The following is a 56,915-nucleotide window of genomic DNA, read 5'->3' as shown; positions in this document are numbered from 1 at the left end:
CAGGGCGCTGGAGCCATGGAGGCACGAGAGCCCCGCCGCTCGGGGCGGCGGGGCAGCGGGGCATTTTCGCGGGGGTGGGGTCAGGACGGGCTGAGGTGGCGTTCCACCGTTTCGACCTTCGAGGTGATTCCGTCGGTCACGCCCGGGCGGATGTCGGCCTTGAGGATGAAGGAGACCCGGGGCGCCCGCGCCTCGACGGCGGCCACGGCGCGCTTGACCACGTCCATGACCTCGTCCCACTCGCCCTCGACCGTCGTGAACATCGCGTCGGTGCGGTTCGGCAGCCCGGATTCGCGTACGACGCGGACTGCGTCGGCCACGTACTCCCCGACCTCTTCCCCGACCCCCAGCGGGGTCACGGAGAAGGCGATGATCACGCGTCGGCCGCCTCGCGGGCGCGGGCCGCGATCACGCTGTCGGCCTCCTCGCGCTTGAGCAGCTTGTCCCCGTACAGCCCGCCGAAGGGCAGCACGGCGAGTACGAAGAACAGCGCGACCTTCTTGACCGGCCACTTCGCCCGGTTCCACACGTCCAGCAGGAAGACCGCGTAGATGACGAACAGGGCCCCGTGCAGGGCGCCGAGCGGCATCATCAGGTAGTCGATGTCCGAGATCCGGCTCAGCAGCGAGCCGAAGATCAGCAGGGCCGGGAACGAGAGCGCCTCCGGGACGGAGATGAGGCGCAGCCGGTGCAGGGCGGAGGCGGTCTTGATGTCCACGTGAAACCTTCGGGGTGGAGGCCGGGGGTCGGCTCCAGTGTCTCAGCCGCTTTGCTGGATCTTGACCCGGGCCCCTGTCCGGACCGCCCGAGTGTGGCGGATATCCGCCACTGGGCCCTGTTCGCACTCGCCCGCTGCCGATAACGTCATCCCGTGGCTCAGTTCCGACTCCAAGGCAGCAAGGTGCTCGCCGTCGACCTGACCGGGGATGCCGTGAAAGCGAAGAACGGCTCCATGGTCGCGTACGACGGCCAGATGGCCTTCAAGAAGATGTCCGGCGGCGGTGAAGGCTTCCGGGGCATGGTGACCCGGCGGCTGACCGGCGAACAGATGACCGTGATGGAAGTGCAGGGACATGGCACCTGCTTCTTCGCCGACCGCGCCAGTGAGATCAATCTGGTCCAGCTGCGGGGCGAGAAGCTCTACGTGGAATCCAGCAACCTGCTGTGCACCGACGCCGGCCTGCGCACCGGCACCAGCTTCACCGGTCTGCGCGGCGCCTCGACGGGCAACGGCCTGTTCACCACGACCGTCGAGGGCTCCGGCCAGGCGGCGATCGTGTCCGACGGTCCGGCGGTGGTGCTGCGCGTCAGCGCCCAGTACCCGCTCTCCGTCGACCCGGGGGCGTACATCGCGCACACCGGCAGCCTCCAGCAGTCCTTCCAGTCCGGCGTGAACTTCCGCACGTTGATCGGCGAGGGCTCGGGGGAGGCCTTCCAGATCCGTTTCGAGGGCGAGGGCCTGGTCTACGTGCAGCCCAGCGAGCGCAACACCCTCGGGGGTGACGTCTGATGCCCTTCCGCGAGATCAACTCGAAGATGGTCGAGGCCCAGGTGGTCCCGGGGCAGACGATGTACAGCCAGCGCGGGGCGATGCTCGCCTACCGCGGCGAGGTCTCCTTCACCCCGAGCCTGACCGGCGGCCAGGGCGGCGTCATGGGCATGATCGGACGCCGGGTGGCCAACGAGCAGACCCCGCTGATGACGGTCGAGGGCAGCGGCACGGTGATGTTCGGCCACGGCGGCCACCACATCCAGGTGATCAATCTGACCGGCGAGACGCTCTACGTCGAGGCCGACCGGCTGCTCGCCTTCGACGGCACCCTCCAGCAGGGCACGATGTTCATGGGCTCCCAGGGCGGCGTCATGGGCATGGTGCGCGGCCAGGTGAGCGGCCAGGGCCTGTTCACCACCACGCTCAAGGGCCACGGCTCGGTCGCGGTGATGGCCCACGGCGGAGTGATCGAGCTCCCCGTCACGCCCCAGCGCCCGGTGCACGTGGACCCGCAGGCGTACGTCGCCCACCACGGCGAGGTCCGCAACAAGCTCTCCACCGCGCTCGGCTGGCGGGACATGGTGGGGCGCGGCTCGGGCGAGGCGTTCCAGCTGGAACTGTCCGGCCAGGGCGCGGTGTACGTACAGGCCTCGGAGGAGAAGCTGTGAACTTCGGAGCTGTGAACTCCGGCCCCGTGACCGGCGGCCCCGGCGGCCCGACCGTGTTCGACCCGTACACGCTGCCGTCCGACGACAACGTGAACCCGTACACCTTCTGCGTGGAGCTCAAGGGCAGCCAGTGGTTCCTGCAGAAGGGCAAGATGATCTCGTACTACGGGAGCATCGAGTTCAACGGCATCGGCAGCGGCCGCTTCGACCGGCTGCTGCGCACCAGCTTCCACTCGCCGCTGCACGCGAGCGACTGGGTGGTGGCCGAGGGGCAGGGCAAGATGCTGCTCGCCGATCGGGCCTTCGACGTGAACTCGTACGACCTGGACCAGGGGAACCTGACGATCCGGTCGGGCAATCTGCTCGCCTACCAGCCCACCCTGGCGCTGAAGCAGTCGATCGTCCCCGGTTTCCTGACCCTGATCGGAACCGGCAAGTTCGTGGCCGCGTCCAACGGGCCGGTCGTGTTCATGGAGCCGCCGCTGCGCGTGGATCCGCAGGCGCTGGTGGGCTGGGCGGACTGCCCCTCCCCGTGCCATCACTACGACCACGGGTACATGTCGGGCGTGATGGGCGGGGTGCGCGCGCTGACCGGCATCGGCGGCGCCTCGGGTGAGGAGCACCAGTTCGAGTTCGTCGGCGCGGGGACCGTCCTGCTGCAGTCGTCGGAAGCGCTGATGGCGGAGCAGGCGGTGGGGGCGGTCGGTTCCGGGCCGGGGGTTCCGGGTGCGCCGGCCGCCGGGCAGCAGGGCCACGGGCAGTCGGGCGTACCGCGGATGCCGGGGCAGCTGGGTGATCTGCAGCGCCGCTTCGGACTGTGAACGGCCCGGCCGCTCGTGGGCGGGCTGTGTGCCCGTGAGCCGCCGGACCGCTCGTGGGCGGCCTGACCGCTCGCGAGCGACCCGACCGCCAGACATTGTACGCCATTCAACTTTTTAGGTAGAGTTTCTTTCATGGAGACCATCGAGACCGAAACAGCCACTCGCTGGCTCACCGACGCCGAACAGTGCGCCTGGCGCACCCACCTGGACGTCAGCAGACTGCTGATGCACCAGCTGGAAAAGGATCTCCAGCCCTTCGGGCTCACCAACAACGACTACGAGATCCTGGTGAACCTCTCGGAGTCCGAGGACCACCGGATGCGGATGAGCGACCTCGCGACCGCGACCCTGCAGTCAAAGAGCCGCCTCTCCCACCAGATCACGCGCATGGAAGCGGCCGGCCTGGTCCAGCGCGTGAACTGCGAGTCCGACCGCCGCGGCCTGTACGCGGTCCTCACCGACGAGGGCATGGAGCTGATGCGCCGGGTCGCCCCGCACCACGTGGCGTCCGTCCGCCGGCACTTCATCGACCTGCTGACCCCGGAGGCGCTGGCGCAGCTGCGCGCCTCGCTGACCCCGGTCGCGGACCACCTCCGCGACAACCGCGGCAAGGTCTAGGGGGTGTGCTGGGATCTCCGTGGGGCGACGCCGCGGAGATCCGAGCGACACCCCCTGGCCCAGGGCGCGGGCGGGTCCTTCGCACGTGCGGCCCCGCCGGCCCGGCCCGGCCCGCGGTCGAGCACGCGGGCCGGGCCGCCCGGCAAGGGGAGCGGCCCGTGCCACGCCCCGCTCAGGCCTCCGTCAAGGTCTCCAGCAGCGCGTCGGAGGCCGCGTACGGGTCCAGCTCACCGGCGGCCACCCGCGCGGCCAGCGCGTTCAGGTGCGCGTCCCCGTGCACGTCCGCGAGCCGCGCCCGCAGGGCCGTGATCGCGATGGTCTCCACCTCGCGCGCCGCCCGCGCCGCGCGCCGCTGCGCCAGCACCCCGTGCTCGTCCATCCACGCGCGGTGCTTCTCCAGCGCCTCGACCAGCTCGTCGATGCCCTCGCCCCGCGCGGCGACCGTCTTCACGATCGGCGGCCGCCAGTCACCGGCCCCCCGGGACTCCCCCAGGCCCAGCATGTGGTTCAGCTCGCGTGCGGTGGCGTCGGCGCCGTCCCGGTCCGCCTTGTTCACCACGTACACGTCACCGATCTCCAGGATGCCCGCCTTCGCCGCCTGGATCCCGTCCCCCATCCCGGGAGCCAGCAGCACCACCGAGGTGTCGGCCTGCGAGGCGATCTCCACCTCGGACTGGCCCACTCCGACCGTCTCGACCAGGATCACCTCGCAGCCGGCCGCGTCCAGGACCCGGATCGCCTGCGGCGCGGACCACGCCAGTCCGCCGAGGTGACCCCGGGTGGCCATGGACCGGATGTAGACGCCCGGATCCGAGGCGTGGTCCGACATCCGCACCCGGTCGCCCAGCAGCGCCCCGCCCGAGAAGGGCGAGGACGGGTCCACGGCGAGGACACCGACCCGCTTGCCCGCCCTGCGGTAGGCCGACACCAGCGCCGAGGTGGACGTGGACTTCCCGACGCCCGGGGACCCCGTCAGGCCCACGACGTACGCGCCGCCCGTGAGCGGGGCCAGGGCGGCCATCACCTCGCGAAGCTGCGGGGACGCCCCCTCGACCAGTGAGATCAAGCGGGCCACGGCCCGCGGTCGGCCTTCGCGGGCCTGCGCCACCAGCGTGGGGACGTCCACCGTCATACGTGCTGCGCTCCTCGGTTCTCGTACGGGTAAGGAGGGGTGTCTGCCGGTGTCACGGCCTGACGTCGGGCACGCGCAGGATCAGCGCGTCGCCCTGCCCGCCGCCACCGCACAGCGCGGCCGCGCCGACCCCGCCGCCGCGGCGCTTGAGCTCCAGGGCCAAGTGCAGCACCACGCGGGCGCCCGACATGCCGATCGGGTGCCCCAGGGCAATGGCGCCGCCGTTGACGTTCACCTTTTCCGGGGTCACCCCGAGGTCCTTCATTGACTGCACGGCCACGGCCGCGAAGGCCTCGTTGATCTCGATGAGGTCGAGGTCGCCGACCTCCAGGCCCTCCTTCTCCAGGGCGTGCCGGATCGCGTTGGACGGCTGCGACTGGAGGGAGTTGTCGGGGCCCGCCACATTGCCGTGGGCGCCGATCTCCGCGATCCACTCCAGGCCCAGCTCCTCGGCCTTGGCCTTGCTCATGACGACCACGGCGGCCGCGCCGTCGCTGATCTGGGAGGACGTACCGGCGGTGATGGTGCCGTCCTGCGCGAAGGCGGGCCGCAGCTTGGCGAGGGACTCCACCGTGGTCTCCGGGCGGATGCCCTCGTCCTGCGCGATGACCACCGGCTCGCCCTTGCGCTGCGGGATCTCGACCGGGGTGATCTCCGCCTCGAAGACGCCGTTCTTCTGCGCGGCCGCGGCCCGCTGGTGCGAGGCGGCGGCGAACTCGTCCTGCGGGGCGCGGTCGATGCCCAGCCGGGCGTTGTGCTTCTCCGTGGACTCACCCATCGCGATGCTCTCGAAGGGGTCGGTGAGGCCGTCGTGCGCCATGGCGTCGAGCATGCCGATCGCGCCGAACTTGAAGCCCTCGCGCGACTTCGGCATCAGGTGCGGCGCGTTGGTCATGGACTCCTGGCCGCCCGCGACGACGATGTCGAACTCGCCGGCGCGGATCAGCTGGTCGGCCAGCGCGATCGCGTCCAGACCGGACAGGCACACCTTGTTGACGGTGAGGGCGGGCACGTTCATCGGAATGCCGGCCTTGACCGCCGCCTGGCGGGCGGGGATCTGGCCCGCGCCGGCCTGGAGGACCTGGCCCATGATCACGTACTGCACCTGGTCGCCGGAGATACCGGCCCGGTCCAGCGCGGACTTGATGGCGAAGCCGCCGAGGTCGGCACCCGAGAAGGACTTCAGCGAGCCGAGCAGCCGCCCCATGGGCGTGCGGGCCCCGGCGACGATCACTGAAGTGGTGTTGTTCGGTCCGGACATGAGGCACAGCCCCTTGGATGAGGAGTGAACGAGGGTTTACGTCAATGTACTGAGCGGTACGGCAACGGTCACCGGGCCGCCGGTGTGATCGCGCGCACGTTGCGTCACGGCCTCGTCAGCGGTCCACTGGTCCCATGCTGACAAGGATCGACCACATCGGGATCGCCTGCTTCGACCTCGACAAGACCGTCGAGTTCTACCGTGCCACGTACGGCTTCGAGGTGTTCCACTCCGAGATCAACGAGGAGCAGGGCGTCCGCGAGGCCATGTTGAAGATCAACGAGACGTCCGACGGCGGCGCCTCCTACCTCCAGCTCCTGGAACCCACCCGCGAGGACTCGGCGGTGGGCAAGTGGCTGGCCAAGAACGGCGAGGGGGTCCACCACATCGCTTTCGGCACCGAGGACGTCCGGGGCGACTCGGAGGCCATCCGCGGCAAGGGCGTGCGCGTCCTCTACGACGAGCCCCGCACGGGTTCGATGGGCTCCTCGATCACCTTCCTCCACCCCAAGGACTGCCACGGAGTCCTCACCGAACTGGTCACCGCCAACCCGCAGCACTGATGCCCCCATTCCCCGGCCGGTAGAGTGGCCCTGGCTCGGCCGGGGTTCGGTGCGGAGACGGGGTCGGGGCCTGTGACCCCTGCCCCGGTATCTGACACCATTCCCCCGGGGGTGCCGTTCAGCGGGCGGACGGTGCTCATTGGAAATGAGCTTGCGACCAGGGGACGGATGGGACCGCGCTGTGCGGGGCTACGAAAGCCAGGAGAGCCATCAGGCCGAGGCCGACCACCTCTCGCGCTTCGAAGCCGAGATGGAGCGGCTGAAGAAGGAGCGCGGGAAGGCCGTCCAGCACGCCGAGGACCTGGGATACCAGGTCGAGGTGTTGCGCGCCAAGCTCCATGAGGTGCGCCGCAGCCTGGCGTCCCGGCCCGCCTATGACGGCGCCGACATGGGCTACCAGGCGGAACAGCTGCTCCGCAATGCCCAGATCCAGGCCGACCAGATGCGCTCCGACGCCGAGCGGGAGCTGCGCGACGCCCGGGCGCAGACCCAGCGCATCCTGCAGGAGCACGCCGAGCACCAGGCGCGCCTCCAGGCCGAACTGCACGCCGAGGCCGTCAACCGGCGCCAGCGCCTGGACCAGGAGCTCAACGAGCGCCGCCAGACCGTCGAGGCCCACGTCAACGAGAACGTGGCCTGGGCCGAGCAGCTGCGCGCCCGTACGGAGTCCCAGGCCCGCCGGCTCATGGACGAGTCCCGCGCCGAGGCCGAACAGGCACTGAACGCCGCCCGGGCGGAGGCCGCCCGGCTCGCCGAGGAGGCCCGCCGCCGGCTGACCTCCGAGGCGGAGGCCTCGCGCGCCGAGGCCGAGGCCACCCTGCTGCGCGCCCGCAAGGAGGCCGAGCGACTGCTGACCGCCGCCTCCGCGCAGGTGCAGGAGGCCAGCGAGCACGCGGAGCGGCTGCGCTCCAGCACGTCCGCCGAGGCCGAGCAGACCCGGCAGCAGACCCTGGACCTCGGCCGCGCGGCCGAGTCCCGCGTGCAGGAGGCCGACAACACCCTGCGCGAGGCCCGCGCGGCGGCCGAGAAGCTGCTCGCGGAGGCCAAGGAGAGCGCCGCCCGGCAGCTGGCCTCGGCGGAATCGGTGAACGAGCAGCGCACCCGAACCGCCAAGGAGCAGGTCGCCCGGCTGGTCGGGGAGGCCACCAAGGAGGCCGAGGCCCTCAAGGCCGAGGCCGAACAGGCGCTGGCCGACTCCCGAGCGGAGGCCGAGCGGCTGCGGATCGAGGCCGGCGAGCAGGCCCGTACGGCCGCGGCCGAGGACACGGCGGCGCAGCTGGCGAAGGCGGCCCGCACCGCCGAGGACGTACTGAACAAGGCCTCGCAGGACGCCCGGGCCACCACCCGGGCCGCGTCCGAGGAAGCGGAGCGGATCCGCCGCGAGGCCGAGGCCGAGGCGGAGCGCCTGCGCGCCCAGGCGGCGGCCACGGCCGATGAGCTCAAGGGCGCGGCGAAGGACGACACCGAGGAGTACCGGGCCCGTACCGTCGAACTCCAGGAGGAGGCCCGGCGGCTGCGCGGGGAGGCCGAGCAGCTGCGCGCGGAGGCCGTCGCCGAAGGCGAGCGGATCCGCGGCGAGGCGCGCCGCGAGGCCGTCCAGCAGATCGAGGAGGCGGCCCGCACCGCCGAGGAGCTCCTCGGCAAGGCCAAGGCCGACGCGGACGAGTTGCGGAGCGGGGCGAACGCCGAGAGCGAGCGGGTGCGCGCCGAGGCCGTCGAGCGGGCGACCACGCTGCGCAAGCAGGCCGAGGAGACCTTGGAGCGGACCCGCGCCGAGGCGGAGCGGCTGCGCGCCGAGGCGGCGGAGCAGGCGGAAGCCGTCCGCGCCGAGGCGGAGGCCGCCGCTCGCGCGCGCCGCGAGGAGACCGAGCAGGCACTGGCCGCGAAGCGTGCGGAGGCCGACGAGGAGCTCGTACGGCTGCACACGGACGCGGAGAGCCGGCTGAGTACGGCCGAGCAGACGCTCCGGGACGCCCGCACGGCGGCGGAGAACCTCCGCCGGGACACCAGCGAGGAGACCGACCGGCTGCGGGCCGAGTCGGCTGAGCGGATCCGCACCCTCCAGGCGCAGTCGGAGGCGGAGGCCGACCAGCTGCGCCACGACGCGGCGGACGACGCCGGCCGGGTGCGCGCGGAGGCCGAGCAGGCCGCCGTACGGCTGCGCAGTGAGGCCGAGGCCGAGGCGGAGCGGGTGCGCTCGGAGGCGCAGGAGACCGCGGACCGGCTGCGCGCGGAGGCGAAGGCCGCGGGCGAGCGGATCGCCGCGGAGGCCGCGGAGGCGCTGGCCGCCGCGCAGGAGGAGGCCGCCCGGCGGCGCCGGGAGTCCGAGGAGACGCTGGCGTCGGCCCGGACGGACGCGGAGAGCGAGCGGGCGCAGGCCCGTGAGCAGAGCGAGGAACTGCTGGCCGCGGCCCGCAAGCGCTCCGAAGAGGCGCAGGCCGAGGCGGCCCGCCTGACCGAGGAGGCGCAGCGGCGCGCGTCGGAGCTGGTCACGGCGGCCGAGGCCACCGCCCAGCAGGTACGGGACTCCGTGGCCGGGCTGCACGAGCAGGCCGAGGAGGAGGTCGCGGGGCTGCGCAGCGCCGCCGAACACGCGGCGCAGCGTACGCGGACGGAGGCCGAGCAGGAGGCAGAGCGGGTCCGCGCGGACGCGCAGGCGGAACGCGAGCGGGCCGCCGAGGACGCCAGCCGGGTCCGCAGCGAGGCCCGCACCGAGACGGACGCGGCGAAGGCGCTGGCCGAGCGCACGGTCGGCGACGCGATCGCCGAGGCCGAGCAGCTGCGCAGCGACACCGCCGAGTACGCGCAGCGGGTGCGCACCGAGGCGACGGACGCCCTGGCGGCGTCCGAGCGCGACGCGGCCCGGACCAGGGCGGACGCCCGCGACGACGCGAACCGCATCCGCGGCGAGGCGGCGGAGGCGCTGGAGTCCTCCCGCGCCGAGGCCGCCCGGATCGTCGGCGAGGCGACGGCGGAGGCCGAGCGGCTCACCGCGGAGACCCTGGCGGCGAACGCGGCCCTGGTCGGCGAGGCCACCGCCGAGGCCGAGCGGATCACCGCGCGGGCGGCGGCGGAGGCCGACGCGACCCGCGCCGAGGCGGCGAACACGCTGGACGAGGCGCGCGCCGAGGCCAACCGGCTGCGCTCCGACGCCGCCGAACAGGCCGACCGCCTCATCACCGAGGCCGCCTCCGAGGCGGACAAGCTCACCGAGCGGACCCGCAAGGACAACGAACGCACGGTCGGCGAGGCGACCGCGAAGGCGCAGCGGCTCACCACGCAGGCGGCCGACACCCTCGCGGCGGCCGAGCGGGACGCCGCGCGGATCCTGGTCGACTCCCGTGCCGAGGGCGACCGGCTCATCGAGGAGACCCGCGCCGCCAACGAACTCACGGTCGGCGAGGCCGCGGCGGAGGCCGAGCGGCTGCGCGCGGAAGCGGCGCGGACCCTGGACGACGCCCGTGCGGAGGGCGGCCGGATCATCGGCGAGGCCACCGCGGAGGCGGACCGGGTCACGGTCGCGGCGAACGAGACGCTGGCGAGCGCCGAGCGGGAGGCCGCGAACACGCTGGACGAGGCGCGCGCCGAGGCCAACCGGCTGCGCTCCGACGCCGCCGAACAGGCCGACCGCCTCATCACCGAGGCCGCCTCCGAGGCGGACAAGCTCACCGAGCGGACCCGCAAGGACAACGAGCGCACGGTCGGCGAGGCGGCGAACGAGGCCGAGCGGCTGCGCGCGGAGGCGTCGCAGGCCCTCTCCTCGGCGCAGGAGCACGCGACCCGCACCCGGTCGGAGGCCGAGCGCGTCAAGGCGGAGGCGGCGACCGCGGCGGAGCGCATGCGCGCCGAGGCCCGTACGGAGTCCGAGCGGCTGCTGGACGAGGCCCGCGAGGAGGCCAACAAGCGCCGCAGCGAGGCCGCGGAGCAGGTGGACCGGCTCATCACGGAGGCCGCCTCCGAGGCCGACAAGCTCACCACGGACGCGCGGAAGCAGGCCCTGGCCGCCACCACGGCGGCCGAGGAGCAGGCCGACGCGATGGTCGACGCGGCCCGCAAGGAGGCCGCCCGGATCACTTCCGAGGCGACCGTCGAGGGCAACTCCCTGGTCGAGAAGGCCCGTACGGACGCGGACGAGCTGCTGGTCGGGGCACGTACGGACGCGTCCGCCATAAGGGAGCGGGCGGAGGAGCTGCGCGCCCGAGTCGAGGCGGAGGTCGAGGAGCTGCACGAGCGGGCCCGCCGGGAGTCGGCCGAGCAGATGAAGTCGGCGGGCGAGCGCGTGGACAAGCTGGTGCGGGCGGCGACCGAGCAGAGCGTCGAGGCCGAGGCGAAGGCCAAGGCCCTGGTGTCGGACGCGAGCAGCGAGGCGGGCAAGGTCCGCATCGCCGCCGTGCGCAAGGCGGAGGCGCTCCTGAAGGAGGCCGAGCAGAAGAAGGCCGAGCTGGTGCGGGAGGCCGAGGGCACGCTGGCCGAGGCCCGGTCGGAGGCCGAACGGCTGGTCGAGGAGGGCCGCCGCGAGCTGGGGGTTCTGGTGCGCCGTCGCGAGGACATTCAGGCGGAGATCTCCCGTGTCCAGGACGTTCTTGAGGCGTTGGAATCATTCGAGGCGCCCGCGGGCGGCGGAAAGCCCACGGTCGGCGGCCAGGGCGCGGGGGGCGTGAAGGCCGGCGCGACAGCGGGTTCCACTCGTTCGGGTGGTAAAACGTCAGAAGGCTAGTCAGTGAGCATGATGTGTGCCCCTGATGGAGGTTCAGGCGAACGAGTGACAAGCATTCTGCCGCCTTGCCACTCAAAAGGGGTGTCATTGTCCAGATCAAACGTGGAATGACTCGATGACACGCCGCCCGGGCCCCTAGGATTCCCCTTAACACCTCACGTAGCACCTCATCGGTCTCATTCGACAGGAACCCCATGAGCGACACTTCCTCCCCCTTCGGCTTCGAGCTCGTGCGGCGTGGTTACGACCGCGGTCAGGTGGACGACCGCATTACCAAGCTGGTCTCCGACCGCGACAGCGCCCTTGGACGTATCAACTCTCTGGAAAAGCGGATCGAGGAGCTGCACCTCGAAACGCAGAACGCCCAGGCCCAGGTGAACGACGCGGAGCCGTCGTACGCCGGCCTCGGCGCCCGGGTCGAGAAGATCCTGCGCCTCGCGGAGGAGGAGGCGAAGGACCTTCGTGAGGAGGCCCGTCGCGCGGCCGAGCAGCACCGCGAGCTGGCCGAGTCGGCCGCCCAGCAGGTGCGCAACGACGCCGAGTCGTTCGCCGCCGACCGCAAGTCGAAGGCGGACGACGAGGGCATCCGTATCGTCGAGAAGGCCAAGGGCGACGCCGCCACCCTGCGCGCCGAGGCCCAGAAGGACGCCGCCTCCAAGCGCGAGGAGGCCGACGCGCTGTTCGAGGAGACCCGCGCCAAGGCCGCCCAGGCCGCCGCGGACTTCGAGACCAACCTCGCCAAGCGCCGCGAGCAGTCCGAGCGCGACCTCGCCTCGCGTCAGGCCAAGGCGGAGAAGCGCCTCGCGGAGATCGAGCACCGCGCGGAGCAGCTGCGCCTGGAGGCGGAGAAGCTGCGGACGGACGCGGAGCGCCGTGCCCGCCAGACCGTGGAGACCGCGCAGCGCCAGGCCGAGGACATCGTGGCCGACGCCAACGCGAAGGCCGACCGGATCCGCAGCGAGTCCGAGCGCGAGCTCGCGGCGCTCACCAACCGCCGCGACTCCATCAACGCGCAGCTCACCAACGTCCGCGAGATGCTGGCGACGCTGACCGGTGCGGCCGTCGCGGCCGCCGGCTCCCCGATCGACGACGAGCCGGTCACCCGCGGCGTTCCGGCGCAGCAGAGCCGCTGAGCTCCCGCTGAAGTCCGCTGAACTCCCCGCCGGAAACCAGCCGGTAGCGAAAAACGGCGGGCCCGAGGGCCTTGTGCCACCCCGCGAGGTGGCACAAGGCCCTCGGGCGTTCTAGCGTGGCGGCATGATCGAGCTTGAGGGCCTTACCAAACGATTCGGCGCGAAGACCGCCGTGGACCACCTCAGCTTCCAGGTCAGACCGGGGGTGGTGACCGGCTTCCTCGGCCCCAACGGGGCCGGGAAGTCCACGACCATGCGCATGATGCTCGACCTCGACAATCCGACCAGCGGTACGGTCCGGATCGACGGGAAGCACTACCGGGACCTGCCGGAGCCTTTGAAGCACATCGGCGCGCTGCTGGACGCGAAGGCCATGAACGGCGGCCGCAGCGCCTACAACAACCTTCTCTGCCTTGCCCAGTCGAACCGGATCCCGGAGCGCCGGGTCGCGGAGGTGCTGGACCTGGTCGGCCTGACGGCCGTGGCGAAGAAGAAGTCCAAAGGATTTTCGCTCGGCATGGGGCAGCGGCTGGGAATCGCCTCCGCGCTGCTCGGCGATCCGGAGATCTTGATGTTCGACGAACCCGTCAATGGTCTGGACCCGGAGGGAATTCTCTGGATCCGCAATCTCATGAAGGGCCTGGCGGCAGAGGGCAGGACGATCTTCGTCTCCTCCCATCTGATGAGTGAAATGGCCCTGACCGCAGACCATTTGATCGTCATCGGGCAGGGAAAGCTGCTCGCCGATCTGTCCATGGCCGATTTCATCCAGCAGAACTCCCGCAGTTACGTCCGGCTGCGCTCGCCCCAGCAGGAACGGCTCAAGGACGTCCTGCACGAGGCCGGGATCGGCGCCATCGCCGTCCCGGCCACCGGCGTACTGGAGATCGACGGCGTGAGCCCTGAGCGGCTCGGCGAGCTCGCCGCCCAGCACCAGATCGTCCTGCACGAACTCAGCCCGCAACGGGCTTCACTGGAAGAAGCGTTCATGCGTATGACGGCGGACTCCGTCGAGTACCACGCCCACGCACCGGGCGCCGGGCTCCCCGGCGGGCCGGTCCCCCCGGTCGTCCCCGGCATGGCGGCCGACAACCCGGCCCGGCCGGCCGACGTCCCCGCGTGGGGCGCCGGCTACGAGGCGACGCGCAAGGGCGGCGAGTGACATGTCCTCCTTCTCCGCCGTTCTCAAGTCCGAGTGGACCAAGATCCGTACGGTCGCCTCCACCACCTGGACCCTGGTCGCCGCCCTGGTGGTCACGGTCGGGATCAGCGCCGCGCTGTGCGCGTTCTTCAACGCCTCCTTCAACGACATGCCCCGGGAGCAGCAGGCGACCTTCGACCCGACGCTGGCCAGCTTCGCCGGCATGAGCCTGGGTCAGCTCGCGATGATCGTCTTCGGCGTCCTCGTGGTCGGCACCGAGTACAGCTCGGGCATGATCCGCACGTCGCTGGCCGCCGTGCCGCGCCGCGGGAGCTTCCTGCTGGGCAAGGTCATCGTGGCCACCGGGCTGGCCCTGGTCGTGGGGCTCGCGACCAGTTTCCTGTCCTTCTTCCTCGGACAGGCCATCCTGGGCGAGCGCAGCATCGGCATCGGCGCGGACAACGTCCTGCGCGCGGTGATCGGCGCCGGGCTGTACATGGCCGTGATCGCCCTCTTCTCCATGGGCGTGGCGGCGATCCTGCGCAGCTCGATCCTGGCCCTGGGCATCCTGATGCCGTTCTTCTTCCTGGTCTCGAACATCCTCGGGGCCGTCGAGGCGACCCGGAAGGTGGCCCAGTACTTCCCGGACCAGGCAGGTTCCAAGATCATGCAGGTGGTCCCGGGCGCGATGGACAGCGCCGAGGCGCCCTACGGTCCGTGGGGCGGCTTCGGGATCATGGCCCTCTGGGCGCTGGCGGCCGTACTGGGGGGCTACCTCGTGCTGCGGAAGCGGGACGCCTGACACCCCACCTGTGACGGGTGATCGGGTGCTGTGTGCTGTGTGCTGTGGGCCGTGGGCTGCGTGCCGTGCGGTGTGTGCCCTGAGACTCGCGGCGTCCGGCTCGTGACGTGTGACGCGTGACGGCCGGGCGGCGCGAGTGGTCCGTCCCGAGGCGGACGCCGCAGGTACTACGGGTGATCCCCGGGTCGGGCTCAGGGGCAGCTCAGGGATCGGCCCGGGACGGAACCGCGGGGGACTCGATATCCTCTTAACCCTTACGCGGGCGAGAGTCGTCCCGGCCTGGTAAGGGGCAGCAACATGATCGAGGCAGTCGGCCTGACCAAGCGCTACGGCGCCAAGACCGCCGTCGACCAGCTGTCCTTCCAGGTCAAGCCGGGTCATGTGACCGGATTCCTGGGGCCCAACGGCTCCGGGAAATCCACCACCATGCGCATGATCCTCGGCCTCGACCGGCCCACTTCGGGGCACGTCACGATCAACGGCCTGCCCTTCCAGGACCTGCCGAACGCCCAGCGGCACGTCGGCGCGCTGCTCGACGCCAAGGCCGTGCACGGCGGCCGCCGGGCGCGCACCCACCTGCTCTCCGTCGCCCAGCTCTCCGGGATCCCGGAGAAGCGGGTGGACGAGGTACTGGCCGTGGTCGGCCTGCAGGACGTCGCCCGGCAGCGTACGAAGGGCTTCTCCCTCGGCATGGGCCAGCGGCTCGGCATCGCCACCGCCCTGCTCGGTGACCCGCAGGTGCTGCTGTTCGACGAGCCGGTCAACGGGCTCGACCCCGAGGGCATCCGCTGGGTCCGCAACCTCATGCGGCAGCTCGCCGCCGAGGGCCGCACCGTCCTGGTCTCCTCCCACCTCATGAGCGAGATGGCCCTGACCGCCGACCACCTGATCGTGATCGGCCGGGGACGGCTGCTGGCCGACATGGGCACCCAGGAGTTCATCACCCACAACTCGGCCGGATTCGCACGGGTGCGCGCGGCCGACACCGATCCGGATGGCCGGGACACGCTGCGCGCGGCCCTCACCGGGGAGGGCGGCCGGGTGCTCCAGGAGCCCGGAGGCGCACTGCGCGTGACCGGCCTGGAGCTTCCCCGCATCTCGGACCTCGCGCACGAGGCGGGCGTACGGCTGTGGGAGCTGTCGCCGCACCGGGCCTCGCTGGAGGAGGCGTACATGCGGATGACGCAGTCCTCCGTCGAGTACACCTCCACCGAGGACCCGCGCGCCGAGCTGTGGGAGCCGCCGCCGCTGGCCGTCCCGGAGTGGGAGGATGCGGCGGCCTCCCCCGAGGTCCCGCAGACCGGCTTCTACGCGCCTCCGCCGCCCGGGGCGGGCGGGCAGCGGCCCTTCCTGATGCCCAGCGATCCCGGCGAGCTCGCCGGAGCCGCCAAGAACGAGCCCGAGGACTCCCGATGACCGGCCCCACCCGCACCGGCCCGACGCCGTCCGCCTCCGCGACCCCGTCCCCGTCGGCGTCTGCGTCCGCGTCCCCGACCGCGCCCGCCGAGCAGGCCGCCGGCCAGCCGCGGAACTACTCCTCGACGCTGCCCACACCGCGGCCGCACCTGGGACACGCGCTGGCCTCGGAGTGGACGAAGCTGGTCTCGGTGCGCTCCACCCTGTGGACGCTGGGCGCGCTCGTGGTGACCGTGGTCGGCATCGGCCTGCTGTTCGTGACGCAGACCAACGACGGGGACTACGCGCGGATGCCGTTCACCACGCCCGCGCTCTTCGGACTGCTGATCGGGCAGCTCGCGGTGATGGTGCTCGGCGTCCTCACGATCACCTCGGAGCACGGCACGGGGCTGATCCGCACCACCTTCACCGCCGCCCCCGACCGGCACCGGGTCCTCACCGCGAAGTACCTCGTCTTCGGCATCACCGCCTTCGTCGCCACCGCCGGCTCGGTCGCCGTGGTCGGCCTGGCGGCCGCGATCGTGCACAACGGCCCGGCCGCCGGCCCGCATGCGAGCGGTGAATGGCAGGGCGGACTGGCCGGCAGCTTCTACGTCACCCTGCTCGGGGTGCTCGCCCTGGCCGTCGGGGCGCTGGTGCGGCACTCGGCCGGGGCGATCGCCATGATGCTGGGCTTCGTGACGCTGCCCCCGGTGATAGGGGCGATGCTCAGCGTCTGGGAGGCCGCCGCGCCCCTCGGTCGCGGGGTACTGGAGTACAACGCGCCGGTGGCCCTGATGCAGCTGTTCGGAATGCCGACCGCCGCCTCCCCCGGGCAGGCCGCGCCCAGCGACTGGAGCCACATGCTGCTGATCATCTCGGTCACGGGAGCCGCGGTCGCGGCCTCGTACGCGGTGGTCGGACGGCGGGACGTCTAACCCCCGCCGGCGCAGGGGCGCGTCCGCTGGGCGAGTCGAGACCGCCCTAGTACTTCGGCGCGTTCCGGGACCGCTGCACCTTCGTGGTGCGGCGGTGCTTCGCGTTCCAGCAGGCCTTGTGCCAGTGCCGCCGGTCGTCCACGCCGCCGTACTCGGGCCAGGCCACCAGGTGCGGGACGCCGGAGGGGATCTCCTGATCGCAGCCGGGGCACCGGTAGCGCTTGCCCGCGGCGCTCGCGCCCGCCACGTGCCGGACCTTCCACTCCTCGCCCTGGTACTCCTCGGTGCGCTCCAGCCCGTACCGGTCCAGATTCGCGGAGCCGGAGCCCGAGTCCGCACGATCGGCTCGATTCCCGCCGCCCCTGGGGCGGTTGTGGCGCGGTGACACGTATACCTCACGGAGGGGCGGACGGCAGTGGCTTTCTCCCAGACTACGCGCAGCGAGGCCGGGTACCCGCAGGGTTGCCGGGAGAGGTGGCAGCCCCTGTGAGGACTGGCCCGACAATCCCAATAACTTTCCTGTCAGCCCGTGCCTTTGGCACGTGTCAGACGTTGTTGCCGGTAACACGTTGGGCATCAGGAAGCCGGTCCACCTGGGGGAGGCCGCGTCAGCCGCGAGGAGGCTAAGGCGATGCGCGTAGGAGCGTTTGTACTGGCGGCCCAGTTCCCGGGTCAGGGACAGGGAGAGGCACTGCACCGGGCGGTGCGGACGGCCGAGGTGGCCGAGGAGGCCGGGCTCGACTCGGTCTGGCTCGCCGAGCACCACTTCGTCCCGTACGGGGTGTGCCCGTCGGCCGTGACCCTGGCCGCCCTGCTGCTGGGCCGGACCCGGCGGTTGCGGGTGGGGACGGCGGTGAGCGTGCTGCCGAACACGCACCCGGTGGCCCTCGGGGAGCAGGCGGCGCTGCTGCACCTGATCTCCGGCGGCCGCTTCACGCTCGGGGTGGGACGCGGCGGGCCGTGGGTCGACCTGGAGGTGTTCGGCGGCGGCCTGGCTTCGTACGAGAGCGCCTTCCCGGAGGCCCTGGACCTGCTGCGGCGCTGGCTGGCGGAACCGAGGGTGGGCGCCGCCGGCGAGCGGTACGGCTTCCGCGAGGTGGCGGTCGTACCGCGGCCCTCGGAGGCCCTGGACGGGGACGGCACCGGCCCGGAGGTGATCGTCGCCTGCACCTCGCCGACGTCGGTACGGCTGGCGGCGGAGCGGGGGCTGCCGATGCTGCTGGGCATGCACTGCGGGGATGAGGACAAGGCGGCGATGGTCGGCCTGTGGAGCCGCACGGCGCTGGCGGCGGGCCATTCGCCGGAGCATGTGAGGGGGGTGGGCCATGTGTCCGCCGGCGTGTGTCAGCTGGCCGACCGCACGGCGGACGCCCGGGAGGCCCTGCTGAAGTCGATGCCGGGATGGCTGAAACAAGGTCTGGACGCGCATGTGACGGTGGACGGCCGGGTGCGCGCGATGCGGGATCCCGTCGCGTACACGGAGCTGCTGTGCGCACTGCACCCGGTGGGCAGCCCGCGGCTGGCGGCGGACCGGCTGGCGGCCACGTCGGAGCGCACGGGGATCACGCGCTTCGCTCTGCTGGCGGAGGGCTCCGGCGATCTCGCCGCGACGGAGGAGAACGTACGACGCCTGGGCGCCGAAGTCCTGCCCCGCCTCGGCTGAGACTGCTGCCGCTCCGGAAGTGGAGCGGCAGCGAACTACCGGTCGTCTCAGCAGTCCCTCACCAGTCCCTCAGCTCCCTCAGCAGTCCCGCATCTCCGGTGACTGGTTGAGCAGCTGGCCGCGGATCGAAGTGAACTTGGCCAACCGGTCGTCCACCGAGGAGTCCAGCGGGAAGACCGCCACTCGGTGGCAGTTCTGGAATGCCAGGCGCACTCCGAAGTGCCGCTGCAACGCACCACGTATCGCGTCACTCGCCAGAGCGCGCAGCAACTGCCCGCGCGCCTGCTCGTCGGGCGGCGGCGTCTGGTTGTCGGCGAACTGTCCGCCGTCCACCTTCAGCTGGGCCACCAGTGAGCTGATCATCTCCCATGCGTAAGGCAGGGAGGTCCGGACGCAGTCGACGAAAGCGGCTTCGTCGACCTCGCCTCGCTCGGCCTGTTCGAGTAGGGCCGGTGAGACGTCGAGCGACATGGGTTCTCCTCTCGCGACTCCGGCTGATCGGGTAGCCGGAGTCTTACGGGCAGGGAAGGAGGCCGCGACGCAGCGTGCACGCTCGGCAACCTCCCGCTCACCACGGTAGGCGCCCCTTGCATGCCGCACCAGGAGAATGCGCATACAACGCGCCATCGGCGAACGGGGCTTTCACGGAGGAATCGCGTGCAGGCGGGTCGGTCGAGTAGCGTTGCCGACCATGCGTCTCGTCATTGCCCGCTGCTCCGTCGACTACGCGGGCCGCCTCACCGCCCATCTGCCCTCGGCACCCCGTCTGATCCTCGTAAAGGCCGACGGAAGTGTCTCGATCCACGCCGACGACCGGGCGTACAAACCGCTCAACTGGATGTCGCCGCCGTGCACCCTCAAGGAGGGGAGCGGGGACGAGGCCGGCGTGTGGACGGTCGTCAACAAGGCGGGCGAGAAGCTCATCATCACGATGGAGGAGGTCCTGCACGACTCCTCCCACGAGCTGGGCACCGACCCCGGGCTCATCAAGGACGGCGTCGAGGCGCACCTCCAGGAACTCCTGGCGGACCGCATCGAAACGCTGGGCGAGGGCTACACGCTGATCCGGCGCGAGTACATGACGGCGATCGGCCCGGTGGACATCCTGTGCCGGGACGCCTCCGGCGCGACGGTGGCCGTGGAGATCAAGCGCCGCGGCGAGATCGACGGCGTCGAGCAGCTGACCCGCTACCTGGAACTGCTGAACCGCGACCCGCACCTGGCGCCCGTCCGGGGCGTCTTCGCGGCCCAGGAGATCAAGCCGCAGGCGAAGGTACTGGCCACGGACCGCGGGATGGACTGCGTCGTCCTGGACTACAACGCCATGCGCGGCATCGAGGACGACAAGCTCCGCCTGTTCTGATCCTCCGCCCCTGGGGCGCCCCTCGGCAGGGGCGCGCGGGCTCGCGCCCCTACGCGGCGCCCGGCGCCGGACCCGTGGGCACGGTGCCGGTGGGCCCGGCTGCTCCGGTGGTCTCCGTGGGCGCCGGTGATACGGGCGGCGACGGCGAGGCCTCGGGGGTCGGGGACGCGGGCGCGGTGGGCGACTGCGTCGGCGTCACCGCGGGCTTCGGGGACGTCGGCGTACTGGACGGAGTGCGCGACGGGGGTGTCGGGGTCCGGCCGGGGACCGGGGCGGCGCTGTGCTGGGGCGTGCCCGGGTCGGTCGCCGGGGCCGACGGGGGGGTGGCGGGGTCCGGGGCGGGGTTGTTCCCGCCGCCGGTGTCCGGTACCGCCGGCGGAGCCACGGCCGGCGGGGTCGAGGACGCGGTCGGCCCGTTGGACGGCGATGTGGACGGCGCCGAGGGCGGCGCGGGCTTCTCCGAGGAGCCCATCGCCAGGTTGACCACGACCACCGTGCCCAGCGCGACCAGAGCCAGCGCCCCGGCGGCGGCCAGCAGCACCGGCCGGGGGCGGCCGGGCCTGCGCGGGGGCCGCGGGACGGCAGGGGCCACCGCCGCCGGCGTGGCCTTCGGCTCGGCCGGGAAGGCGTCCTCGAACACCTCGGACAGCGTCGTCGGGGAGTCGGGACGGCGGACCACGTCCACGATCGGCCGCACGGGACCAGCGGGGCCCATGGGACCCGCGGGTGCCGCCGTCGCCGGCTTCACGGGGGTCACGGGGTTCATGGGGGTCGCGGGCGTCTCCGCCTGCTTGACGGGTGTCCCCGGCTTCACGGGTGTCCCCGCCGCCGGCTTCACCGGGTTGGCGGGCTTCGCCGGGGTCACGGGGGTCACCGGGGTCACCGGGGTCACCCGTGTCACGGCCTCGGCAGCCACCGGCACCACCGGGGCCGCCTTCGCGACCGGCGTCACCCTCGTCACGGCCTCCGAGCCCACCGAGCCCACCGAGCCCGCGCCAGAACCCGCCGCCGGACCGGACGAACCCGCCGGCAGCGCCGCCGGGCCGGGCGCGGCACCGGGCGCCGCACCGGGCAAGGCCGCCGCCGGGGCGGCCGGCGGCTCCAGCCGCAGCGGCGGCGACGCCGCCCCCGCCGCAGCGGTCTCGCAGTCCGAGACCAGCGCCAGCGCCCTCCTGCCCGCCACCGTGCCGCGCTTGTCCGCCAGCGCGCCGCGCAGCCCGATCGACGCCTCCAGCTCGGCCCGCGCCCGGTCCAGCCGTCCCTCGCACAGCGCGAGCACCCCGAGCTCGTGGTGGAAGTACGCCTGTTCGGCGACCTCCCCCGCCTTGCGCGCGGCCTCGGCGCCCGAGCGCAGCACCCGCTCCCAGGCCTCCCAGCGCAGCGAGGCCGCGAACGCGGGAGCGGCCGTCCGTGCCAGCAGCACCGCCGCGACCACGTCCGCACCGGCCAGGGCCGCGAGCACCGCGTCCGCCTCCGCCGCGACCCGCTCCGGGGTCACCGAGCCGTGCCCGGTCCACCAGGCGTAGTGCCGGGCGGCCGTACGGGCCTCCTCCGCGGCCGTCTCCCCGTATCCGGCCTCCTCCAGCTGTCGCGCGACTCCCTCGGCGAGCCGGTACCGCGTCCCGACCGGGGTCAGCAGCCCGCAGTCGAGCAGTTCCCCCGCCGCCAGGTCGGCGTGGGTCTCCCCCACCAGCGCGGGCAGGTGCGCGTGGTGCGGCATCTCGCCGCCCAGCGCGCAGGCGATCCGCAGGGCGGCCCGGCCCGATTCGCTGACCCGCGAGGCCAGCAGCGCGGCCGGGGCCGCGCCCTCCGCCAGGGTGGGCAGGGGCACTTCGGGGGTGTCGCGGGGCCGCTCCTGGAAGACCCCGGGCTCTTCCTCGTCGTCTTCTTCGGCGGCGCGGTTGAGTTCGTCCCGCCGGCGCAGCAGTGCGGCGGCCTGTACGAAGCGCAGCGGCAGCCCTTCGGAGGCGAACCGCAGGTCCTCCGCCCAGGCGGTCTCCGCGTCCGTCAGCGGCCGTCCGACGCCCGCCTCCAGCAGTGCGAGGCAGTCGGCCTTGCCGAGTGCGCCGAGGAAGACCTCTTCCAGGTGGGAGTCGTCGGAGGGGGCCCTGGTGTCGGGCCGCGCGGCCAGCAGGTAGGCGCATTCGGGGGTGGCGCGCAGCAGTTCGTCGAGGGCGGATCCGCCCATCTCCAGGTCGTCGAGGAGGACGACGGCGCCGATGTCGCGGACGCGGGACAGGAGCGTGATGCGGTCGGGCCGCTCCAGCGGGGCCTCGTACACGGCGGCGTAGAGGGCGTGGAGCAGTTCCCCGGGTTGTTGGTGGCCGCGCCCGCAGAGCCGTACGACGCCGTCGGGCGCCAGGTCGGCGCACTGGGCGGCGACCGCGTCGAGGAGGGTGGTGCGGCCGGATCCGGCGGGCCCGGTCAGCCGTACGGACCGGCCGCGGCCCAGCAGCCGTACGAGCCGCTCCCGTTCCTCGCGGCGGGTCACCGGCGGCCGGACGGGTGCGGGGCGCCCCGGGAGTACGGGCGGGCGGGCGGCGGCGTCCCGGGCGGCGCGGGCGGCGGCGTCGCGCTTGGCGGGGCGGCCGCCGGAGGCGCCGGGGCGGAGCGGTTCGATCTCGCTGCCGTCGACGGGGTTGACGGTGAGGGCGAAGTCACCGGCCGTCAGGGCGACGACGCGCGCCGGCCCGGAAGGCCCGGCGGGCCCGGCAGTGCCGGCGGGCTCCGGGGCTTCGGCCACAGGGCCCGTGGTCCGCTCCTGCGGTGCGGCCTGCGCCTGTATGCGGTCCATGACCAAGTCCCCCGATCGCGGGCCGTGCGCCTCGCCGTAGTATCGCCCGGCCTTCGCACACTCCTGCTGCCGCTACTGGTCCGGTTTCCGCCCGAACCCTAGACCGTCGCAGGTCGCGCCGGTACCGCAGGGGTGTCATCACCACCGGACCGTTACGTTTTCGCAGGAAACCGGAACACGAAATTCACACCCGGGGGAGGGACTCCGCCTCCAGGCCGCCCTCGATCGCGAGGATACGGTGCAGCCGGGTGGCCACGAGCAGGCGCTGCATCTGCGGCGGTACTCCGCGCAGTACGAGGCGGCGCCCGGTCCGGCCGGCCCTGCGGTGGGCGCCCATGATCACGCCGAGTCCGGTGGCGTCCCAGGAGTCGAGCCCGGTGAGATCGAGCACCAGGTCGCCGTGTCCGTCGTCCAGGGCGGTGTGGAGGACCGTACGGGCGTCCGCCGCGCTGCGCACGTCGAGGCGACCCCCGACCGCGAGTTCGGCGTGGTCGCCCCTGATCTGCATGTGTACTCCCGGCAGTACTGCGTACGCATACGTACGTATGGCCCGACTGGTCCCTGGTCGGCAACTCTCACTGGAACTGACTGCCTCGCGGGCAGCGAAGTTGCCGACCGTGAGCGAACCGATACCAAATTCACCCGACGGGGTGATGGCACTCGAACGGTGATGCTCGTGGTGCTCGGTCGGCGGCCTCAGTGCTTGTAGAAGCCCTGCCCGCTCTTGCGGCCGATGTCACCGGCGTCCACCATCCGGCGCATCAGCTCCGGCGGCGCGAACTTCTCGTCCTGCGACTCGGTGTAGATGTTGCTGGTGGCGTGCAGCAGGATGTCGATGCCCGTCAGGTCCGCCGTGGCCAGCGGGCCCATCGCGTGCCCGAAGCCCAGCTTGCACGCGATGTCGATGTCCTCGGCGGATGCCACGCCCGATTCGTACAGTTTCGCGGCCTCTACCACCAGTGCGGAGATCAGACGCGTCGTCACGAAGCCGGCGACGTCCCGGTTGACGACGATGCAGGTCTTGCCGACGGATTCGGCGAAGGCCCGGGTGGTGGCGAGGGTTTCGTCGCTCGTCTTGTAGCCGCGGACGAGTTCGCACAGCTGCATCATGGGGACGGGCGAGAAGAAGTGGGCGCCGACGACCCGCTCCGGACGCTCCGTCACGGCCGCGATCTTGGTGATCGGGATGGCGGAGGTGTTGGAGGCCAGGACGGCGTCGTCCCGCACGAGCTTGTCGAGGGTACGGAAGATCTCGTGCTTGACCTCCAGCTTCTCGAAGACGGCCTCCACGACGATGTCGGCGTCCGCGACCGCGTCGAGGTCGGTGGTCGAGGTGATGCGCGCGAGCGCCGCCTCGGCGTCCTCGGCCGTCAGCTTGCCCTTGGAGACGAACTTGTCGTACGAGGCCTTGATCCCGTCCGTGCCACGGGTCAGCGCGGCGTCGGTGACATCGCGCAGTACGACGTCCCAACCCGCCTGAGCGGAGACCTGAGCGATCCCGGAACCCATCAGTCCGGCACCGATGACGGCGAGCTTCCCAGCCACTGCACACCCCTCGTTCTTACAGTCCACCCTCGTGTCCTCTCCGGCGGAGACTAGCGCCCGGGCGCTTCGGTGTGACCGCGAAGTAACACGCGTCACGTCTCAGATGACGGACATCACACCGGGACGGCCCAGCAGTGCGGCGCAGGCCCGCAGTTGGTCGTCGGTCCGCTCTACGCTGGCCTCATGGTGAACCTCACGCGCATCTACACCCGCACCGGCGACAAGGGCACGACCGCCCTCGGCGACATGAGCCGTACGCGCAAGACCGACCTGCGGATCTCCGCGTACGCCGACGCCAACGAGGCCAACGCGGCCATCGGGACGGCGATCGCGCTGGGTGCGCTCGCGCCGGAGGTGGTGAAGGTCCTGGTCCGCGTACAGAACGACCTGTTCGACGTGGGCGCGGACCTCTGCACGCCGGTCGTCGAGAACCCCGAATACCCGCCGCTTCGCGTGGAGCAGTTCTACATCGACAAGCTGGAGGCGGACTGCGACGCCTTCAACGAGGAGCTGGAGAAGCTGCGCAGCTTCATCCTCCCGGGCGGCACCCCCGGCGCGGCCCTCCTGCACCAGGCGTGCACCGTGGTCCGGCGCGCCGAGCGCTCCACGTGGGCGGCGCTGGAGGTCCACGGCGAGGTGATGAACCCGCTGACGGCGACCTACCTCAACCGTCTCTCCGACCTCCTGTTCATCCTGGCCCGTACGGCCAACAAGGAGATCGGGGACGTGCTGTGGGTACCGGGCGGCGAGCGCTAGGTCACTGACTTGCGTCGGTCCTGACGGGGGCGGGCTGTTCCGCCACGCCCGCCGGGGCCTTCTTCGGCCAGAGCGTGTACGCCACGGCGACGAGGGCGTGGATGCCGGCCACCCGCAGGGCGGTGTGCTGCCACGCCTCCAGGGAGCTGACGTCGCCCGCCGGGCCGACGTACCAGATCGCGGCCTGGAGCAGTCCGAGGGCGACGGCGGCGGCGATCGCCGTACGCACCCACAGCTTCCACTCGTGGACGGCCCGCGCCTTGCCGAAGCCGGCGCCGGGCGGCTTCGGCCCCCCGGCCAGGCGGTGTGCGGCGTGCCGGTCGAGCCATGTGACCGTGTAATGGCCGTAGGCGACGGTGTACCCGATGTAGAGCGCGGCCAGGCCGTGCTTCCAGTCCGGTGCGGCGCCGTTCTTGAGGTCGAGCGTGGTGACGACGAGCAGGACCAGCTCCAGCAGCGGCTCGCACAGCAGGACCGCCGCGCCCAGCCGGGGTTTCCTCGCCAGGTAGCGCAGGGCCAGGCCCGCTGCCAGCAGCACCCAGAAGCCGACCTCACAGGCGATGATCAGCGCGACGATCACGGGATTCTCCGTTCCCCTCGGTGGTGCGGTCCCCTTCAGCTTCCCGCCCCGCCTGGCCCGTTTCGTCGTCTCCGATGACGAAAGGCGGCTGCACCCTTCGATGTAGTGCGACTCCGTCCCGGTGCCGAGGCCCGCGGCCATGCCACCGTGTTGGATGGGACCGTGGCCACGAAGAACCTCCGCCCCCACCGCGACGACGTCCTCCTCGCCGTGGTCAGCGTGCTCGCGGGCCTGGCACTTTGGGCGCTCGGCGTCCGCAGCACCGGCCACCGGACCTTCCTGCCCGACTGGGCGGCACTGGTCCCCCTCGTGGTCCTGGGGTCGATGGAGCTGCTGCGCCGCTCGGCTCCCGACGTGACCCTGCCCGTGGGCACCGCGGGCATCGTCGCCGACCAGTTCACGGTGGGCAGCATCGCCACCGTCCTGATCTTCACCGACCTGATGTACGCGGCCGTCGTGTACGGCAAACCGGCCATGGCCCGGCGGCTCCCGGTATCCACCGGCCTGATCACCGTGGCCGTCACCATCGCCTCGGTGGCGTGGCTGCGCACCCCGCAGGCGCTGCTCATCGGCGTGCTCACCGGCATCGTCAGCTTCGGCCCCGCCCTGACCGGTGCCACCCTGCGCAACCACCGCGAAGCCGCCGTGGCCGCCCGGCTGCGTGCCGAGCAGACCGCGCTGCTGGCCGAGATGGACCGTACGCAGGCCGTCGCCGCCGAACGGGCCCGGATGGCCCGGGAGCTGCACGACATGGTGGCCAACCACCTCTCCGCCATCGCCATCCATTCCACCGCGGCGCTGTCCATCGGCACGGCGCAGAGCAGCCGCGACGCGCTCGGGGTGATCCGGGAGAACAGCGTCCAGGGGCTGGCGGAGATGCGCCGGCTGATCGGGCTGCTGCGGGACGCGGGGGCGGGGCAGGAGGCGGTCGCGATGCCCTCCCTGGACGGCCTGGACGCCCTGCTCGAACAGGCGCGTACGAACGGCGCGGCGAGCGGACTCGACTTCGTCCTGCACGACGGGCGGCCACCCGGGGAGGCGGTGCCGGCCCCCGTGGAGCTGGCGGCGTACCGGATCGTCCAGGAGTCGCTGACCAACGCCCTCAAGCACGCCGTCCCGGGCACCGTCACGGTCCGCGTGGCCCGCGCCGACGGCCTGCTGGAGGTGGCGGTGGACTCCCCGTACGGGGAGCGGCCGGGCCCGCGCGCGCCCGGTTCCGGGGCCGGGCTGATCGGCATGCGGGAGCGGGCCGAGCTGCTGGGCGGGGAGTTCAGGGCGGGCCGGGCCGGCTCGCTGTGGGAGGTGCGGGCGACGCTGCCCGCCGACGAGGGAGCGGTGAGGGCATGACCATCCGGGTAGTGGTGGCGGAGGACCAGAGCGCGGTCCGGGCCGGGCTGGTGCTCATCCTGGGCAGCGCGGGTGACATCGAGGTGGCGGGCGAGGCGGCGGACGGGGAGGAGGCGGTGCGCCTGGCGCGGGATCTTCGGCCGGATCTGGTCCTCATGGACGTGCAGATGCCGAAGCTGGACGGGGTCTCTGCGACCCGCCAGGTGGTCTCGGAGGGACTGGCCGATGTCCTCGTGCTGACCACCTTCGACCTGGACGAGTACGTGTTCGGCGCCCTGCGGGCGGGCGCGGCGGGCTTCCTGCTGAAGAACGCGGACGCGGCGGACCTGATCGAGGCGGTACGGACCGTCGCGCGCGGGGAGGGGTTGATCGACCCGGCGGTGACCAGGCGGCTGATCGCCGAGTTCGCGGCGCCGCGTGCCGAGCGGCCCTGCGTACCCGCGGAGACGGCCGGCGCGGTGGCCTCCCTCACCCGGCGGGAGCGGGAGGTGCTGGACGCGCTGGGCGAGGGATTGTCGAACGCGGAGATCGCCGCGCGGCTGGAGATGGCGGAGGCGACGGTGAAGACGCATGTCAGCCGGCTGCTCGGCAAACTCGGCCTGCGCAGCCGGGCCCAGGCGGCCGTCCTGGCCCGGGAGCTCGCGCTGTAGCCGGTCCCGGGCGACACGGCCGGGTCAGGCGCCTCGGCGGCTCCGGGCCGGGGCGGGCCCGCCCTCGGCGGCGGCCGGGCGAAGGCTCCTGCCGGGCCCCACCGCAACCGGTCTGGACCTCTTGACGGTTGGTCCAGACCTTTCTACGCTCACCGCAACACTGTGGTGAGCGTGCCATGACAAGCGTGCTCACGGGCGGCGCAGGTCCCACCCCCATGTCGCGGACGGCCCCACCGCCGCGGCGGACCTACGGAGGAGCACCCTTGAGCACAGCATCCCCACCCCGAACCCGGCGTACCCGGTTCTTCACGCGACTGGCGGCGATCGTGGCCGCCGTCGCCGTGCCCGTCAGCGGGCTCGTCGCACTGGCCGGCCCCGCCCAGGCCGCAGCCTCCGCGACCGCGACGTACACCAAGGTCTCCGACTGGGGCTCCGGCTTCGAGGGCAAGTGGACGGTGAAGAACACCGGCACCACCGCCCTCAGCGGCTGGACCGTGGAGTGGGACTACCCGTCCGGCACCCAGGTGACCTCGGCCTGGGACGCCACCGTCACCGGTTCGGGCACCCACTGGACGGCCAAGAACGTCGCCTGGAACGGCACCCTCTCCCCCGGCGCCAGCGTCAGCTTCGGCTTCAACGGCTCCGGCCCCGGCGCCCCGGCCGGCTGCAAGGTCAACGGCGCGCCCTGCGACGGCGGCGGCCAGCCCGGCGACAACCCGCCCTCCGCCCCGGGCACCCCCACCGCGAGCAAGGTCACCGAGACCTCGCTGACGCTCAGCTGGCCGGCGGCCACCGACGACAAGGGCGTCAAGAACTACGACGTCCACCGCGGCGGCGCCAGGATCGCGACGGTCACCGGCACCGGCTACAACGACACCGGCCTGACCAAGGGCACCTCGTACAGCTACACCGTCACCGCCCGGGACACCGCCGACCAGACCGGTCCGTCCTCCGGCGCCCTGTCGGTGACCACCCCGGGCGGCACCATCCCGCCCCCGGACCCGGGTGGCAAGGTCAAGCTGGGCTACTTCACCGAGTGGGGCGTCTACGGCCGCAACTACCACGTGAAGAACCTGGTCACCTCGGGCTCCGCCGCGAAGATCACCCACATCAACTACGCCTTCGGCAACGTCCAGGGCGGCAAGTGCACCATCGGTGACGCCTACGCCGACTACGACAAGGCCTACACCGCCGACCAGAGCGTCGACGGGGTCGCCGACACCTGGGACCAGCCGCTGCGCGGAAACTTCAACCAGCTGCGCAAGCTGAAGAAGCAGTACCCGGGCATCAAGGTGCTGTGGTCCTTCGGCGGCTGGACCTGGTCCGGTGGCTTCGGCCAGGCCGCGGCGAATCCGGCCGCCTTCGCCCAGTCCTGCTACGACCTGGTCGAGGACCCGCGCTGGGCCGACGTCTTCGACGGCATCGACCTGGACTGGGAGTACCCGAACGCCTGCGGGCTGACCTGCGACACCAGCGGTCCGGCGGCTCTGAAGAACATGATGCAGGCCATGCGCGCCAAGTTCGGCACCGGCAACCTGGTCACCGCCGCCATCTCCGCCGACGGCTCCAACGGCGGCAAGCTCGACGCGGCCGACTACGCGGGCGCGGCCCAGTACGTCGACTTCTACAACGTCATGACGTACGACTTCTTCGGCGCGTGGGAGGCCAAGGGCCCGACGGCCCCGCACTCCCCCCTGACCTCCTACGCGGGCATCCCGCAGGCGGGCTTCACCTCCGAGGCGGCGATCACCAAGCTCAAGGGCAAGGGCATCCCCGGCTCCAAGCTCAACCTCGGCATCGGCTTCTACGGCCGCGGCTGGACCGGAGTCACCCAGGCCGCCCCCGGCGGCACGGCCACCGGGCCCGCCCAGGGCACGTACGAGCAGGGCATCGAGGACTACAAGGTCCTCAAGGGCAGCTGCCCGGCCACCGGCACCGTCGCCGGCACCGCCTATGCCAAGTGCGGCACGAACTGGTGGAGCTACGACACCCCCGCGACCATCGCCGGAAAGATGACCTGGGCCAAGCAGCAGGGCCTCAAGGGAGCCTTCTTCTGGGAGTTCAGCGGCGACACCGCCAACGGTGAGCTCGCCCACGCGGTCCACACCGGGCTCCAGTGACGCCCACCCACTGAGACCGGTGACAGACGAAGCCGGGGAGACGGGTCCGCCCCCGTCTCCCCGGCTTCATCCCGTTCCGGTCCGTCCCGAAGTCCTCGGCAAGGAGGTCAGGCCACATTCACCCGCTGGCCGGGCGGCGCCGCCTCCAGCCAGGCGAGGAAGCCGGTCAGCGCGTCCTCGCTCATCGCCAGCTCCAGGCAGGTCCCGCGGTGGCGGGCACGCAGTACGACGGCGTCCGACAGCAGGGCCAGCTCCTCCTCGCCCTCGGGGGCGCGGCGGGCGAGCACCTCGATGGCGGACCGCTCCAGCAGCCGGCGCGGGCGCGGGGAGTACGAGAACACGCGGAACCACTCGATCCGGTCACCGCCGTAGCGGGAGACGCCGTACACCCAGCCCTTGCCGGAGGTGTCCGGCTCCTCCGGCACACCCCAGCGCACGCTGCAGTCGAAGGTCCCGCCGGACCGCTGGATCAGTCTCCGGCGCAGCCCGAAGACAAACAGGCCGATCACCACCAGGGCTACGACCAGGCCGCTCACAAGCAGAGCGAGGAGCATCTTCACCGACCTCCTCGCTCATCGAGTACCGCACGAAAAACGGACCTGCATCGCCTCAGCCGCGACCCGGTCTGGAAATTCCAGAACGAACCGCGGCTGAGGTTTCAAACTCGTGGGTACGGGGCCTAGCGCCCCGTCACCGCGCGCAGCCGGACATCGGCGCGAATCTCGGCGGCCCGGTCGGCCTCCGACTTCGCGCGCTCCAGTGCCCGCTCCGCCCGCTGGACGTCAATCTCGTCAGCGAGCTCGGCGATCTCGGCCAGCAAGGACAGCTTGTTGTCCGCGAACGAGATGAATCCGCCGTGCACCGCGGCGACGACGGTGTCGCCCCCGCTGGTGCGGATGGTCACCGGGCCCGATTCCAGCACACCGAGAAGCGGCTGGTGACCGGGCATGACGCCGATGTCGCCGGACGTGGTGCGGGCGACAACAAGGGTGGCCTCGCCGGACCAGACATTGCGGTCCGCCGCGACCAGCTCGACGTGCAGCTCAGCAGCCAAGGTGGCTCCTCGGGTCACCACCCGGCGGGTCAGCCGGGTGTTGGGTCAAATTCTAATGGGCGTGGGGAGAGGGACGGGACACACCCGCCCCTCTCCGTCAATCAGCTGTGCTCGCGAGGAGCGCGGCTTCAGGAGACGCCCAGCTCCTTGGCGTTGGCCTTGAGGTCCTCAATGCCACCGCACATGAAGAACGCCTGCTCGGGGAAGTGGTCGTAGTCACCGTCGCAGATCGCGTTGAACGCGGTGATCGACTCCTCCAGCGGAACGTCCGAACCGTCGACGCCGGTGAACTGCTTGGCGACGTGCGTGTTCTGCGACAGGAACCGCTCGACGCGACGGGCACGGTGGACAACGAGCTTGTCCTCCTCGCCCAGCTCGTCGATACCGAGGATCGCGATGATGTCCTGGAGGTCCTTGTACTTCTGCAGGATCCCCTTGACACGCATGGCGCAGGCGTAGTGGTCCGCCGCGATGTACCGCGGGTCGAGGATGCGGGACGTCGAGTCCAGCGGGTCCACGGCCGGGTAGATGCCCTTCTCGGAGATCGGACGGGAGAGAACCGTCGTCGCGTCGAGGTGGGCGAAGGTGGTGGCCGGCGCCGGGTCGGTCAGGTCGTCCGCGGGGACGTAGATCGCCTGCATCGAGGTGATCGAGTGACCGCGGGTCGACGTGATGCGCTCCTGGAGCAGACCCATCTCGTCGGCCAGGTTCGGCTGGTAACCCACCGCGGACGGCATACGGCCGAGCAGGGTGGACACCTCGGAACCGGCCTGGGTGTAACGGAAGATGTTGTCGATGAAGAAGAGCACGTCCTGCTTCTGCACATCGCGGAAGTACTCCGCCATGGTCAGACCGGCCAGCGCGACGCGCAGACGGGTGCCCGGGGGCTCGTCCATCTGGCCGAAGACGAGCGCCGTCTTGTCGATGACGCCGGAGTCGCCCATCTCCTCGATGAGGTCGTTGCCCTCACGGGTACGCTCACCGACGCCCGCGAACACCGACACACCGTCGTGGTTGTTGGCGACGCGGTAGATCATTTCCTGGATCAGAACGGTCTTGCCGACACCGGCACCACCGAACAGACCGATCTTTCCACCCTTGACGTACGGGGTGAGAAGGTCGATGACCTTGACGCCGGTCTCGAACATCTCGGTCTTCGACTCAAGCTCGTCGAAGCGCGGGGCCTTGCGGTGGATCGGCCAGCGCTCGGTCACCTCGGAGTTGGCCTCCGGGTAGTTGAGCACCTCGCCCAGGGTGTTGAACACCTTGCCCTTGGTGAAGTCACCGACGGGGACGGTGATGCCCTCGCCGGTGTCGATCACCGCGGCCTGGCGGACCAGGCCGTCGGTGGGCTGCATCGAAATGGTGCGGACCAGGCCCTCACCCAGGTGCTGGGCGACTTCCAGGGTCAGCGTCTTGAGCTTGCCGTCCTCGGCCGGGTCGGCGACCTGGACCTTGAGGGCGTTGTAGATCTCGGGCATCGCGTCGACGGGGAACTCCACGTCGACGACCGGGCCGATGACCCGGGCGACGCGGCCCGTGGCGGCGGCCGTCTCAACAGTGGTCGTCATTACTTGTCACTCCCCGCGGTCGCGTCGGCCATGGCGCTGGCGCCACCGACGATCTCGCTGATTTCCTGGGTGATTTCGGCCTGGCGGGCCGCGTTGGCAAGCCGGGAGAGGCTCTTGATGAGATCCCCGGCGTTGTCGGTCGCCGACTTCATCGCGCGGCGGCGGGCGGCGTGCTCGGAAGCGGCCGACTGCAGCAGTGCGTTGTAGATGCGGCTCTCGACGTAGCGCGGCAGAAGGGCGTCGAGGACGTCCTCCGCCGACGGCTCGAAGTCGAACAGCGGAAGGATCTCGCCCTTCGCACCGCTCTCCTCCGCAGCCCCAGCAGATGTCTCCGTGAGGCTGAGGGGCAGCATCCGGCCGTCCACCGCGTTCTGCGTCATCATCGACACGAATTCCGTGTAGACGATGTGCAGCTCGTCGACGCCGCCCTCGGCCGTGTCCGTCTGGATGGCCTCGATCAGGGGCGCCGCGACGCGCTTGGCGTCGGCGTAGGCCGGGCTGTCGGTGAAGCCCGTCCACGACTCCGCGACCTTGCGCTCGCGGAAGCCGTAGTAGGCGACACCCTTGCGGCCGACGATGTAGGCGTCGACCTCCTTGCCCTCAGCACGGAGCCGCTCGGAGAGCCGCTCCGCCTGCTTGATGGCGTTCGAGGAGTAGCCGCCGGCCAGACCGCGGTCGCTCGTGATGAGCAGGACCGCGGCACGGGTCGGCGTCTCGACCTCGGTGGTCAGGGCGTGCTTGGTGTTGGAGCCGGTCGCCACCGCGGTCACCGCACGGGTGAGCTCGGTCGCGTACGGCATCGATGCCGCCACCTTGCGCTGCGCCTTGACGATGCGCGAGGCGGCGATCATCTCCATCGCCTTGGTGATCTTCTTGGTCGCCGTGACGGCACGGATGCGACGCTTGTAGACCCGGAGCTGCGCTCCCATGAGTCAGGTCCCTTCCGTCGTCACTTGGAGACGTTGACGGCAGGCGCGTCCTCGCCCAGGAGCTTGCCGTCCGAGGTCTCGAACTGCTGCTTGAAGGCGGCGATGGCGTCCGCGATCGACGTCAAAGTGTCGTCCGACATCTTGCCGCCCTCGGCGATGGAGGTGAGGAGGTCCTTGCGCTCGCGGCGCAGGTGCTCCAGCAGCTCCGACTCGAAGCGACGGATGTCGGCGACCGGGACGTCGTCCATCTTGCCGGTGGTACCGGCCCAGACGGAGACGACCTGCTCCTCGACGGGCATCGGCTGGTACTGGCCCTGCTTGAGCAGCTCGACCATGCGCTTGCCGCGCTCCAGCGAGGCCTTCGACGCGGCGTCCAGGTCGGAACCGAAGGCGGCGAACGCCTCCAGCTCGCGGTACTGGGCGAGGTCCACGCGCAGACGGCCGGAAACCTGCTTCATGGCCTTGTGCTGGGCGGAGCCACCGACGCGGGAGACCGAGATACCGACGTTCAGCGCCGGGCGCTGGCCCGCGTTGAACAGGTCGGACTCCAGGAAGCACTGGCCGTCGGTGATGGAGATGACGTTGGTCGGGATGAACGCCGACACGTCGTTCGCCTTGGTCTCGACGATCGGCAGACCGGTCATCGAACCGGCGCCCATCTCGTCGGAGAGCTTGGCGCAGCGCTCCAGCAGACGCGAGTGCAGGTAGAAGACGTCACCCGGGTAGGCCTCACGGCCCGGCGGGCGGCGCAGCAGCAGCGACACGGCGCGGTAGGCGTCGGCCTGCTTCGACAGGTCGTCGAAGATGATCAGGACGTGCTTGCCGGCGTACATCCAGTGCTGGCCGATGGCGGAACCGGTGTACGGCGCCAGGTACTTGAAGCCGGCCGGGTCGGACGCCGGGGCGGCGACGATCGTCGTGTACTCCAGCGCGCCGGCCTCTTCCAGGGCGCCGCGAACGGACGCGATGGTCGAGCCCTTCTGGCCGATGGCGACGTAGATGCAGCGGACCTGCTTGTTCACGTCGCCGGAGCGCCAGTTGTCGCGCTGGTTGATGATCGTGTCGACGGCCAGAGCGGTCTTGCCCGTCTGACGGTCACCGATGATCAGCTGACGCTGGCCGCGGCCGATCGGCACCATCGCGTCGACGGCCTTGTAGCCGGTCTGCATGGGCTCGTGCACCGACTTGCGGACCATGACGCCCGGGGCCTGCAGTTCGAGGGCGCGGCGGCCCTCGGTCGCGATCTCGCCGAGGCCGTCGATCGGGTTGCCGAGCGGGTCGACAACACGGCCGAGGTAGCCCTCGCCGACACCTACGGAGAGAACCTCACCGGTGCGCTGCACCGGCTGGCCCTCCTCGATACCGCTGAACTCGCCGAGGACGATCGCACCGATCTCGCGCTCCTCAAGGTTGAGGGCGAGACCGAGGGTGCCGTCCTCGAACTTCAGCAGCTCGCTCGCCATGGCGGAGGGCAGGCCCTCCACCTTCGCGATGCCGTCGCCGGCAACGCTGACCGTTCCGACCTCCTCGCGCGAGGCCGCGTCCGGCTGGTACGACTGGACGAAGTTCTCCAGTGCGTCCCGGATCTCCTCCGGCCGGATCGTGAGCTCCGCCATCTGGGTTCCCTGCTCTCCTTGTTGGGCCTGAAGCTTCATAGGGGTCTGGGGGCGACCCCCAGGAATCTTCTGCAAGTTCTGCACGGCCCAACCGGGCCGCTAGGAATGCTTTGGTTCTGTTGGTGGTGTTGCTGGTCAGCCGGCCATGCGGCGGGACGCCTCGGCGAGGCGGTCCGCGATGGTGCCGTCGATGACCTCGTCGCCGACCCGCACCACGATCCCGCCGAGGACCGTGGGGTCCACGTCGAGGTTCAGGTGCATCTGGCGGCCGTAAAGCTTGGCCAGGACCGCGCCGAGACGCTGCCGCTGCACGTCGCTGAGCGGAACCGCGGTGGTCACGGTGGCGACCATGCGGTTGCGGCGCTCGGCGGCGAGCTTGGAAAGGGATTCGAGTCCCGCTTCCAGGCTACGTCCACGCGGCTGGGTCACGAGACGGATGACCAGGCGCTCCGTGACGGCGTTCGCCTTTCCGCCGAGCAGGCTGCGCAGCAGCTCGCTCTTGGCGGAGGAGGTGGCCGTACGGTCGGTCAGCGCGGCGCGCAGCTCCGTGCTGGAGGAGACGATCCGGCCGAACCGGAACACCTCGTCCTCGACGTTGTCCAGTGCGCCGCTCTGCTGGGCCGCCGTGAGGTCGGCGGTTGCCGCCAGCTCCTCCAGCGCGTCCACCAGGTCACGGGACTGCGACCAGCGCGACCGGACCATGCCGGACACCAGGTCGAGGGTCTCCCCGCCGACCTGGCCGCCGAGCAGCCGGGCGGCGAGCTCGGCCTTGGCCTCGCCGGGCTGCGCCGGGTCCGTGAGGACCCGACGCAGCGAGACCTCACGGTCGAGCAGCGCGGTGACGGCAGCCAGCTCACCGGCGAGCTTCGTCGCGTCGACGGACGTGTTGTCCGTCAGCGCGTCGAGACGCTCACGCGCGGAGGCCAGCGCCTCGCGGCTCGCTCCGTTCATCGGGCAGCCCCACTCGAAGCAGCCTTCTCCTCAAGCTCGCTGAGGAAACGGTCGATGGTGCGGCTCTGCCGGGCGTGGTCCTCAAGGGACTCGCCGACGAGCTTTCCGGCCAGGTCGGTGGCGAGCTTGCCCACGTCCTGACGCAGCGCCTGAGCGGCGGCCTTGCGGTCTGCCGCGATCTGGGCGTGGCCGGCAGCGATGATCTCCTCACGCTGCCGCTGGCCCTCTGCGCGCAGTTCTTCCTTGAGCGCGGTGCCCTGCTCCAGCGCCTCCTGGCGCAGGCGCGCGGCCTCGTGCCGGGCCTCGGCGAGCTGGGCCTTGTACTGCTCCAGCACGCTCTGAGCCTCGGTCTGAGCGGCTTCTGCCTTTTCGATACCGCCTTCGATGGCCTCGCGGCGCTCGTCCAGAACCTTGTTGATGTTCGGGAGGAGCTTCTTCGCGAGGAAACCGAGGACGATGACGAAGGCGATCAGACCGATGACGAGCTCGGGGATCGGCGGGACGAGGGGATTCTGAGGCTCCTCGGCCGCGAGAACCAGGAGGTTCACATCAGTGCCTTTCGTCGATACGGACTAGTCGTGGTGTTCGTCAGCTGTAGACGAACGGCATGACCAGACCGATGAGGGCGAGCGCCTCACAGAAGGCGAAGCCGAGGATCTGGTTGGCGCGGATCAGACCGGCAGCTTCGGGCTGACGGGCGAGCGCCTGGGTGCCGTTACCGAAGATGATGCCGACGCCGACGCCGGGGCCGATCGCCGCGAGGCCGTAGCCAACGGAGCTGAGGGAACCGGTGACGGCAGCAAGGGTCTGGGACATGCCAGTTCTTCCTTCTCTTTCACGGACCGGTGGGGGTTGGCCACCGGACGACTGGGGGATTGCTGGAGCGGGCTTGCTCAGTGGTGCTCGGCGAGCGCGCCCTGCAGGAAGCTGCAGGCCAGGAGCACGAAGACGTAAGCCTGAACAGCCTGGATGAAGAGCTCGAACGCGGTCATCACGATCACCATGACGAACGAGACACCGGCGTAGGCGATGCCGATCCCGTTCAGCAGGTACCAGCTGGCGATGGTGAACAGCAGCAGCAGGGTGTGACCGGCGAACATGTTCGCGAACAGTCGGACCGCGTGGGTGAAGGGGCGGACGATGACGTTCGAGAAGAACTCGATCACCATGACCATCGGCAGAACCGGGCCGAGGGTCTTGTCGTAGCCCGTGATGTTCTTGAAGCCGCCCACGAAGCCGTGGCGCTTGAAGGTCACCGACATCCACATCACGTAGACGACCAGGGCCAGGCCCGCCGGGTACGCGATGACGGCGGTCACCGGGAACTGGGCGAGCGGCACGATCGACCACAGGTTCATGATCCAGACGAAGAAGAACGTCGCGACCATGAAGGGGACGTACTTCTCGCCCTCCTTCTTGCCCAGCGTCTCGTAGACGATGCCGCGGCGCACGAAGTCGTAGCCGGCCTCGGCGATCATCTGCAGCTTGCCCGGGACGACCTTCGGCTTCCGGAACGCGGCCCAGAAGAAGCCGACGATGATGACCGAGCCCAGGAGGGCCAGCAGCATCGTCTTGTTGAAGTACAGGTTGCTGTCCGCGTCACCGAAGATCGGCTTGAACAGGAACGAGTACAGGGTCGGGCCCGGGAAGCCGCAGCCAGTGCCGTCTTCGAAATGACAGTTGATATCGAAGGCGAGCGTCATGTCAGCAGCACTCACCGCAGGGCTCCTTCAGCGTGGCGCATAGGTACGGCAACCTCGTTGTGTCGGCGCGGCGCACAGCCGCGGTTCGGCACTGGACTGGTGTAACGGATGGTGGGGCGGCTATCAGGCATCGAGCCTCGCGATGGAACAGGCGTCAGCTCAGATGCCCGCGCCCGCAGTGCCGCAGTTGGCACCGGACGATAGCAGGATCTCGAACGCCCACTTATCCCGGCCCTACCCTTCACGACTTCGGCCCTGGATTACCGGGCTTGTCGCCCTTCATCGAGTCCGGTTCGACGTAAAGAATCTTGGCCTTCATGTGAGCACGAGTCTGCGCGCCGATCCACACGAGGGTGGTGGCCACAAGCGTGATCGCGAACGCCTTGGGATGGAACAGGGTGGTGTTCTTGAAGACGGCGACAAAGACGAAGAGCAGCAGGATCTGGGTCGTGTAGAGCATGAGACCCATGGCCTGGAAGAGATGCGGGAGAGATTTCGCCGTGCGCTGCAGAACGACGAATCCGATGCCCATGAAGAGAATCACCACCAGGGTCGCGACGACGGCACCGATCGCACCCTTGCCGCCGACGACCAACGCACTGACCACAGCGGCGACAGCGCCGGCGGCAGCGGTGGGTACGGCGGCTTGCAGGAGGGATCGGACGTCATCTGACCGCATGGCGGTTTGCTCCGCGTGGTGGTGGGGGCACGGGACTCGTACGGGACGAGCGTAAAGCCCGGTCCGAGTGGGATCCTCGGGCCGATGGACCGTCGCACTACGGTCCTTCGGCTCTGTCGCCGGGTTTAGTGAACGGTATCACAAACTATTTGATGAGAGCTTTACCTGCCGGATGTGCTGACTGTCACACATGAGAGGGACCCTGCGCGTGTGTGCACGACAACTGGCCGTCTTGTCTGGTAAAGGGCCTCTTTGTCGGACATGCGCTCCGCGGGTCAGCGCGCGGAGCCGGCCTTACGCCGGTCGGGGAAGCGCGAACGGGGGCCCACCGCTGTCGCCCCGTTGACTCCCGAGACACCCGCCACGATCGGCCTCGCCGGCTCGGGCTCCACGGCCGGGGCCTCCCGCGCGGCCGCCTCGGCCGCCGCCGCGGCGGCCCGCTCGGCGTGCCGGTAGCGCGGCGGCACCAGACGCTCCGCCCACCGCGGGGCGCGGGGGGTGAAGCGCGGCAGGAGCAGCAGGACCAGGCCCACCGCACTCAGCGCGGCGATGGCCAGCACGATCCACATCGAGGCGGAGTGAACCGAGTACGCCACCGCCCCGAAGGCGATCAGCCCCGACCAGAAGTACATGATCAGGACGGCTCGGCTGTGCGAGTGCCCGAGCTCCAGCAGCCGGTGGTGCAGGTGCCCGCGGTCAGCCGCGAAGGGCGACTGCCCCTTCCACGTACGCCGCACGATGGCGAGGATCAGGTCCGCCATCGGAATCGCGATGATCGTCAGCGGCAGCAGCAGGGGGATGAAGACGGGCAGCATCGCGTGGGTCGCGTTGCGCTCGCCGCCCGCGAAGAGCGCCATCGCGTCCGGGTCCACCTGCCCGGTGATGGAGATCGCGGCGGCGGCCAGCACCAGACCGATGAGCATCGAGCCAGAGTCGCCCATGAAGATGCGGGCCGGATGCATGTTGTGCGGCAGGAAGCCCAGGCACATGCCCATCAGGATCGCGGCGAAGAGCGTCGCGGGCGCCGCCGCCTCAATGCCGTAGCCGAACCAGATCCGGTACCCGTACAGGAAGAACGCCGCGGCGGCGATGCAGACCATGCCGGCGGCGAGGCCGTCGAGGCCGTCCACGAAGTTCACCGCGTTGATGGTGATGACGACGAGGGCCACGGTGAGCAGGTTCCCCTGCCACTGGGTGAGCGCGACGGTGCCGACGCCCGGGACCGGGATCCACAGGATGGTCAGACCTTGCATGACCATCACACCGGCGGAGATCATCTGCGCGCCGAGCTTGATCAGGGCGTCCAGCTCGAACTTGTCGTCGAGGACGCCGATCAGCCAGATGAGCGCCGCACCGGAGAGCAGCGCCCGCGGTTCGTTGGAGAGCTCGAAGACGCCGTTGAGGTTCTGCAGGTGGTCGGCGACCAGCAGGCCGGCGCACAGTCCGCCGAACATGGCGATGCCGCCGAGCCGTGGAGTGGGCTCGCGGTGGACGTCCCGGGCGCGGATCTCCGGCATGGCCCCGGCCGCGATCGCGAACTTCCGCACGGGCCCGGTCAGCAGGTAGGTCACCGCGACCGTGACGCAAAGCGTCAGCAGATATTCACGCACGGGCTGCCCCAGATGTATCGCCGGCCATCTCAGCCCCACACATTAGCTGCGATGTTCCCTCCCCCGAGGACGCGAGGGGGGCGCATCCCGGTTGCGGTACGCCCTTCTTGTCCCGCTTACTCCCCGTACGGGGGAAATCCGCGCGTCAGCTCGTTGACCTCCGCACGGGTTTCCGCCGCTTCCCCGTGCAGTGCGGCGGTGAACAGCGAGGCGATCCGGAGCATTTCCGGCCGGCCCATGCCCTGCGTGGTCACGGCCGCCGTCCCGAGCCGGATGCCGCGCTGGTCCCCGTGCGGGAGGGCGCAGGTGTCGAGCACGATCCCGGCGGCGGCGAGCCGGCCGCGCGCCGTCGGCCCGTCGATCCCCAGCGGGGCCGGGTCGGCGGTGACGAGATGGGTGTCGGTGCCGCCGGTGGTGACGAGGAAGCCGTGGGCTTCCAGGGCGTCGGCCAGGGTCCGGGCATTGGAGACGACCCGGTGGGCGTAAGTGGTGAAGGCGGGGGCAGCGGCCTCCCCGAAGGCCACGGCCTTGGCGGCGATGGTGTGCATCTGGGCGCCGCCCTGCGTGAAGGGGAACACCGCCCGGTCGATCCGCTCGGCGAATTCGGCGCCGCACAGGATCATCCCGCCGCGCGGCCCCCGCAGCACCTTGTGCGTGGTGGCGCAGACGATGTCCGCGTACGGGACGGGGCTGGGCGCGGCCCCGCCGGCGACCAGTCCGATCGGATGCGCGGCGTCGACGATGAGATAGGCGCCGACCTCGTCCGCGATCTCGCGGAAGGCCGAGTACTCGGGGTGGCGGGGGTAGGAGATGGACCCGCAGACGATGGCTTTCGGCCGGTTCGTGCGCGCGAGCTGCTGCACCTGCTCGTAGTCGATGAGCCCGCTCTCCGCGTCCACGCCGTAGCCGATGAAGTCGAACCACCGCCCGGAGAAGTTGGCGGGGGACCCGTGGGTGAGGTGCCCGCCGTACGGGAGTCCCATCGCCAGGACGGTGTCCCCCGGCCGCAGCAGCGCGGCGTACGCGGCCAGCACGGCGGAGGAGCCCGAATGCGGCTGCACATTGGCGTGTTCGGCCCCGAACAGCCGGGTGGCGCGCTCGACGGCGATGCGCTCGGCCTGGTCCGCGTACTCGCATCCGCCGTGGTAGCGGGCGCCGGGGTACCCCTCGGCGTACTTGTTGGCGAGCGGGGACGCGAGCACGGCCAGCACGGCCGGTGAGGTGAAGTTCTCGGCGGCGATCAGCTGCAGTGTGGCGGCCTGCCGCTCCCGCTCGCCCGCGAGGATGTCGGCCAGCTGGGGATCCTGCCGGCGCAGGACGTCCGAGGGCTGCGTGATGACGCTCATGTGGGGACTCCCGCGCGGTGGGGGGACCGGGTACGCCCCACCATATTCCGGCCGGGGCCCCGGCGCCCGCTCGGCGGGCTGCCCGCGGGGAGCGGTTTTCAGCCGCGGCGGCGGCGCGGCGAAGCCGCGGGGCAGAGGGCTGTACGGGGCATGGCGCGCGCGGTTCGGAGCACGCGGCGGCGCGGCGGCCCGTACGGCGGCGGCGCGGCGGGTCAGCGGGAAGCGGTGACGCCCGTCAGGGCGGTGACCACCGGGTCCAGCGCCTGGTTGATCTCGTCGCCGATCGAGCGGAAGAAGGTGATCGGCGCCCCGTACGGGTCGTACACCTCGTCCGCGTCCGGCGACGGGGCCAGCAGCCAGCCCCGCAGCGCGGCTGCGGCCCGGACCAGGGAGCGGGCGCGCTCCGCCATGCCGTCGTCCAGCGGCGGCAGCGTGGCCGGATCTATGGCCCGGACCAGCCGGGTGAACTCCTTCAGCGTGAAGGTGCGCAGACCGGCCGAGTGGCCCATGGAGATGACCTGGGCCCGGTGGTCACGGGTGGCCGTCAGCACCAGGTCGGCCCGGATGACGTGCTCGTCCAGCAGCTCACGCCCGGTGAACCCGCTCGCGTCGGCGCCGAAGTCCGCCAGCACCGCGGCCGCGTTCGCCTCCATCGGAGCGCCCTCGTGCCCCCACGTGCCGGCGCTCTCCACGATGAGGTCCCCGGTGACGAGCCCGCCCAGGCGGTGCGAGAGGGCGTGGCGCGTCAGCCGCTCCGTGATCGGGGAGCGGCACACGTTGCCGGTGCTGACGTGGAGTATGCGGAAGGCGCCTCCCCCAGCCACCGCTGGGAGGTGCCCCGTTGCTATGCCACGCCCCTCAGGGCTCACGGGGCGACCTCAAGGTCGGGTACGACCTCCCGCAGCTGGTCCGCGGTCAGCGCGCCCTCGCGCAGCAGGACGGGGACCTTCCCGGTGACGTCGACGATCGAGGACGGCTGGATTCCGGGCGTCGGCCCGCCGTCCAGGTACACCGACACGGAGTCCCCGAGCATCTCGCGCGCCGCGTCGCAGTCCTCGGGCGCCGGCTGCCCGGTCAGGTTGGCCGAGGACACGGCCATCGGGCCGACCTCGGTCAGCAGCTCGATCGCGACGGGGTGCAGGGGCATCCGTACGGCCACGGTGCCGTGGGTGTCGCCCAGGTCCCAGGCCAGCGAAGGCTGGTGCTTGGCGACGAGGGTCAGCGCGCCGGGCCAGAAGGCGTCGACGAGCTCCCACGCCTGCTCGGAGAAGTCCGTGACCAGGCCGTGCAGGGTGTTCGGGGAGCCGATGAGCACGGGCGTGGGCATACCGCGGCCCCGGCCCTTGGCGGCGAGCAGGTCGTGCACGGCCTCGGGGCTGAAGGCGTCCGCGCCGATCCCGTACAGGGTGTCGGTGGGCAGCACGACGAGCTCGCCGCGGCGCACGGCGGATGCGGCTTCACGCAGGCCCGTCTTGCGGTCCGTCGCGTCGTTGCAGTCGTATCGCCGGGCCATCAGCGAGCCTCCTCGTGCAGCAGGGTGGTAGCGGTCGTCGTCGCGCCGGTCACGGCAGCGCCTTGCGGGCGGTCGCGAAGCGCGGGCGGTTGTTGAGGTCCGGGTGGTCGGCCGCGTCGGCCCAGCCCCGCTCCTCGGCGAAGATCCACGGCACCTGGCCGCCCTGGGTGTCGGCGTGCTCGATGACGACGATGCCGCCGGGCCGCAGCAGCCGGTGGGCGGTGCGCTCGATGCCGCGGATGGTGTCGAGACCGTCCTCGCCGGAGAAGAGCGCCATCTGCGGGTCGTGGTCCCGGGCCTCGGGGGCCACGTACTCCCACTCGGTGAGCGGGATGTACGGGGGATTGGAGATCACCAGGTCGACCTGGCCGTCGAGCTCCGGAAGGGCGTGCAGCGCGTCGCCCTGGTGGACGCTGACCCGGGAGCCCTCGGCGTTCTTACGGGTCCACCGCAGGGCGTCCTCGGAGAGCTCGACCGCGTGCACGCGCGAGCGCGGCACCTCCTGCGCCATGGCCAGCGCGATGGCGCCGGATCCGCTGCACAGGTCCACGATCAGCGGCTCGACGACGTCCATCGCCCGGACCGCGTGTATGGCCCAGTCCACGACCGATTCGGTCTCGGGCCGGGGGACGAAGACCCCGGGGCCGACCTGGAGCTCCAGGTACCGGAAGAAGGCGCGGCCGGTGATGTGCTGGAGCGGCTCGCGGGCCTCGCGGCGGGCGACGGCCTCCCAGTAGCGGGCGTCGAAGTCGACGTCCTTGACCTGGTGCAGTTCCCCCCGCTTGACGCCGTGCACGAAGGCCGCGAGCTCCTCCGCGTCGAAGCGCGGTGAGGGCACGCCGGCGGCGGCCAGCCGCTGAGTGGCCTGGGCCACCTCGGCAAGCAGCAAGTTCACGCTGGTCCTCCGGGCTGCTGTCGTACGGGGGGGTGGTGCGGGGCGGGTCAGTGCGCGGCGGCGAGCTTGGCGGCGGAATCCGTGTCGACGCAGGCCTGGATGACCGCGTCGAGGTCGCCGTCGAGCACCTGGTCCAAGTTGTACGCCTTGAAGCCGGTGCGGTGGTCCGAGATCCGGTTTTCGGGGTAGTTGTACGTACGGATCTTCTCGGAGCGGTCCACGGAGCGCACCTGGCTGCGGCGCACGTCGGAGGCCTCCTGCTCGGCGGCCTCCTGCGCTGCCGCCAGCAGGCGCGAGCGCAGGATGCGCATGGCCTGCTCCTTGTTCTGGAGCTGGCTCTTCTCGTTCTGGCAGGAGGCGACCACGCCGGTCGGCAGGTGCGTGATGCGCACGGCCGAGTCGGTGGTGTTGACGGACTGGCCGCCGGGGCCGGAGGAGCGGTAGACGTCGATGCGGAGGTCGTTCATGTTGATCTCGACCTCGACCTCCTCGGCTTCCGGGGTGACGAGCACGCCGGCGGCGGAGGTGTGGATGCGGCCCTGGGACTCGGTGGCCGGAACGCGCTGGACGCGGTGCACGCCGCCCTCGTACTTCAGGCGGGCCCACACGCCCTGGCCGGGCTCGGTGGCGCCGTTGCCGCCCTTGGTGCGGACGGAGACCTGGACGTCCTTGTAGCCGCCGAGCTCGGACTCGGTGGCGTCGATGATCTCGGTCTTCCAGCCCACGCGCTCGGCGTAGCGCAGGTACATGCGCAGCAGGTCGCCGGCGAAGAGCGCCGACTCGTCGCCGCCCGCGCCCGCCTTGACCTCAAGGAGCACGTCCTTGTCGTCGCTGGGGTCGCGCGGGACGAGCAGCAGGCGGAGCTTCTCGGTGAGCTCCTCGCGCTGCGCCGTCAGCTCCTTGACCTCGGCCGCGAAGTCGGGGTCGACGGCCGCGTACTCCTTGGCCGTCTCGATGTCCTCGGACGTCTGCTTCCACGCTCGGAAGGTGGCGACGATCGGAGTCAGTTCCGCGTAGCGCTTGTTCAGCTTGCGCGCGTTGGCCTGATCCGAGTGGACCGAAGGGTCGGCGAGCCTCTTCTCAAGATCGGCGTGCTCGCCGATCAGTTCCTCGACCGCCTCGAACATCGGGGGCTCCTGTGGTGAAAGTACGAATTGGGTGACGTGGCGAGACGACGACAAAGGCGCCGGTCCGGCCGCCCCCGCGTGGACAGGGAGCGGCCGGGGACCGGCGCCCGGGTCGCGCTACTTCTTGGCCGCACCCTTGCCGAAGCGGGCCTCGAAGCGGGCCACGCGGCCACCGGTGTCGAGGATCTTCTGCTTGCCCGTGTAGAACGGGTGGCACTCGGAGCAGACCTCGGCGCGGATGCTGCCCTCGGTCAGGGTGCTACGGGTGGTGAACGACGCGCCACAGGTGCAGCTGACCTGGGTCTCGACGTACTGGGGGTGGATCTCGCTCTTCAAGGTGTCTCCTAGATCGGGAGGGCGCCGGGTCGCAGGAGCCGAATTGCGCGCTGCGTGAACCGGGGCCGACAGACCAGTCTGCCAGGACCGGGCTGCCTGTCAAAATTCTGAGGACGCCTCCCTCAACGGGGAGGGGTGTACGTCTATTCCGCGGGGGTGCGGAGAGGGAGCCGGGCCGGCCGGAAGCCGGGGGCGGGGCTAGCGGACGATGTCGCCGGCGGAGCTCTTGTCGCCCATCGATTTCGCGGTGGCCTCGGCGGGGATGGGCTGGTCCGCCAGGAGGGCGTCCCAGACCATCTTGGACTCCTGGGTCAGCGGGGCGACGCGGTCGCGGTCGCGCGGGTCCACCGTCACCGGCAAGGTGATCATGTGCATGTCCTGGGCGTCGATGCTCTGCAGGCCCTGGGCGAAGCCCATGAGGGACTTCACGTCGCCGAGTGCCTTGTCGGTGGTGAGCGCCTTGGTCCCGGAGTCGGCGAGGTTGAGCAGCCGCTTCGGGTTGTCGAAGACACCGATGCCCTTGACCTGCTTGATCAGCGCCTTGATGAAGGCCTGCTGGAGCTGTATTCGGCCCAGGTCGCCGCCGTCGCCGACGCTCTTGCGGGTCCGGACGAGGCCGAGGGCCTGTTCTCCGTTGAGCTTGTTGGTGCCCTGAGCGAGATCGAGGTGGCTGTCCGCGTCCTTGATCGGCTTGGTGGTGGTCACCTCGACACCGCCGAGGTTGTCGATGATCTTCTTGAAACCGGCGAAGTCGACCTCGATGTAGTGGTCCATGCGGATCCCCGACATCTTCTCGACGGTCTTGACCGCGCAGGCGGCGCCGCCGATGGTGAACGACTCGTTGAACTGCTTGCGCGGGCCGCCCGCGTCGGTCTTGCCGTTCGCGAGGGTGCAGGCGGGCCGGGCCACCATGGTGTCGCGCGGGATCGATACGACGCTGGCCTTCTCGTGGCCCTCGTACAGGTGGATGACCATCGCGGTGTCGGAGCGGGCGGAGCCGCCGTCGTCCTGGCCGTACTCGGCGTTGGCGCCGCCGCGGGAGTCCGAGCCGAGGACGAGGATGTCCATGGAGCCGTTGTCGACGTCCTGCGGCCGGTCGGTGCCCAGGGCCTGGTCGATGTCGACGGTCTTCAGGTTGCCGTTGAACTTGACGTAGAAGTAGCCGAGGCCCGCCCCGCCCAGCAGGACCACCCCGGCGGCGCTCCACGCCGCGATGGTCAGGGCCTTGCGGCGCTTCGGCGTCTTGCGTCGGCGGCCGCCTGCGGCACGCCGGCCGCGGCCGCTGCTGTCCTGGCTCATGCTCTCCTCAGTCCTGGGTCCGAGCCGGCTTCCGTTCCGGTTCGTCTCCCGGTCCCCGGTCCGCTGCGGGCGGCTTTCCGCCCCGTTTTTCGGCCCTCCGGTCGCTGACACAGACGGCCGGACGCGCTCCAGGGTTCCACGGCCCGCGCGGCCGCCGGACCGCCGCCCGCTCGCGCGGCCGCGGCGGCTTACGGCGGGTGCCACCGCTTCCACCTGCGGTTTCCTCGGGGGGCGCGGGTCGGCGTACGGGGCTTCGCGCGGAGCGGGAGTGTGTCGAAGGTCGCACCGCGCCCCGATGGATCCCGTACGGTCGCCGTCCCGTACGGTCGCCGTCCCGTACGCCGCAGCCGCGGACCCGGCGGCGGCGCCTTCGGCGCAGAACGCGGCCGCCCCCGCCGCGGGTGCGGCGGGGGCGGATGCGGCGTACGCGCGGGACGTCAGTCGTCGTTCTTGCCCGACGGGGTCGTCTTCGCGATCTGCATCAGGAACTCGGCGTTCGACTTGGTCTGCTTCATCTTGTCCAGCAGCAGCTCGATCGCCTGCTGCGAGTCGAGCGCGTGCAGCACCCGGCGCAGCTTCCAGACGATGGCGAGCTCCTCCGCGTTGAGGAGGATCTCCTCCTTGCGGGTGCCGGACGGGTCGACGTCGACGGCCGGGAAGATGCGCTTGTCGGCGAGCTTCCGGTCGAGCTTGAGCTCCATGTTGCCGGTGCCCTTGAACTCCTCGAAGATCACCTCGTCCATGCGCGAGCCGGTGTCGACCAGCGCGGTGGCCAGGATGGTCAGCGAGCCGCCGTCCTCGATGTTGCGCGCCGCACCGAAGAAGCGCTTCGGCGGGTACAGCGCGGTCGAGTCGACACCACCGGACAGGATGCGGCCGGAGGCGGGCGCCGCGAGGTTGTACGCGCGGCCCAGACGGGTGATGGAGTCCAGCAGGACGACCACGTCGTGACCCAGCTCCACGAGGCGCTTGGCGCGCTCGATGGCCAGCTCCGCGACGGTGGTGTGGTCCTCGGCCGGACGGTCGAAGGTCGAGGAGATGACCTCGCCCTTGACCGACCGCTGCATGTCGGTGACCTCTTCCGGACGCTCGTCGACCAGGACGACCATCAGGTGGCACTCGGGGTTGTTGGTCGTGATCGCGTTGGCGATCGCCTGCATGACCATGGTCTTACCGGTCTTCGGCGGGGCCACGATCAGGCCTCGCTGACCCTTTCCGATCGGCGACACGAGGTCGATGATGCGGGTGGTCAGCACGCCCGGGTCGGTCTCCAGACGGAGCCGGTCCTGCGGGTACAGCGGGGTGAGCTTCTGGAACTCCGGGCGTCCGCGGCCCGATTCGGGCGCCATGCCGTTCACCGAGTCCAGACGCACCAGGGCGTTGAACTTCTCGCGGCGCTCGCCGTCCTTGGGCTGGCGCACGGCACCGGTGGTGTGGTCGCCCTTGCGCAGACCGGCCTTGCGGACCTGGGCGAGGGAGACGTACACGTCGTTGGGGCCGGGCAGGTAGCCCGAGGTCCGGATGAAGGCGTAGTTGTCGAGGATGTCGAGGATGCCCGCGACGGGGATCAGGACGTCGTCGTCGGCGACCTGCGGCTCGCTCGGGGCGAACTCGTCACGGCCGCGGCGGCCACGGCGGTCGCGGTAGCGGCCTCGGCGGCCACGGCGGCCGCCCTCGTCGTCGAAGTCGTCCTGCGGGCCGCTGTCCTGGCGGTCCTGACGGCCCTGCTGACCCTGGCCGCCCTGGCCCTGGCCGCGGCCGCCCTGACGGTCCTGACGGTCGGCGCGGTCCTGACGGCCGCCACCCTGGCCGCCCTGGCCGCCCTGGCCACCCTGCACGGCCTGGCCCTGAGCCTGGCCGCCCTGGCCCTGGTCGTCGGCCTTGACGCCACGGTCGCGGCGGTCGCGCTGGCGGTCGCCGCGCTCGGCACGGTCACCGCGGTCCCCGCGGTCGGCTCCCCGGTCTCGGCGATCGCGACGGCCACGGCCTTCGGCGTCCTGGCCCTGCGGCTGGCCGGAGACCGCGGTGGCGGCCTCCACCTTGGCCTCGGGCTGCGCGGCGGGGGCCTCGGCCTTGACGGTCTCGGTCTTCTGCTCGACCTGGACCGCGGCGGGGGCGGAGCCCTCGGGGCTGCCGGAGGGCGCGGTGGCCCGACGGCGGCGGCGCTCGCCGACCGGGGCGTCGTCGCTGGCCGGCTGGCCCGGGATCTCGATCTGCGCCTGCGTGGCCGGCTTGTCGGCGGGCGCCTCTACGGCGGCCTCGCCCGTGCGGGCCTTGCTGGTGGCGCGTCGCTTCGGCTTGGCCTCGGCGGTGTCGGCCGCGCCGGCGGCGGCGGAGGACGCGGCCTTGGGGGCGCTGCCGCCACCCGCCTGCGTCTCCTTGATGACCTCGATCAGCTGGCTCTTGCGCATCCGCGCGGTGCCCCTGATGCCGAGGCCCGACGCGACCTGCTGCAGCTCGGCCAGGACCATGCCCTCAAGGCCCGTGCCGGTACGGCGCCGCTTGGTCGCGGCGCCCGCGGCGGGGGCACTGGCGTCGACATTGGTGTCGGCAGCGCCCATCAGATCGGTGGTGTCGCTCACGAAGGGTCCTTCCCTGGAGCGGACGTCGGCCTGTCTGGCTCGGCGACCGGTTGTGCTGTCCGGCAACGGTCCTGGATTGATGGACCGTGCCGGGGCGGTGGTCCGCCGGTAGAGATACGGCGGAGAGAAACGTGCAAGTGCATGTGCATGGGTGGTCCGGCGAGAAGCCCCCGAGCTGGAAGCGTGGGAATGTCACGCCGATTCCGGAGCGTGCTCGAAACTGCTGGAAGTGATCAAAGCAGTCGGGGAGGCTCCCGGAAGAAAGGTGGTCCCGAATGGGGACACTGAGCACCGAGCCATGGCGGCTTCGGATGCGCACTTGAGACTAACACTACCGGATCCAACAGACATTCCCCCTCTCCATGACCGGCAATCACGCCCTGCCGGTGCGGACGGCCTGCCCTGACCGCCCGCCCCTGACCGGCCGCGTCTTCGACGCCGCGTCCTGCTGCTACACGCCCGGCCCGCCCTGGCTTCCCAGGGGAAGGACGCTCGCGCCCGCGGCGTCGAGCGCGAGCCGATTGGCGGCCCATCCCTCGCCCGCGAGCCGCGCGACCTTGTCCGCCGCGCCGTTGTCGACCAGCGCGAGGACCGTGGGGCCCGCGCCGGAGATGACCGCGGGGATGCCGTCCGCCCGCAGTCGGCCCACGAGTGCCACGCTTTCGGGCATCGCGGGGGACCGGTACTCCTGGTGGAGGCGGTCTTCGGTGGCCGGCAGCAGGAGCTCGGGACGCCTGGTCAGGGCCTCCACGAGCAGGGCCGCGCGGCCCGCGTTGACCGCCGCGTCCACGTGCGGGACGGTGCGCGGCAGCAGGCCGCGCGCGGTCTCGGTCAGGACCGGCTTGGAGGGGACGAACACCACCGGAACGATGGAATCGGCGGGCTCCATCCGGATCGCCTTGGCGCTGCCCCCGTCCATCCACGCCAGGGTGAAGCCGCCGAGCAGACAGGCGGCGACGTTGTCGGGGTGGCCCTCGATCTCGGTGGCGAGCTCCAGCAGCGCCGCGTCGTCGAGCCTGGCCTCCGCGCCTATCGTCACGGCGCGGGCGGCGACGATGCCGGCGCAGATGGCGGCGGAGGAGGAGCCGAGGCCGCGCCCGTGCGGGATGCGGTTGGCGCAGACGACCTCCAGGCCGCGCGGCTGGCCGCCCAGCAGGTCGAAGGCGGTGCGCATGGAGCGTACGAGCAGGTGGCTCTCGTCCCGCGGGAGGGTGTCGGCTCCCTCACCAGCGATGTCGATGTCCAGGCCGGAGTCGGCCACCCGGACGACGACGTCGTCGTAGAGCCCCAGGGCCAGGCCGAGGGAGTCGAAGCCCGGGCCGAGGTTGGCACTGCTGGCGGGGACGCGCACCCGTACGGCGGCGGCGCGGAACGCGGGACCGGCCATCGTCCGATGACACTCCTTGTGACTGTGCGAGATCTTCGCTGGCTCGCTGCGAATGTACTGGGAAACGTACGACGTACGGGGCAACGTACGACACCCGAAGGCCCTCTGGGCAGCACCGCGGTCATATGCGCGGTGACGGATGTAAGTACAGCCTATCGAAGGAAGGTTCTCTCGCGACATAGGGCGCACAGGAGGCGCACGATGCGTGTCGCGGGCCCGGCCGGCACCTTTGTCGTCGTACGGGGTGAGTTGCCGGGTTCTGGAGTGCTCCGGAACCCGGCGGACACGGTGTGCGTCAGATCAGGCCGAGGCGGACCGCGGCCGCTTCGGCGTCCACCGGAATGGTGATCGGCTGCGGAGCGCCGGCGACCGCCCAGTCGGGGTCCTTGAGGCCGTTGCCGGTGACGGTGCAGACGATCTTCTGGCCGGGGTCGACCAGTCCCAGTTCGGCGGCCTTCAGCAGACCGGCCACGGAGGCGGCCGAGGCGGGCTCCACGAAGACGCCTTCCTGAGCGGCCAACAGCCGGTAGGCGGCCAGGATCTGGCGGTCCGTCACCTCGTCGATGAAACCGCCCGACTCGTCGCGGGCGGCCAGCGCGTAGTCCCACGAGGCGGGATTGCCGATCCGGATCGCGGTGGCGATGGTGTGCGGCTCCTTGACGACCTCGCCGCGCACGATGGGCGCGGAGCCGGAGGCCTGGAAACCCCACACGCGGGGCGTACGGGAGGCCAGGCCGTCGGCCTTGTACTCCTTGAAGCCCTTCCAGTACGCGGTGATGTTGCCGGCGTTGCCGACGGGCAGCACGTGGATGTCCGGCGCGTCACCGAGGGCGTCCACGATCTCGAAGGCGGCCGTCTTCTGCCCCTCGATGCGCACCGGGTTGACCGAATTGACCAGCGCCACCGGGTAGTTGTCGGACAGCGCGCGGGCGAGGTCGAGGCAGTCGTCGAAATTGCCGTCCACCTGAAGGATCTTGGCCCCGTGCACGAGGGCCTGTCCCATCTTGCCCAGCGCGATCTTGCCGCGGGGCACCAGAACGGCGCAGACCATCCCGGCGCGCACCGCGTAGGCGGCCGCGGAGGCCGAGGTGTTGCCGGTGGAGGCGCAGATGACGGCCTTCGCGCCCTCCTCCTTCGCCCGGGTGATCGCCATGGTCATGCCGCGGTCCTTGAAGGACCCGGTGGGGTTGGCCCCCTCGACCTTGAGGTGCACCTCGCAACCGGTGCGCTCGGAGAGCACCTGCGCGGGGACGAGGGGAGTGCCGCCCTCGCGGAGCGTGACCACGGGAGTGGTGTCCGTGACCGGCAGGCGGTCCCGGTACTCCTCGATGATTCCGCGCCACTGGTGGGTGCGATTGCTGCTCATGGGTCCTTACTCCCCTTCAACACGCATGATGCTGGCGACACCGCGGACGGTGTCCAGCTTCCGCAGCGCCTCGACGGTCCCGGAGAGGGCGGCGTCGGGTGCGCGGTGAGTGACGACGACGAGGGAGGCCTCGCCGTCCTTTCCCTGCTGGCGGACGGTGTCGATGGAGACACCGTGCTCCGCGAAGGTGGTCGCCACCTGGGCGAGGACGCCCGGCTTGTCGGCCACATCGAGACTGATGTGGTACCGGGTGACGACCTCCCCCATGGTGCTGACCGGCAGCTGGGTGTACGCCGACTCGCCCGGCCCCGTTGCCTCGGCGAGCTTGTTGCGGCAGACGGCGACGAGGTCGCCCAGGACCGCCGAGGCGGTCGGCGAACCGCCCGCGCCGGGCCCGTAGAACATGAGCCGCCCGGCGGCCTCCGCCTCGACGAAGACGGCGTTGTACGCCTCGCGGACGGAGGCGAGCGGGTGGGTGAGCGGGATCATCGCGGGATGGACGCGCGCCGTCACCGACTGGCCGTCCGCCGCCCGCTCCAGGATCGCGAGGAGCTTGATGGTGCAGCCCATGCGCTTGGCGGAGGCGAAGTCGGAGGCGCTGACCTCGGTCATGCCCTCGCGGTAGACGTCGTCCAGGCGGACCCGGGTGTGGAAGGCGATGCCCGCCAGGATCGCGGCCTTGGCGGCGGCGTCGTAGCCCTCGACGTCGGCGGTGGGGTCGGCCTCGGCGTACCCGAGGGCGGTGGCCTCGTCGAGCGCCTCCTGGTACCCGGCGCCGGTGGAGTCCATCTTGTCCAGGATGAAGTTCGTCGTGCCGTTGACGATGCCCATGACCCGGTTGATCTTGTCGCCGGCCAGGGACTCGCGCAGCGGGCGGACGAGCGGGATGGCCCCGGCGACGGCCGCCTCGTAGTAGAGGTCGAGTCCGTGCTGCTCGGCCGCGGCGTGCAGGGCGGCGCCGTCCTGGGCGAGCAGCGCCTTGTTCGCCGACACCACGGAGGCGCCGTTCTCGAAGGCGGTGGTGATGAGCGTACGAGCGGGCTCGATGCCACCGATGACCTCGATGACCACGTCGATGTCGCCGCGTTTGAGGAGGGCGGTCGCATCGGTGGTGATGAGCGCGGGGTCGATGCCCTCGCGCACCTTGGAGGGCCGGCGTACGGCCACACCGGCGAGTTCGACGGGCGCGCCGATCCTCTGCGTGAGGTCGTCGGCGTGCGTCGTCATGATGCGCGCCACCTCTGAGCCGACCACTCCACAGCCCAGCAGCGCCACCTTCAGCGGACGCGTACGCATCATTCGACCTACGCCTTTCGATCTTCCATCAGTACCCCGCGCGCGGTTTGCGCGCCGGGTGGGAACAAGTCTCACTCAATGGACAGCGGTTTCCATCCTCGGTCCATTGAGTGAGACGCCTATTTTGGGGGGTCTGGGGGCTCACCCAGAAATATGGGCCTCACCCGAGGTCGAGGCGCAGGAGATCTTCCTCCGTCTCGCGTCGGACGATCACGCGGGCCCGGCCGTCGCGCACGGCGACGACCGGCGGGCGCAGCGCGTGGTTGTAGTTGCTGGCCATGGAGCGGCAGTACGCGCCGGTGGCCGGCACGGCGAGGAGGTCGCCGGGGGCGAGGTCGGCCGGCAGGTAGGCGTCCTTCACCACGATGTCACCGCTCTCGCAGTGCTTGCCGACGACGCGGACGAGCATGGGCTCGGCCTCGGAGACGCGGGAGACGAGCGCGATGGAGTACTCCGCGTCGTAGAGGGCGGTGCGGATGTTGTCGGACATCCCTCCGTCGACGCTCACGTAGGTACGGAGCCCTTCGAGCCGCTTGATGGTGCCGACCTCGTAGAGCGTGAAGGCGGTCGGGCCGACGATGGCGCGCCCCGGCTCGACGGAGATGCGGGGCGCCGTGAGGCCCGCGGCCTCGCACTCCCTGGCGACGATCTCGGTGAGGGCCTTGGCGATGTCGTGCGGCTCGCTCGGGTCGTCGTCGGAGGTGTAGGCGATGCCGAGGCCGCCGCCGAGGTCGATCTCGGGCAGTTGCACCCCGTGCTCGTCACGCACGGCGGCCAGCAGCTGCACGACCCGCTTCGCCGAGACCTCGAAGCCGGCCATGTCGAAGATCTGCGAGCCGATGTGGGAGTGGATGCCGAGCAGCTCGAGCGAGTCGTGCCCCAGTACGCGGCGTACGGCCTCGGCGGCGGCCCCGTCGGCCACGGCGATGCCGAACTTCTGGTCCTCGTGGGCGGTGGCGATGAACTCGTGCGTGTGGGCCTCGACGCCGACGGTGACACGGATCTGGACCGGCTGGCGTACGCCCAGCTCACGGGCGATGTGCGCGACGCGGGCGATCTCCTGGAAGGAGTCGAGGACGATGCGCCCGACGCCGGCTCCGATGGCCCGCCTGATCTCCGCCTCGGACTTGTTGTTGCCGTGGAAGGCGATCCGCGCGGCGGGCATCCCGGCGGCGAGGGCGGTGGTCAGTTCCCCGCCGGAGCAGACGTCGAGATTCAGCCCTTCTTCCTTCAGCCACTTCACGACGGCCTTGGAGAGGAACGCCTTCCCGGCGTAGAAGACGTCGGCGTCCTTGCCGAAGGCATGGGCCCAGGCGCGGCACCGCGCGCGGAAGTCCTCCTCGTCCAGGAAGTAGGCGGGGGTCCCGAACTCCTCGGCCAGCCGCGTCACTTCCATGCCGCCGACGGTCACGACGCCGTCCGCGGTCCGCTGGACGGTCCGGGCCCAGACCTTCTCGTCCAGCGCATTGAGGTCGGCGGCGGGCGGCGAGTAGTGCCCCTCGGGCATGACGTCGGCGTGGCGGGGTCCGGCGGGGTGCGCGGAACGGCTCATCGGAATCTCTCTTCGCGGGTCACAGGCGTGTCGGTGCGTCTATGCCGAGCATGGACAGGCCGCCGGCCAGCACCGTCCCGGCGGCTTCGGCAAGAGCCAGCCGGGCGCGATGGGCGGCCGAGGGTTTCTCGTCCCCCTGGGGCAGGACGCGGTAATGGAAGTCCAGCAGCGCGTCGGCCACCTCGACGAGCTGCCTGGCGAGCCGCTCGGGCGCCCGGTGGTGGGCGGCGGCTTCGAGGGCGAGGGAATGGTCGGCGAGGACGCGCAGCAGCGGGGGCGCGGGCTCGTCGGCGAGGTCCGCCGGCTGGGCGGCGAAGCCGAGCCGGGCGGCGTTGGCGGTCAGGGCCGAGGCGCGGGTGCGGGCGTACCGGACGCGGAAGAACTCGTTGTCCTCGCCCTGGACGAGCAGCCGGTCGCAGAAGCCGGGCGTCTCGCGGGCGGGGACGGTGAGCATGGCCCAGCGGGCGGCGTCGGCCCCGTACCGCGCGATCACGTCACCGTCGCGCTTGGCGACGGGGGCGACAGGGGTGTGGGGCGGGGGCGCGGGGGCGTCGAGGCCCTGGCCGCGCCGGATGCGGACGACGGCCTCGTACACGGCGCGCTCGCGCAGGCCGGGCGGCGGGCCGGCGGGCCGGGCGGTGGGGCGGTCGGCTTCGGCAGCGGGGCGGGCGGCTTCGGCGGCGGGGCGGCGTGCGTGCACCTCCCGTACGAGCTCGGCGGCCGACAGGGGCGGCAGGGAGAAATTGACGAAACCCGCACCGGTGATCTCGACGCGGGCGATCCCGGACACGCCGGCCAGCCGGCGGGCCAGCACGCGGGCGACCTCGGCGGGCGCCCGGCCGCCGGCGCTCTTGGCGAGCTGGAAGGCCACGGGGGTGGCGTACTCCCCCACTCCCCCGGGCCGGGTCCGCTCGACGACGACCCGCTCGGGCACGGTCGCCGAGGCGGGCAGCTCCCCGTCCTCGACGGCGCGGCGCACGGCGTGCACGACGGTACGGGAGAGGTCAGCGGGGGTCACGGGAACCAGCCTAGGGGAGAAGCCCCCGGGTCACGCGAACGGTTTCGCCATGTGAACAGACCCGCCGCCGCCCCCGCGATCAGGGACGGGACGTGATCGCGTGAACGGACTGACCGGACAGGTGGGCGGGACTCAACCCCTCCCCCGCCCGGCGGGGGTCCCTTCCCGCTCGCGCCGGTCCTTGCGGTCCATCAGCCCGCGGACGACCCGTACCAGCTCGGCGGGCTCGAAGGGCTTGGCGACGAAGGCATCGACCCCGGCCGCGAGCTCGGCCTCGTACTGCGTACAGGCGCTCACGATGGCCACGGGCACGTCTCTGGTCCGCGGATCGGCCCGCAGCCGCGCGGCGGTCCCGAAGCCGTTCAGCCGAGGCATGACCACATCGAGCGTGATCACATCGGGGCACACCCGATGCACGACGTCCAGGCACTCGGCACCATCGTTCGCGGTCACGACCTCGAAGCCCTCCAGTTCGAGATTGACCCTGATCAGCTGCCGGATGACCTTGTTGTCGTCGACAACAAGCACCCGGCCCGAGACGCCTGGCACAACTCGAGAGTAGGTCGAGCCGTGCCCCCGCGTCCGGCTTTTCGCCACTTCCACCCCCTGCGGGCGACGCACCCCTCCCTCCCCCGCAAACCGGTTCCTGATCACCCCGCGAGAGCTGGTAGTGTTCAACCCGTCGCAGCAACACCAGCGACCGCGCCCCCGTAGCTCAGGGGATAGAGCAACGGCCTCCGGAGCCGTGTGCGCAGGTTCGAATCCTGCCGGGGGCACTCCAGCAGAGACAGCGCGATCACGCCGCTGACCAGCTGAAGTGCCAAGCATGAAGGCCCGAACTCAGTCCCGCTGAGTCCGGGCCTTTGTCGTTGTTACGCGCTGGTCCCGTGTGAGGGGCGTGTGGGCCACACATGGAGGGTCGGGATTGATCCGCTCGTTCCGCGAGATCCCGCCACGGCGAGAGAGACGGCGTCCCGTCCAGCAGCCAGGCGTCCTCCTCCTGGAAGGCGCGTGGCCTGGTGGTCAGTTCCGGGGTCGCGTATTGGTCCGATCGCCGGGCATCGGGACGGACACGTTCTCGTGCGCCTCGTACGCGGCGGCAAGGCCAGGGGGCGGATCGCGTCGCGCAGGTCGATGACCGTCCCCGCGTGCTTGCCGCTCGGGCTCGGGCTCGGGCTCGGGCTCGGGCTCGGAGACATCATGAGGGTGCCTCCCGATGATCTCCACACGCATGCCGGTGGCCTGTTCGATCTGCTCGGCGGCCTCGCGCAGGTGTCCGCGCCGGGTCCGCCATGGTGTCGTCTCCTTGCCTGCGGGGAGTGAGTGCAAGGCCTGGGTGTACACGGGACTCGGCACTCGCAACGCGCGTTTCCTTACGGCAGCCCTCGTACGGACAGCGGTTCCGCAGCGGGCACGTGGAGGGGCGGCCCTTCGTCCAGGCCGAGGACGACCGACAGGGCGCCAGTGGTGTGGCGCGCCGTCCGCACGTTGCGGACTTCGCGCCAGGCGCCCCAGACACGGATGTGTTGGCCGGGACGGACCGTGATCGCCGCGACCTGCCTCGTTGACGGTGCGGGAAGGAGGTC

At 71.2% G+C, this 56,915-nt stretch carries 53 protein-coding genes and 1 tRNA gene (1 of these 54 cut by a window edge); 18 read left to right on the top strand and 36 right to left on the bottom strand.

Annotated elements, in window-relative coordinates:
* Positions 1-80: 80 nt before the first annotated feature.
* Together ACWDX7_RS11850 and ACWDX7_RS11845 are read right to left on the bottom strand one after the other, a co-directional pair.
* Complete coding sequence (locus ACWDX7_RS11850; protein WP_451491254.1) at positions 81-377, bottom strand: MTH1187 family thiamine-binding protein; 297 nt, start codon at positions 375-377, stop codon at positions 81-83.
* The gene (locus ACWDX7_RS11845) at positions 374-718 is read right to left on the bottom strand and encodes a DUF3817 domain-containing protein (protein WP_451491255.1); all 345 of its coding nucleotides are present in this window, start codon (positions 716-718) and stop codon (positions 374-376) included. Before ACWDX7_RS11845 ends, ACWDX7_RS11850 begins: the two co-directional genes overlap by 4 nt.
* A 153-nt stretch (positions 719-871) precedes the next feature.
* On the opposite strand from ACWDX7_RS11845, the gene ACWDX7_RS11840 reads away from it, so the two are divergent.
* The 4 genes from ACWDX7_RS11840 to ACWDX7_RS11825 all read left to right on the top strand — a co-directional run bounded on the left by ACWDX7_RS11840 (position 872) and on the right by ACWDX7_RS11825 (position 3,599).
* Positions 872-1,510, top strand: coding sequence for an AIM24 family protein (locus ACWDX7_RS11840; RefSeq protein WP_451491256.1), 639 nt, complete (start codon positions 872-874; stop codon positions 1,508-1,510).
* A complete protein-coding gene (locus ACWDX7_RS11835) occupies positions 1,510-2,160 on the top strand; it encodes an AIM24 family protein (RefSeq protein ID WP_451491257.1) in 651 nt (216 codons plus the stop codon). Before ACWDX7_RS11840 ends, ACWDX7_RS11835 begins: the two co-directional genes overlap by 1 nt.
* A 26-nt stretch (positions 2,161-2,186) precedes the next feature.
* Positions 2,187-2,981 (top strand): AIM24 family protein, encoded by a 795-nt coding sequence (locus tag ACWDX7_RS11830; protein ID WP_451491323.1) that lies wholly within the window; start codon positions 2,187-2,189, stop codon positions 2,979-2,981.
* Between the two features lie 141 nt (positions 2,982-3,122).
* Positions 3,123-3,599: a MarR family winged helix-turn-helix transcriptional regulator gene (locus ACWDX7_RS11825; protein WP_451491324.1), complete on the top strand. Its 477-nt coding sequence runs from the start codon at positions 3,123-3,125 to the stop codon at positions 3,597-3,599.
* A gap of 172 nt (positions 3,600-3,771) precedes the next feature.
* On the opposite strand, the gene meaB is transcribed toward ACWDX7_RS11825, so the two are convergent.
* Complete coding sequence (gene meaB / locus ACWDX7_RS11820) at positions 3,772-4,731, bottom strand: methylmalonyl Co-A mutase-associated GTPase MeaB (protein WP_451491258.1); 960 nt, start codon at positions 4,729-4,731, stop codon at positions 3,772-3,774.
* A 52-nt stretch (positions 4,732-4,783) separates the two neighbouring features.
* Positions 4,784-5,992: an acetyl-CoA C-acetyltransferase gene (locus ACWDX7_RS11815; protein ID WP_451491259.1), complete on the bottom strand. Its 1,209-nt coding sequence runs from the start codon at positions 5,990-5,992 to the stop codon at positions 4,784-4,786.
* Positions 5,993-6,126: 134 nt separating this feature from the next.
* On the opposite strand from ACWDX7_RS11815, the gene mce reads away from it, so the two are divergent.
* The 7 genes from mce to ACWDX7_RS11780 all read left to right on the top strand — a co-directional run bounded on the left by mce (position 6,127) and on the right by ACWDX7_RS11780 (position 16,681).
* The gene (gene mce, locus ACWDX7_RS11810) at positions 6,127-6,555 is read left to right on the top strand and encodes a methylmalonyl-CoA epimerase (RefSeq protein WP_451491260.1); all 429 of its coding nucleotides are present in this window, start codon (positions 6,127-6,129) and stop codon (positions 6,553-6,555) included.
* A gap of 181 nt (positions 6,556-6,736) precedes the next feature.
* Positions 6,737-11,272 carry a polarized growth protein Scy gene (gene scy / locus ACWDX7_RS11805; RefSeq protein WP_451491261.1) on the top strand — a complete coding sequence of 1,512 codons (4,536 nt, stop codon included), beginning with the start codon at positions 6,737-6,739 and terminating at the stop codon, positions 11,270-11,272.
* A 194-nt stretch (positions 11,273-11,466) separates the two neighbouring features.
* Complete coding sequence (locus tag ACWDX7_RS11800) at positions 11,467-12,405, top strand: cellulose-binding protein (RefSeq protein WP_451491262.1); 939 nt, start codon at positions 11,467-11,469, stop codon at positions 12,403-12,405.
* Between the two features lie 124 nt (positions 12,406-12,529).
* On the top strand, positions 12,530-13,567 hold the full coding sequence (locus tag ACWDX7_RS11795) for an ABC transporter ATP-binding protein (protein ID WP_451491263.1): 1,038 nt from the start codon (positions 12,530-12,532) through the stop codon (positions 13,565-13,567).
* A 1-nt stretch (position 13,568) separates the two neighbouring features.
* Entirely contained in the window at positions 13,569-14,348 is a 780-nt protein-coding gene (locus tag ACWDX7_RS11790) for an ABC transporter permease subunit (protein ID WP_451491264.1), read from the top strand.
* A gap of 297 nt (positions 14,349-14,645) precedes the next feature.
* Entirely contained in the window at positions 14,646-15,764 is a 1,119-nt protein-coding gene (locus ACWDX7_RS11785) for an ABC transporter ATP-binding protein (RefSeq protein WP_451491265.1), read from the top strand.
* Positions 15,761-16,681 (top strand): ABC transporter permease, encoded by a 921-nt coding sequence (locus ACWDX7_RS11780; protein WP_451491266.1) that lies wholly within the window; start codon positions 15,761-15,763, stop codon positions 16,679-16,681. Before ACWDX7_RS11785 ends, ACWDX7_RS11780 begins: the two co-directional genes overlap by 4 nt.
* 46 nt (positions 16,682-16,727) lie before the next feature.
* Here the strand turns inward: ACWDX7_RS11780 and ACWDX7_RS11775 are convergent, their stop codons facing one another.
* On the bottom strand, positions 16,728-17,069 hold the full coding sequence (locus ACWDX7_RS11775; protein WP_451491267.1) for an ATP/GTP-binding protein: 342 nt from the start codon (positions 17,067-17,069) through the stop codon (positions 16,728-16,730).
* A gap of 243 nt (positions 17,070-17,312) precedes the next feature.
* On the opposite strand from ACWDX7_RS11775, the gene ACWDX7_RS11770 reads away from it, so the two are divergent.
* On the top strand, positions 17,313-18,344 hold the full coding sequence (locus tag ACWDX7_RS11770) for an LLM class flavin-dependent oxidoreductase (RefSeq protein WP_451491268.1): 1,032 nt from the start codon (positions 17,313-17,315) through the stop codon (positions 18,342-18,344).
* 78 nt (positions 18,345-18,422) lie between these two features.
* Here ACWDX7_RS11770 and ACWDX7_RS11765 read toward each other — a convergent pair whose 3' ends face one another.
* Positions 18,423-18,815, bottom strand: coding sequence for an SCO5389 family protein (locus ACWDX7_RS11765; protein ID WP_243336246.1), 393 nt, complete (start codon positions 18,813-18,815; stop codon positions 18,423-18,425).
* Positions 18,816-19,035: 220 nt separating this feature from the next.
* Here ACWDX7_RS11765 and nucS point away from each other — a divergent pair, with 220 nt between their 5' ends.
* Complete coding sequence (gene nucS, locus ACWDX7_RS11760) at positions 19,036-19,707, top strand: endonuclease NucS (RefSeq protein ID WP_451491269.1); 672 nt, start codon at positions 19,036-19,038, stop codon at positions 19,705-19,707.
* Between the two features lie 49 nt (positions 19,708-19,756).
* Here the strand turns inward: nucS and ACWDX7_RS11755 are convergent, their stop codons facing one another.
* The 3 genes from ACWDX7_RS11755 to ACWDX7_RS11745 form a co-directional block, all read right to left on the bottom strand.
* Entirely contained in the window at positions 19,757-22,501 is a 2,745-nt protein-coding gene (locus ACWDX7_RS11755) for an ATP-binding protein (RefSeq protein ID WP_451491270.1), read from the bottom strand.
* Positions 22,502-22,685: 184 nt separating this feature from the next.
* Positions 22,686-23,009 carry an STAS domain-containing protein gene (locus ACWDX7_RS11750; protein WP_451491271.1) on the bottom strand — a complete coding sequence of 108 codons (324 nt, stop codon included), beginning with the start codon at positions 23,007-23,009 and terminating at the stop codon, positions 22,686-22,688.
* 188 nt (positions 23,010-23,197) lie between these two features.
* Positions 23,198-24,046 (bottom strand): 3-hydroxyacyl-CoA dehydrogenase family protein, encoded by an 849-nt coding sequence (locus ACWDX7_RS11745; protein WP_451491272.1) that lies wholly within the window; start codon positions 24,044-24,046, stop codon positions 23,198-23,200.
* Between the two features lie 183 nt (positions 24,047-24,229).
* On the opposite strand from ACWDX7_RS11745, the gene ACWDX7_RS11740 reads away from it, so the two are divergent.
* A complete protein-coding gene (locus ACWDX7_RS11740) occupies positions 24,230-24,802 on the top strand; it encodes a cob(I)yrinic acid a,c-diamide adenosyltransferase (protein WP_451491273.1) in 573 nt (190 codons plus the stop codon).
* Position 24,803: 1 nt separating this feature from the next.
* On the opposite strand, the gene ACWDX7_RS11735 is transcribed toward ACWDX7_RS11740, so the two are convergent.
* Complete coding sequence (locus ACWDX7_RS11735) at positions 24,804-25,382, bottom strand: hypothetical protein (protein ID WP_451491274.1); 579 nt, start codon at positions 25,380-25,382, stop codon at positions 24,804-24,806.
* A gap of 162 nt (positions 25,383-25,544) precedes the next feature.
* Between ACWDX7_RS11735 and ACWDX7_RS11730 the strand changes: the two genes are divergently transcribed.
* The 3 genes from ACWDX7_RS11730 to ACWDX7_RS11720 all read left to right on the top strand — a co-directional run bounded on the left by ACWDX7_RS11730 (position 25,545) and on the right by ACWDX7_RS11720 (position 29,499).
* Positions 25,545-26,729 carry a sensor histidine kinase gene (locus tag ACWDX7_RS11730; RefSeq protein WP_451491275.1) on the top strand — a complete coding sequence of 395 codons (1,185 nt, stop codon included), beginning with the start codon at positions 25,545-25,547 and terminating at the stop codon, positions 26,727-26,729.
* Positions 26,726-27,379 (top strand): response regulator, encoded by a 654-nt coding sequence (locus ACWDX7_RS11725; protein ID WP_451491276.1) that lies wholly within the window; start codon positions 26,726-26,728, stop codon positions 27,377-27,379. Before ACWDX7_RS11730 ends, ACWDX7_RS11725 begins: the two co-directional genes overlap by 4 nt.
* Positions 27,380-27,594: 215 nt before the next feature.
* Positions 27,595-29,499 carry a glycosyl hydrolase family 18 protein gene (locus ACWDX7_RS11720; protein ID WP_451491325.1) on the top strand — a complete coding sequence of 635 codons (1,905 nt, stop codon included), beginning with the start codon at positions 27,595-27,597 and terminating at the stop codon, positions 29,497-29,499.
* Positions 29,500-29,606: 107 nt separating this feature from the next.
* Here the strand turns inward: ACWDX7_RS11720 and ACWDX7_RS11715 are convergent, their stop codons facing one another.
* From ACWDX7_RS11715 to ACWDX7_RS11595, 25 genes are all read right to left on the bottom strand, one after another.
* Positions 29,607-30,053: a DUF2550 domain-containing protein gene (locus ACWDX7_RS11715; RefSeq protein ID WP_451491277.1), complete on the bottom strand. Its 447-nt coding sequence runs from the start codon at positions 30,051-30,053 to the stop codon at positions 29,607-29,609.
* Positions 30,054-30,178: 125 nt separating this feature from the next.
* Positions 30,179-30,553 (bottom strand): F0F1 ATP synthase subunit epsilon, encoded by a 375-nt coding sequence (locus ACWDX7_RS11710; RefSeq protein ID WP_451491278.1) that lies wholly within the window; start codon positions 30,551-30,553, stop codon positions 30,179-30,181.
* 128 nt (positions 30,554-30,681) lie between these two features.
* Entirely contained in the window at positions 30,682-32,124 is a 1,443-nt protein-coding gene (atpD, locus tag ACWDX7_RS11705; protein ID WP_451491279.1) for a F0F1 ATP synthase subunit beta, read from the bottom strand.
* Entirely contained in the window at positions 32,124-33,053 is a 930-nt protein-coding gene (locus ACWDX7_RS11700; protein WP_451491280.1) for a F0F1 ATP synthase subunit gamma, read from the bottom strand. Before ACWDX7_RS11700 ends, atpD begins: the two co-directional genes overlap by 1 nt.
* Before the next feature lie 20 nt (positions 33,054-33,073).
* The gene (gene atpA / locus ACWDX7_RS11695; RefSeq protein ID WP_451491281.1) at positions 33,074-34,669 is read right to left on the bottom strand and encodes a F0F1 ATP synthase subunit alpha; all 1,596 of its coding nucleotides are present in this window, start codon (positions 34,667-34,669) and stop codon (positions 33,074-33,076) included.
* A 135-nt stretch (positions 34,670-34,804) separates the two neighbouring features.
* A complete protein-coding gene (locus tag ACWDX7_RS11690) occupies positions 34,805-35,620 on the bottom strand; it encodes a F0F1 ATP synthase subunit delta (protein WP_451491282.1) in 816 nt (271 codons plus the stop codon).
* Complete coding sequence (locus ACWDX7_RS11685; RefSeq protein WP_451491283.1) at positions 35,617-36,168, bottom strand: F0F1 ATP synthase subunit B; 552 nt, start codon at positions 36,166-36,168, stop codon at positions 35,617-35,619. Before ACWDX7_RS11685 ends, ACWDX7_RS11690 begins: the two co-directional genes overlap by 4 nt.
* Before the next feature lie 40 nt (positions 36,169-36,208).
* A complete protein-coding gene (gene atpE / locus ACWDX7_RS11680; RefSeq protein ID WP_030386954.1) occupies positions 36,209-36,436 on the bottom strand; it encodes an ATP synthase F0 subunit C in 228 nt (75 codons plus the stop codon).
* Positions 36,437-36,513: 77 nt separating this feature from the next.
* Positions 36,514-37,323, bottom strand: coding sequence for a F0F1 ATP synthase subunit A (atpB, locus tag ACWDX7_RS11675; RefSeq protein WP_451491326.1), 810 nt, complete (start codon positions 37,321-37,323; stop codon positions 36,514-36,516).
* A 241-nt stretch (positions 37,324-37,564) separates the two neighbouring features.
* Complete coding sequence (locus ACWDX7_RS11670) at positions 37,565-38,002, bottom strand: hypothetical protein (protein WP_451491284.1); 438 nt, start codon at positions 38,000-38,002, stop codon at positions 37,565-37,567.
* A gap of 275 nt (positions 38,003-38,277) precedes the next feature.
* Positions 38,278-39,612, bottom strand: coding sequence for an MraY family glycosyltransferase (locus ACWDX7_RS11665; RefSeq protein ID WP_451491285.1), 1,335 nt, complete (start codon positions 39,610-39,612; stop codon positions 38,278-38,280).
* A 116-nt stretch (positions 39,613-39,728) separates the two neighbouring features.
* Positions 39,729-40,958: a serine hydroxymethyltransferase gene (locus ACWDX7_RS11660; protein WP_451491286.1), complete on the bottom strand. Its 1,230-nt coding sequence runs from the start codon at positions 40,956-40,958 to the stop codon at positions 39,729-39,731.
* 212 nt (positions 40,959-41,170) lie between these two features.
* Positions 41,171-41,827: an arsenate reductase/protein-tyrosine-phosphatase family protein gene (locus ACWDX7_RS11655; RefSeq protein WP_451491287.1), complete on the bottom strand. Its 657-nt coding sequence runs from the start codon at positions 41,825-41,827 to the stop codon at positions 41,171-41,173.
* The gene (locus tag ACWDX7_RS11650; protein ID WP_451491288.1) at positions 41,824-42,471 is read right to left on the bottom strand and encodes an L-threonylcarbamoyladenylate synthase; all 648 of its coding nucleotides are present in this window, start codon (positions 42,469-42,471) and stop codon (positions 41,824-41,826) included. The genes ACWDX7_RS11655 and ACWDX7_RS11650 overlap by 4 nt, the downstream gene beginning before the upstream one ends.
* Before the next feature lie 49 nt (positions 42,472-42,520).
* Positions 42,521-43,366 (bottom strand): peptide chain release factor N(5)-glutamine methyltransferase, encoded by an 846-nt coding sequence (gene prmC / locus ACWDX7_RS11645; RefSeq protein ID WP_451491289.1) that lies wholly within the window; start codon positions 43,364-43,366, stop codon positions 42,521-42,523.
* A gap of 47 nt (positions 43,367-43,413) precedes the next feature.
* On the bottom strand, positions 43,414-44,493 hold the full coding sequence (gene prfA, locus ACWDX7_RS11640) for a peptide chain release factor 1 (protein ID WP_355410640.1): 1,080 nt from the start codon (positions 44,491-44,493) through the stop codon (positions 43,414-43,416).
* 117 nt (positions 44,494-44,610) lie between these two features.
* Positions 44,611-44,829, bottom strand: a complete 219-nt coding sequence (gene rpmE, locus ACWDX7_RS11635; protein WP_329379219.1) for a 50S ribosomal protein L31 — start codon at positions 44,827-44,829, stop codon at positions 44,611-44,613.
* 198 nt (positions 44,830-45,027) lie between these two features.
* Entirely contained in the window at positions 45,028-46,128 is a 1,101-nt protein-coding gene (locus tag ACWDX7_RS11630; RefSeq protein ID WP_451491290.1) for an LCP family protein, read from the bottom strand.
* Between the two features lie 437 nt (positions 46,129-46,565).
* Positions 46,566-48,710 carry a transcription termination factor Rho gene (gene rho, locus ACWDX7_RS11625; RefSeq protein ID WP_451491291.1) on the bottom strand — a complete coding sequence of 715 codons (2,145 nt, stop codon included), beginning with the start codon at positions 48,708-48,710 and terminating at the stop codon, positions 46,566-46,568.
* Between the two features lie 451 nt (positions 48,711-49,161).
* Positions 49,162-50,097, bottom strand: coding sequence for a homoserine kinase (gene thrB, locus ACWDX7_RS11620; protein WP_451491292.1), 936 nt, complete (start codon positions 50,095-50,097; stop codon positions 49,162-49,164).
* A 295-nt stretch (positions 50,098-50,392) separates the two neighbouring features.
* Positions 50,393-51,463: a threonine synthase gene (gene thrC / locus ACWDX7_RS11615; RefSeq protein ID WP_451491293.1), complete on the bottom strand. Its 1,071-nt coding sequence runs from the start codon at positions 51,461-51,463 to the stop codon at positions 50,393-50,395.
* Positions 51,464-51,469: 6 nt separating this feature from the next.
* Complete coding sequence (locus tag ACWDX7_RS11610; RefSeq protein ID WP_451491327.1) at positions 51,470-52,759, bottom strand: homoserine dehydrogenase; 1,290 nt, start codon at positions 52,757-52,759, stop codon at positions 51,470-51,472.
* A 160-nt stretch (positions 52,760-52,919) separates the two neighbouring features.
* Positions 52,920-54,311 (bottom strand): diaminopimelate decarboxylase, encoded by a 1,392-nt coding sequence (lysA, locus tag ACWDX7_RS11605; RefSeq protein WP_451491294.1) that lies wholly within the window; start codon positions 54,309-54,311, stop codon positions 52,920-52,922.
* 19 nt (positions 54,312-54,330) lie between these two features.
* Positions 54,331-55,329, bottom strand: a complete 999-nt coding sequence (nrtL, locus tag ACWDX7_RS11600) for an ArgS-related anticodon-binding protein NrtL (protein ID WP_451491295.1) — start codon at positions 55,327-55,329, stop codon at positions 54,331-54,333.
* A 132-nt stretch (positions 55,330-55,461) separates the two neighbouring features.
* Complete coding sequence (locus tag ACWDX7_RS11595; protein WP_451491296.1) at positions 55,462-55,950, bottom strand: response regulator; 489 nt, start codon at positions 55,948-55,950, stop codon at positions 55,462-55,464.
* 83 nt (positions 55,951-56,033) lie between these two features.
* On the opposite strand from ACWDX7_RS11595, the gene ACWDX7_RS11590 reads away from it, so the two are divergent.
* Positions 56,034-56,105: transfer RNA gene (locus ACWDX7_RS11590), tRNA-Arg, on the top strand.
* 597 nt (positions 56,106-56,702) lie between these two features.
* On the opposite strand, the gene ACWDX7_RS11585 is transcribed toward ACWDX7_RS11590, so the two are convergent.
* On the bottom strand, positions 56,703-56,915 hold the end of the coding sequence (locus ACWDX7_RS11585; RefSeq protein ID WP_451491297.1) for an ATP-binding protein. 402 nt of this gene lie beyond the right edge of the window; only the last 213 of its 615 coding nucleotides appear in the window; the start codon falls outside the window, past its right edge; the stop codon is at positions 56,703-56,705.

The sequence above is a fragment of the Streptomyces sp. NPDC003034 genome, from assembly GCF_053591375.1.
This window is presented reverse-complemented; position numbering and strand designations above follow the sequence as displayed.

Coding starts and splice junctions, on each gene's coding strand:
- atpD (WP_451491279.1), bottom strand. CDS start 32,124: ATGACGACCACTGTTGAGACGGCCGCCGCCACGGGCCGCGTCGCCCGG.
- ACWDX7_RS11785 (WP_451491265.1), top strand. CDS start 14,646: ATGATCGAGGCAGTCGGCCTGACCAAGCGCTACGGCGCCAAGACCGCC.
- ACWDX7_RS11690 (WP_451491282.1), bottom strand. CDS start 35,620: ATGAACGGAGCGAGCCGCGAGGCGCTGGCCTCCGCGCGTGAGCGTCTC.
- ACWDX7_RS11790 (WP_451491264.1), top strand. CDS start 13,569: ATGTCCTCCTTCTCCGCCGTTCTCAAGTCCGAGTGGACCAAGATCCGT.
- ACWDX7_RS11740 (WP_451491273.1), top strand. CDS start 24,230: ATGGTGAACCTCACGCGCATCTACACCCGCACCGGCGACAAGGGCACG.
- atpA (WP_451491281.1), bottom strand. CDS start 34,669: ATGGCGGAGCTCACGATCCGGCCGGAGGAGATCCGGGACGCACTGGAG.
- mce (WP_451491260.1), top strand. CDS start 6,127: ATGCTGACAAGGATCGACCACATCGGGATCGCCTGCTTCGACCTCGAC.
- nucS (WP_451491269.1), top strand. CDS start 19,036: ATGCGTCTCGTCATTGCCCGCTGCTCCGTCGACTACGCGGGCCGCCTC.
- ACWDX7_RS11725 (WP_451491276.1), top strand. CDS start 26,726: ATGACCATCCGGGTAGTGGTGGCGGAGGACCAGAGCGCGGTCCGGGCC.
- ACWDX7_RS11720 (WP_451491325.1), top strand. CDS start 27,595: ATGTCGCGGACGGCCCCACCGCCGCGGCGGACCTACGGAGGAGCACCC.
- atpE (WP_030386954.1), bottom strand. CDS start 36,436: ATGTCCCAGACCCTTGCTGCCGTCACCGGTTCCCTCAGCTCCGTTGGC.
- ACWDX7_RS11835 (WP_451491257.1), top strand. CDS start 1,510: ATGCCCTTCCGCGAGATCAACTCGAAGATGGTCGAGGCCCAGGTGGTC.
- ACWDX7_RS11610 (WP_451491327.1), bottom strand. CDS start 52,759: ATGCGTACGCGTCCGCTGAAGGTGGCGCTGCTGGGCTGTGGAGTGGTC.
- ACWDX7_RS11650 (WP_451491288.1), bottom strand. CDS start 42,471: ATGGCCCGGCGATACGACTGCAACGACGCGACGGACCGCAAGACGGGC.
- prfA (WP_355410640.1), bottom strand. CDS start 44,493: ATGTTCGAGGCGGTCGAGGAACTGATCGGCGAGCACGCCGATCTTGAG.
- ACWDX7_RS11700 (WP_451491280.1), bottom strand. CDS start 33,053: ATGGGAGCGCAGCTCCGGGTCTACAAGCGTCGCATCCGTGCCGTCACG.
- lysA (WP_451491294.1), bottom strand. CDS start 54,311: ATGAGCCGTTCCGCGCACCCCGCCGGACCCCGCCACGCCGACGTCATG.
- ACWDX7_RS11715 (WP_451491277.1), bottom strand. CDS start 30,053: ATGCTCCTCGCTCTGCTTGTGAGCGGCCTGGTCGTAGCCCTGGTGGTG.
- thrC (WP_451491293.1), bottom strand. CDS start 51,463: ATGAGCAGCAATCGCACCCACCAGTGGCGCGGAATCATCGAGGAGTAC.
- ACWDX7_RS11780 (WP_451491266.1), top strand. CDS start 15,761: ATGACCGGCCCCACCCGCACCGGCCCGACGCCGTCCGCCTCCGCGACC.
- ACWDX7_RS11630 (WP_451491290.1), bottom strand. CDS start 46,128: ATGAGCCAGGACAGCAGCGGCCGCGGCCGGCGTGCCGCAGGCGGCCGC.
- ACWDX7_RS11765 (WP_243336246.1), bottom strand. CDS start 18,815: ATGTCGCTCGACGTCTCACCGGCCCTACTCGAACAGGCCGAGCGAGGC.
- meaB (WP_451491258.1), bottom strand. CDS start 4,731: ATGACGGTGGACGTCCCCACGCTGGTGGCGCAGGCCCGCGAAGGCCGA.
- ACWDX7_RS11795 (WP_451491263.1), top strand. CDS start 12,530: ATGATCGAGCTTGAGGGCCTTACCAAACGATTCGGCGCGAAGACCGCC.
- ACWDX7_RS11770 (WP_451491268.1), top strand. CDS start 17,313: ATGCGCGTAGGAGCGTTTGTACTGGCGGCCCAGTTCCCGGGTCAGGGA.
- ACWDX7_RS11755 (WP_451491270.1), bottom strand. CDS start 22,501: ATGGACCGCATACAGGCGCAGGCCGCACCGCAGGAGCGGACCACGGGC.
- ACWDX7_RS11750 (WP_451491271.1), bottom strand. CDS start 23,009: ATGCAGATCAGGGGCGACCACGCCGAACTCGCGGTCGGGGGTCGCCTC.
- ACWDX7_RS11660 (WP_451491286.1), bottom strand. CDS start 40,958: ATGAGCGTCATCACGCAGCCCTCGGACGTCCTGCGCCGGCAGGATCCC.
- atpB (WP_451491326.1), bottom strand. CDS start 37,323: ATGACGCTCGCCTTCGATATCAACTGTCATTTCGAAGACGGCACTGGC.
- ACWDX7_RS11815 (WP_451491259.1), bottom strand. CDS start 5,992: ATGTCCGGACCGAACAACACCACTTCAGTGATCGTCGCCGGGGCCCGC.
- ACWDX7_RS11800 (WP_451491262.1), top strand. CDS start 11,467: ATGAGCGACACTTCCTCCCCCTTCGGCTTCGAGCTCGTGCGGCGTGGT.
- thrB (WP_451491292.1), bottom strand. CDS start 50,097: ATGGCCGGTCCCGCGTTCCGCGCCGCCGCCGTACGGGTGCGCGTCCCC.
- ACWDX7_RS11670 (WP_451491284.1), bottom strand. CDS start 38,002: ATGCGGTCAGATGACGTCCGATCCCTCCTGCAAGCCGCCGTACCCACC.